Source organism: Streptomyces sp. NPDC052301 (assembly GCF_044593395.1).
GTDB lineage: Bacteria > Actinomycetota > Actinomycetes > Streptomycetales > Streptomycetaceae > Streptomyces.
This window is the reverse complement of record NZ_JBIUBE010000012.1, coordinates 56,654-113,597: the sequence shown is the minus strand read 5'-3', so window position 1 is coordinate 113,597 and position 56,944 is coordinate 56,654. Positions and strand designations below refer to the sequence as shown.

46 protein-coding genes and 1 pseudogene (1 of these 47 only partly in view) are annotated in these 56,944 nt (G+C 72.8%); 26 read left to right on the top strand and 21 right to left on the bottom strand.

The window, feature by feature from the left end; genetic code table 11:
* Positions 1–318 carry the 3' portion of an SRPBCC family protein gene (locus ACIHEJ_RS29600; protein WP_400140133.1) on the top strand. The gene continues 162 nt to the left of window position 1, outside the view, so 318 of the gene's 480 nt are visible here — the last part of the coding sequence; the start codon falls outside the window, past its left edge; the stop codon is at positions 316–318.
* 303 nt (positions 319–621) lie between these two features.
* Here ACIHEJ_RS29600 and ACIHEJ_RS29595 read toward each other — a convergent pair whose 3' ends face one another.
* Complete coding sequence (locus ACIHEJ_RS29595) at positions 622–1,230, bottom strand: MarR family transcriptional regulator (protein ID WP_400140131.1); 609 nt, start codon at positions 1,228–1,230, stop codon at positions 622–624.
* Positions 1,231–1,522: 292 nt separating this feature from the next.
* Here ACIHEJ_RS29595 and ACIHEJ_RS29590 point away from each other — a divergent pair, with 292 nt between their 5' ends.
* Genes ACIHEJ_RS29590 through ACIHEJ_RS29570 form a run of 5 tightly spaced genes read left to right on the top strand, consistent with a single transcriptional unit; the run spans position 1,523 to position 5,966 of the window.
* Positions 1,523–2,416 (top strand): STAS domain-containing protein, encoded by an 894-nt coding sequence (locus ACIHEJ_RS29590; protein ID WP_400140129.1) that lies wholly within the window; start codon positions 1,523–1,525, stop codon positions 2,414–2,416.
* An 8-nt stretch (positions 2,417–2,424) separates the two neighbouring features.
* Positions 2,425–2,793: an STAS domain-containing protein gene (locus ACIHEJ_RS29585; protein ID WP_400140264.1), complete on the top strand. Its 369-nt coding sequence runs from the start codon at positions 2,425–2,427 to the stop codon at positions 2,791–2,793.
* Complete coding sequence (locus ACIHEJ_RS29580) at positions 2,793–3,239, top strand: ATP-binding protein (RefSeq protein WP_400140263.1); 447 nt, start codon at positions 2,793–2,795, stop codon at positions 3,237–3,239. The genes ACIHEJ_RS29585 and ACIHEJ_RS29580 overlap by 1 nt, the downstream gene beginning before the upstream one ends.
* Positions 3,236–4,294 (top strand): SpoIIE family protein phosphatase, encoded by a 1,059-nt coding sequence (locus ACIHEJ_RS29575; RefSeq protein WP_400140262.1) that lies wholly within the window; start codon positions 3,236–3,238, stop codon positions 4,292–4,294. The genes ACIHEJ_RS29580 and ACIHEJ_RS29575 overlap by 4 nt, the downstream gene beginning before the upstream one ends.
* A complete protein-coding gene (locus ACIHEJ_RS29570) occupies positions 4,278–5,966 on the top strand; it encodes a PP2C family protein-serine/threonine phosphatase (protein WP_400140127.1) in 1,689 nt (562 codons plus the stop codon). Before ACIHEJ_RS29575 ends, ACIHEJ_RS29570 begins: the two co-directional genes overlap by 17 nt.
* A gap of 49 nt (positions 5,967–6,015) precedes the next feature.
* On the opposite strand, the gene ACIHEJ_RS29565 is transcribed toward ACIHEJ_RS29570, so the two are convergent.
* From ACIHEJ_RS29565 to ACIHEJ_RS29550, 4 genes are all read right to left on the bottom strand, one after another.
* A complete protein-coding gene (locus tag ACIHEJ_RS29565) occupies positions 6,016–6,258 on the bottom strand; it encodes a chaplin (RefSeq protein WP_400140125.1) in 243 nt (80 codons plus the stop codon).
* Between the two features lie 89 nt (positions 6,259–6,347).
* On the bottom strand, positions 6,348–8,627 hold the full coding sequence (locus tag ACIHEJ_RS29560) for a catalase (RefSeq protein ID WP_400140123.1): 2,280 nt from the start codon (positions 8,625–8,627) through the stop codon (positions 6,348–6,350).
* 523 nt (positions 8,628–9,150) lie between these two features.
* Positions 9,151–9,384: a hypothetical protein gene (locus tag ACIHEJ_RS29555; RefSeq protein ID WP_400140121.1), complete on the bottom strand. Its 234-nt coding sequence runs from the start codon at positions 9,382–9,384 to the stop codon at positions 9,151–9,153.
* 386 nt (positions 9,385–9,770) lie between these two features.
* Entirely contained in the window at positions 9,771–10,130 is a 360-nt protein-coding gene (locus tag ACIHEJ_RS29550) for an ANTAR domain-containing protein (RefSeq protein WP_400140119.1), read from the bottom strand.
* A 133-nt stretch (positions 10,131–10,263) separates the two neighbouring features.
* Here ACIHEJ_RS29550 and ACIHEJ_RS29545 point away from each other — a divergent pair, with 133 nt between their 5' ends.
* Positions 10,264–11,217, top strand: a complete 954-nt coding sequence (locus tag ACIHEJ_RS29545) for a helix-turn-helix domain-containing protein (protein ID WP_400140117.1) — start codon at positions 10,264–10,266, stop codon at positions 11,215–11,217.
* A gap of 62 nt (positions 11,218–11,279) precedes the next feature.
* Here ACIHEJ_RS29545 and ACIHEJ_RS29540 read toward each other — a convergent pair whose 3' ends face one another.
* The 4 genes from ACIHEJ_RS29540 to ACIHEJ_RS29525 all read right to left on the bottom strand — a co-directional run bounded on the left by ACIHEJ_RS29540 (position 11,280) and on the right by ACIHEJ_RS29525 (position 17,979).
* Complete coding sequence (locus ACIHEJ_RS29540; protein WP_400140115.1) at positions 11,280–13,820, bottom strand: discoidin domain-containing protein; 2,541 nt, start codon at positions 13,818–13,820, stop codon at positions 11,280–11,282.
* A gap of 145 nt (positions 13,821–13,965) precedes the next feature.
* A complete protein-coding gene (locus tag ACIHEJ_RS29535) occupies positions 13,966–14,784 on the bottom strand; it encodes an inositol monophosphatase family protein (protein WP_400140113.1) in 819 nt (272 codons plus the stop codon).
* 107 nt (positions 14,785–14,891) lie between these two features.
* A complete protein-coding gene (locus tag ACIHEJ_RS29530) occupies positions 14,892–16,682 on the bottom strand; it encodes an RICIN domain-containing protein (RefSeq protein WP_400140111.1) in 1,791 nt (596 codons plus the stop codon).
* A gap of 112 nt (positions 16,683–16,794) precedes the next feature.
* Entirely contained in the window at positions 16,795–17,979 is a 1,185-nt protein-coding gene (locus ACIHEJ_RS29525; RefSeq protein ID WP_400140109.1) for an FAD-dependent oxidoreductase, read from the bottom strand.
* A 250-nt stretch (positions 17,980–18,229) separates the two neighbouring features.
* Here ACIHEJ_RS29525 and ACIHEJ_RS29520 point away from each other — a divergent pair, with 250 nt between their 5' ends.
* From ACIHEJ_RS29520 to ACIHEJ_RS29490, 7 genes are all read left to right on the top strand, one after another.
* Complete coding sequence (locus ACIHEJ_RS29520) at positions 18,230–19,237, top strand: Ppx/GppA family phosphatase (protein ID WP_400140107.1); 1,008 nt, start codon at positions 18,230–18,232, stop codon at positions 19,235–19,237.
* A gap of 147 nt (positions 19,238–19,384) precedes the next feature.
* Positions 19,385–20,302 (top strand): ABC transporter substrate-binding protein, encoded by a 918-nt coding sequence (locus tag ACIHEJ_RS29515; protein ID WP_400140105.1) that lies wholly within the window; start codon positions 19,385–19,387, stop codon positions 20,300–20,302.
* Entirely contained in the window at positions 20,299–21,111 is an 813-nt protein-coding gene (locus ACIHEJ_RS29510) for an ABC transporter permease (RefSeq protein WP_400140103.1), read from the top strand. The genes ACIHEJ_RS29515 and ACIHEJ_RS29510 overlap by 4 nt, the downstream gene beginning before the upstream one ends.
* A gap of 401 nt (positions 21,112–21,512) precedes the next feature.
* Complete coding sequence (locus tag ACIHEJ_RS29505) at positions 21,513–22,283, top strand: ABC transporter permease (protein ID WP_400140101.1); 771 nt, start codon at positions 21,513–21,515, stop codon at positions 22,281–22,283.
* Positions 22,280–23,887: a benzoylformate decarboxylase gene (gene mdlC, locus ACIHEJ_RS29500; RefSeq protein ID WP_400140099.1), complete on the top strand. Its 1,608-nt coding sequence runs from the start codon at positions 22,280–22,282 to the stop codon at positions 23,885–23,887. The genes ACIHEJ_RS29505 and mdlC overlap by 4 nt, the downstream gene beginning before the upstream one ends.
* 3 nt (positions 23,888–23,890) lie before the next feature.
* Positions 23,891–24,643 (top strand): ABC transporter ATP-binding protein, encoded by a 753-nt coding sequence (locus ACIHEJ_RS29495; RefSeq protein ID WP_400140096.1) that lies wholly within the window; start codon positions 23,891–23,893, stop codon positions 24,641–24,643.
* Positions 24,644–25,008: 365 nt separating this feature from the next.
* Entirely contained in the window at positions 25,009–25,281 is a 273-nt protein-coding gene (locus ACIHEJ_RS29490; protein ID WP_400140094.1) for an acetyl-CoA synthetase, read from the top strand.
* A gap of 40 nt (positions 25,282–25,321) precedes the next feature.
* Here ACIHEJ_RS29490 and ACIHEJ_RS29485 read toward each other — a convergent pair whose 3' ends face one another.
* Positions 25,322–27,958, bottom strand: coding sequence for a glycosyl hydrolase (locus ACIHEJ_RS29485; RefSeq protein WP_400140092.1), 2,637 nt, complete (start codon positions 27,956–27,958; stop codon positions 25,322–25,324).
* A 359-nt stretch (positions 27,959–28,317) separates the two neighbouring features.
* Positions 28,318–29,442 carry a GNAT family N-acetyltransferase gene (locus tag ACIHEJ_RS29480; RefSeq protein ID WP_400140090.1) on the bottom strand — a complete coding sequence of 375 codons (1,125 nt, stop codon included), beginning with the start codon at positions 29,440–29,442 and terminating at the stop codon, positions 28,318–28,320.
* A 451-nt stretch (positions 29,443–29,893) separates the two neighbouring features.
* Here ACIHEJ_RS29480 and ACIHEJ_RS29475 point away from each other — a divergent pair, with 451 nt between their 5' ends.
* The 5 genes from ACIHEJ_RS29475 (at position 29,894) to ACIHEJ_RS29455 (ending at position 37,577) form a co-directional block, all read left to right on the top strand.
* On the top strand, positions 29,894–32,536 hold the full coding sequence (locus ACIHEJ_RS29475; RefSeq protein WP_400140089.1) for a TIM-barrel domain-containing protein: 2,643 nt from the start codon (positions 29,894–29,896) through the stop codon (positions 32,534–32,536).
* Between the two features lie 118 nt (positions 32,537–32,654).
* Positions 32,655–33,863, top strand: coding sequence for a chitinase (locus tag ACIHEJ_RS29470; protein ID WP_400140087.1), 1,209 nt, complete (start codon positions 32,655–32,657; stop codon positions 33,861–33,863).
* Positions 33,864–33,999: 136 nt separating this feature from the next.
* Entirely contained in the window at positions 34,000–34,776 is a 777-nt protein-coding gene (locus tag ACIHEJ_RS29465; protein WP_400140085.1) for a polysaccharide lyase family 7 protein, read from the top strand.
* Positions 34,777–34,870: 94 nt separating this feature from the next.
* Positions 34,871–35,323 carry a hypothetical protein gene (locus ACIHEJ_RS29460; protein WP_400140083.1) on the top strand — a complete coding sequence of 151 codons (453 nt, stop codon included), beginning with the start codon at positions 34,871–34,873 and terminating at the stop codon, positions 35,321–35,323.
* A 70-nt stretch (positions 35,324–35,393) separates the two neighbouring features.
* Positions 35,394–37,577 carry a hypothetical protein gene (locus ACIHEJ_RS29455; RefSeq protein ID WP_400140081.1) on the top strand — a complete coding sequence of 728 codons (2,184 nt, stop codon included), beginning with the start codon at positions 35,394–35,396 and terminating at the stop codon, positions 37,575–37,577.
* A 162-nt stretch (positions 37,578–37,739) separates the two neighbouring features.
* Here the strand turns inward: ACIHEJ_RS29455 and ACIHEJ_RS29450 are convergent, their stop codons facing one another.
* Both ACIHEJ_RS29450 and ACIHEJ_RS29445 read right to left on the bottom strand, forming a co-directional pair.
* Positions 37,740–41,114 carry a pyruvate carboxylase gene (locus ACIHEJ_RS29450; RefSeq protein WP_400140079.1) on the bottom strand — a complete coding sequence of 1,125 codons (3,375 nt, stop codon included), beginning with the start codon at positions 41,112–41,114 and terminating at the stop codon, positions 37,740–37,742.
* 348 nt (positions 41,115–41,462) lie between these two features.
* Positions 41,463–42,350, bottom strand: coding sequence for a hypothetical protein (locus ACIHEJ_RS29445; protein ID WP_400140077.1), 888 nt, complete (start codon positions 42,348–42,350; stop codon positions 41,463–41,465).
* A 532-nt stretch (positions 42,351–42,882) separates the two neighbouring features.
* On the opposite strand from ACIHEJ_RS29445, the gene ACIHEJ_RS29440 reads away from it, so the two are divergent.
* The 4 genes from ACIHEJ_RS29440 to ACIHEJ_RS29425 all read left to right on the top strand — a co-directional run bounded on the left by ACIHEJ_RS29440 (position 42,883) and on the right by ACIHEJ_RS29425 (position 47,939).
* Entirely contained in the window at positions 42,883–43,641 is a 759-nt protein-coding gene (locus ACIHEJ_RS29440; RefSeq protein WP_400140075.1) for a GntR family transcriptional regulator, read from the top strand.
* Positions 43,642–43,691: 50 nt separating this feature from the next.
* Positions 43,692–44,984, top strand: coding sequence for an MFS transporter (locus tag ACIHEJ_RS29435; protein ID WP_400140073.1), 1,293 nt, complete (start codon positions 43,692–43,694; stop codon positions 44,982–44,984).
* A gap of 176 nt (positions 44,985–45,160) precedes the next feature.
* Positions 45,161–46,150: an aldo/keto reductase gene (locus ACIHEJ_RS29430; protein ID WP_400140071.1), complete on the top strand. Its 990-nt coding sequence runs from the start codon at positions 45,161–45,163 to the stop codon at positions 46,148–46,150.
* A gap of 541 nt (positions 46,151–46,691) precedes the next feature.
* Positions 46,692–47,939 (top strand): MFS transporter, encoded by a 1,248-nt coding sequence (locus ACIHEJ_RS29425; protein ID WP_400140261.1) that lies wholly within the window; start codon positions 46,692–46,694, stop codon positions 47,937–47,939.
* Positions 47,940–48,077: 138 nt separating this feature from the next.
* Here ACIHEJ_RS29425 and ACIHEJ_RS29420 read toward each other — a convergent pair whose 3' ends face one another.
* The 4 genes and pseudogenes from ACIHEJ_RS29420 to ACIHEJ_RS29405 form a co-directional block, all read right to left on the bottom strand.
* A complete protein-coding gene (locus ACIHEJ_RS29420; RefSeq protein WP_400140069.1) occupies positions 48,078–48,809 on the bottom strand; it encodes a metallophosphoesterase in 732 nt (243 codons plus the stop codon).
* Entirely contained in the window at positions 48,806–49,081 is a 276-nt protein-coding gene (locus ACIHEJ_RS29415) for a BON domain-containing protein (RefSeq protein ID WP_400140067.1), read from the bottom strand. Before ACIHEJ_RS29415 ends, ACIHEJ_RS29420 begins: the two co-directional genes overlap by 4 nt.
* Positions 49,078–49,761 (bottom strand): hypothetical protein, encoded by a 684-nt coding sequence (locus tag ACIHEJ_RS29410; protein WP_400140065.1) that lies wholly within the window; start codon positions 49,759–49,761, stop codon positions 49,078–49,080. The genes ACIHEJ_RS29415 and ACIHEJ_RS29410 overlap by 4 nt, the downstream gene beginning before the upstream one ends.
* A 126-nt stretch (positions 49,762–49,887) precedes the next feature.
* A pseudogene (locus ACIHEJ_RS29405) lies at positions 49,888–50,028 on the bottom strand (hypothetical protein); the annotation flags it as partial.
* A gap of 75 nt (positions 50,029–50,103) precedes the next feature.
* Between ACIHEJ_RS29405 and ACIHEJ_RS29400 the strand changes: the two are divergent.
* Both ACIHEJ_RS29400 and ACIHEJ_RS29395 read left to right on the top strand, forming a co-directional pair.
* Complete coding sequence (locus ACIHEJ_RS29400) at positions 50,104–51,261, top strand: PP2C family protein-serine/threonine phosphatase (RefSeq protein ID WP_400140063.1); 1,158 nt, start codon at positions 50,104–50,106, stop codon at positions 51,259–51,261.
* A gap of 113 nt (positions 51,262–51,374) precedes the next feature.
* Positions 51,375–52,463: a glycerophosphodiester phosphodiesterase family protein gene (locus tag ACIHEJ_RS29395; protein WP_400140061.1), complete on the top strand. Its 1,089-nt coding sequence runs from the start codon at positions 51,375–51,377 to the stop codon at positions 52,461–52,463.
* Positions 52,464–52,523: 60 nt separating this feature from the next.
* Here the strand turns inward: ACIHEJ_RS29395 and ACIHEJ_RS29390 are convergent, their stop codons facing one another.
* The 4 genes from ACIHEJ_RS29390 to ACIHEJ_RS29375 form a co-directional block, all read right to left on the bottom strand.
* The gene (locus ACIHEJ_RS29390; protein WP_400140059.1) at positions 52,524–53,024 is read right to left on the bottom strand and encodes a hypothetical protein; all 501 of its coding nucleotides are present in this window, start codon (positions 53,022–53,024) and stop codon (positions 52,524–52,526) included.
* A 172-nt stretch (positions 53,025–53,196) separates the two neighbouring features.
* On the bottom strand, positions 53,197–53,661 hold the full coding sequence (locus tag ACIHEJ_RS29385; RefSeq protein ID WP_400140057.1) for an SRPBCC domain-containing protein: 465 nt from the start codon (positions 53,659–53,661) through the stop codon (positions 53,197–53,199).
* Between the two features lie 98 nt (positions 53,662–53,759).
* A complete protein-coding gene (locus ACIHEJ_RS29380; protein ID WP_400140055.1) occupies positions 53,760–54,575 on the bottom strand; it encodes an SAM-dependent methyltransferase in 816 nt (271 codons plus the stop codon).
* 67 nt (positions 54,576–54,642) lie between these two features.
* Positions 54,643–55,518 carry a helix-turn-helix domain-containing protein gene (locus tag ACIHEJ_RS29375; protein ID WP_400140053.1) on the bottom strand — a complete coding sequence of 292 codons (876 nt, stop codon included), beginning with the start codon at positions 55,516–55,518 and terminating at the stop codon, positions 54,643–54,645.
* A gap of 352 nt (positions 55,519–55,870) precedes the next feature.
* On the opposite strand from ACIHEJ_RS29375, the gene ACIHEJ_RS29370 reads away from it, so the two are divergent.
* Complete coding sequence (locus ACIHEJ_RS29370; protein WP_400140051.1) at positions 55,871–56,605, top strand: ATP-binding protein; 735 nt, start codon at positions 55,871–55,873, stop codon at positions 56,603–56,605.
* The last annotated feature ends 339 nt before the right edge of the window (positions 56,606–56,944 follow it).

Here is a 56,944-nt window from a genome sequence, read left to right as displayed (position 1 = left end):
CGGCGCGAGTTCGACGCGGCGATCACCGAGCAGCGGCCCGACGAGCGGGTCGCCTGGACCACGGTCGACGGTGCGGCACGCCAGGCGGGTGTGGTCACCTTCCACCGCATCGACGAGTCCACCACGAAGGTCATGCTCCAGCTCGACTTCGAGCCGGAGGGGGTGACCGAGACGGTCGGCGACAAGCTCGGCCTGGTCAAGCGGCGTGTCTCCGGTGATCTGCACCGGTTCAAGGAGTTCATCGAGGGACGCGGCGGCCAGGAGACGGGGGCGTGGCGCGGCGAGGTCGGCGGCCCGGGGGGCGGCAGCGCGTTCTGAGCGGTCGCACTCCCGGGTGATCTCGGCAACACCCGGGAGAGTCCGACGCGATCCGGGGTAGGCGGCCCACCGAAGACCGGCCCGGCGGCACAAGCCGCCGGGCCGACACCGCTCGACGCTACGAAGGAGCCGAGTCGACGTGCGCGGGACCAAGACCGGGGTGGGCCGGCCGGCGACGGCCGAGCCGTCCGACGCCCCTCCGCACCGCCGCCCCGGCGCGCACCGCCGGAACCGGGGTGCGCAAGCCACGGAGGCACCGCTCGACGTGCCTGGACTCCCGGAGCCTCCGGAGACGGAGGCACGTCACCGCGTGACCGAGCCCTGGGCGTCCAGGGGATCGGCGGCCCGCGGCAGCGTGTCCCAGTCCGGGCGCCGCCCCGAGCCACCGCCTCGCGCCTCATCGGCAGCAGGCTCCCGGCCGGGGACAGCCGCTTCTCCCACGGCCGTCGCGGCCTCCCGTGCCAGGATCGACGGGGCCGCCGCACGGAAGGCCTCCAGTCCCTCCCGCGGTGCCTCCCTCCTGGCCGGTGGCGTCGCGGCCAGGACGGGCCGTGTCTCCCGCTCCATGCGCGCCTGCAGTCGGACGCGGTGCGACCGGCCCCGGCCGCTGAGCCGCGGCCGCGCCTCGCGCCGGTCCGCGGAGCAGGGCTCGCGTTCCAGGGGGTCAGTGATCTGCCGCCGGTGGCACAGCCGGCTCCCGGGCTGGGGCGCGGTGCCGAGAGGACGGGCGAGCGCCCGCAGGTCGACGGCGTCGTGGTGGGCCAGGACGAGCGGGACCCGCACCTGTGCGGCGCAGGCCGGCCCGGTGGGGGCCCAAACCGGGAGCAGGTCCGGCAGGTCCGCGGCCGTGGCGGCCGTCCGGGCGGTCCGGTCGGACTCGCCGGGCGCTCCCCCGGTACGGAAGGCGGCCACGGTCCCCCTCCCACCGGGATCGGGATGACGTCCGCCGGTGTCCGGGCGGCCCTACACCGGAAGGGAAACGGCCGGTCCCCGGCCTGTGGCGAGCCCCGCCTGACGCCCGGTACGGCCCCTGGGCGGAGTTCCGGCCGCCCGTCGCAGGGAGACCGTTCGGCGCTCACCGGGGTCCACCGGCGGGCAGGATCAGGGTTTGGCCGGGCAGGAAGCCGAGGGCTACGGTTGTCGGACGGCAATGATCGGCTCGGCGCCGGCCCAGCGGCGGCACCTGGCTGTGTGAGAGGAGAGGATGAGAGTGCCGGAGCAGGATGCGGCCGAATCCGCGCCGCGGTTGGTCAGTTCGTTCCTGGAGCAGCGCCGCGAACAGGTCGCCCAGCGCTGGGCGGACGCCCCCTTGTTCCGCTCGGTCTTCACCGTCTCCCGCGACGAAGCGGTCGAGGCGTGCAAGGTCGTGCTGGACGCGCTGTCCGACGTGGCGGTGACGGGACGGCTGGAGGACGTCCGGGCGCCCGGCTTCACCGCGGTCCGGGACCAGCTGGGGCGCATGGCCCAGAACCGGGCCCGCGCCGGATCCACTCCGGCCCAGATCGCCGACGAGGTGGCCGGGCTGCGCGTCCCCGCGGTGGAGCTGCTGCGCGAGGAGTTCACCGACGCCACCACCGCTCAGGCCCAGGACAGTGTGCTGGCGCTGACCCTGCTGATGGGTACGTTGCGCCTGGTGATGATGGAGACGGCGCTGGACGCGAACGCGGAGCTGATCGAGCGGCAGCGGCAGCAGCTGCTCGAAGTGGCCACCCCCGTCATCAAGTTGTGGGAGGGCACGGTCGCCGTACCGCTGATCGGGACGCTGGACAGCGCGCGCAGTCAGGTCGTCATGGAGTCGCTGCTGGAGGCCATCGTCGACCAGCGGGCCCGGTACGCCATCCTGGACATCACCGGTGTGCCGACGGTCGACTCGCTCGTCGCCCAGCACCTGATGAAGACGGTGGCCGCCGCACGGCTGATGGGTGCCGAGTGCATCGTCTCCGGCATCCGCCCGGCCATCGCCCAGACGATCGTTCAGCTGGGCATCGACCTCGGCTCGGTGCTCACCCGTGCCTCGCTGGCCGACGCGCTGGCCTACGCGCTGAGCCGGCAGGGAATCGAGGTCAGCCGTGCGGACGCGGGTGCGAGCGCCCGGTGAACGAGCCCATGCCCGCGCCGCCGTCCCAGGTGCCGGTGCTCGCCCTGGGCGACGTGCTGCTCGTCTCGCTCCAGGGCGAGCTGCACGACGGCATCGCCGAGCAGCTCCAGCACGACATCAGCAGACGCGTCTCCACGGACCGGGTGTCCGGCGTGGTGATCGACATCTCCGGGGTGGACATAGTCGACTCGTTCCTCGGCCGGGTCCTCGCGGAGATCGCCTCCACGGCCCGGCTGCTGGCGGCCCGGACGGTCCTGGCCGGGATGCGGCCCGCGGTGGCGATCACCCTGGTCGAGCTGGGGCTCACCCTGCCCGGCCTGATCACCGCCCTCGACGTGGACCGGGCCATGGAACTGCTGTCCCAGAGGGGGACATGATGCAGGCGTCCGGCCAGGCGTTCGCGGCCGATCTGCCCATCGGCTCGGACGCGGATCTGGCCTGGGTCCGGCAGCAGGTACGGCAGTGCGCCGAGCAGCTCGGCTTCGGCCTGGTGCAGCAGACGAAACTGGTCACGGCGGCCAGCGAGCTGGCCCGCAACACCCTGGTGCACGGCGGCGGCGGGCGGGTGGAGATCGCCGCGCTGGACAACGGCCGCACCCGGGGCCTGTCCATGCGGTTCATCGACAGCGGCCCCGGCATCCGTGATCTGGAGCTGGCCATGACCGACGGCTACACCACCGGCGGCGGTCTCGGACTCGGGCTGAGCGGCGCGAAGCGGCTGGTGCACGAGTTCCGCGTCGACACGGAGCCCGGGCGGGGCACGACGGTCACGGCCGTCGCATGGGTGGCCCCGGTTCCCTCGGCGCGTCCGGGGGCCGGATGAGCCGGGTGTGGGAGGTCCCGGTGCACGACTCCACGCGGGTCCGGGACGCCCGGATGGCGGTCCGCGAGGCGTGCGCCCGCGCGGGCCTGGCCGCGCAGCGCACGGCGGTCGCGGAACTCGTCGCCACCGAGCTGGCCACCAATCTGCTCAAGCACGCGGGCGGGGGCCGCATGGTGGTGAACCTGGTCGTGCAGCCGTCCGGGGCGGGCGAGTCGGTGCAGGTCTTCTCGATCGACCACGGGCCGGGCATCGCCGATGTCACCGCGGCGCTCAGGGACGGCCACACCACCGCCGACGGTTCCCTCGGTGCGGGCCTGGGCAGCTGTCGGCGCAGCGCGAACGCCTTCCACCTGTACAGCGCGCCGGGGCGGGGGACGGTGGCGACGGCCCGGATCGACCCGGCGCCCGCCGGGCGCCGCGTCCCGGCGGCCCCGATGCCGGCGGGCGGGATCACCATGTCGCTGGCGGAGGCCGAGGAGTGCGGTGACGCCTGGGACTGGGTGCGCTCCGGCGGGCTGCTGACACTGCTGCTCGCCGACGGGCTCGGGCACGGTGCCAAGGCCGCGCACGCGTCGACCGCGGCGGTGGCGGAGCTGCGCCGCAGCGCGCACCTGCCGCCCGGGGACCTCCTGCGTCGGCTGCACACCGCGCTGCGGCCCACCAGGGGTGCCGCGGTCAGCGTGGCGCAGGTGGACACGGAGCGGGCGGAACTGAGCTTCGCCGGAGTCGGCAACGTCGGCGCCCGGCTGCGCGACGGGGACACCTGGACGTCACTCGTCACCCATCCGGGGATCGTCGGGGCGTACTTCCCTGCGCACATACCCGTGCGCCGGATGCCGTGGCGCCGGGACAGTCTGCTCGTCATGCACAGTGACGGCCTGCCCAGCCGCTGGGCACCGCCGGAGGATCCCCGGCTGCTCACCCACGACCCGGCGGTGGTGGCCGCGGCGATCCTGCGCGACGCGGGCAGCGCCGCCCGCCCCCTCCGCGACGACACCAGCGTGGCCGTACTGGCCCCCGACCGCCGGACCAGCACCCATGACAGCCACCTCTGACACCTGGACCCTCGCCTGTGCCGCCGACGCGGCCCGTGCCCGTGCCGTGCTGGCCCGGCTCACGGCGGACGCCGGGGTGCCCGCGCTCGACCGCGCCCGCTTCCTGTCCGCGCTCGGCGCCCGGCTGCGCCGCGGCCTGGACACAGGGCAGCTGGAACTGACGCTGACCGCCCGCACCGACGGCGGGCTCCACGTCCTGCTGCGCGGGCCGGAGCCCTGGCAGCACACGCTGCTCTGCCCCACCCCCGTGCCCACGCCCCTGCCCCGGCCCGGCGAGCCGGACGACGCCCGGCTCGCGGAGACCCTGCTGCGCGCGGACGAGGACACCGCCGCCGTGCTGAGCAGCCTGGACGAGACGGAGGAGCTGATCCGCTTCCACCGGGAGGAGCTGCACCAGACCAACCAGGGCGTACTGGCGCTGCACGCCGAGCTGGAGGCCGCCGCGCTGGCCCAGCGGGATCTCCTGGACGCCGAGCGGAACGCACGGGCGGAGGCGGAGAACGCCCGCCGGCTGCTGACGTTCCTGGCCAACGCGAGCGCCGCCCTCAACGCCTCCCTCGACCAGGACGACATCCTGCGCCGGCTGCCCGCGCTGCTGGTCCCGGAGTACGCCCGGCACCTCGACATCTGGCTCGTGCACGACGAGCGGACACCCCCGGGCGACCGGGCGGCGGCCGCGGTGACGGCGGCCCGCACCGGCCGCCCCCAGCACGCGGGCCCGCACCCCGGTGAACTCCCCGGCGTGGACGACCTGCCTGCCTCGGCGCTCTCCCCGGACCGGCCGTTGCTGTGCCTGCCGCTCGGCGCGCGCACGGTGCAGGGCGTGCTGACGCTGTCCGCGCCCGGCGACCGGTTCGACCCGGACACCACCGTGATGCTGCTGGAGCTGGCCCGGCGGGCGGGCATCGCGCTGGACAACGCCCGCCAGTACGAGCAGCACCAGCATGTCGCCGAGGAGCTGCAGCGCGCCCAGCTCACCGAACTGCCCGCCACTCCCGGCCTGGCACTGGCCGCGCGCTATCTGCCGGCCACGCACGGGATGAACATCGGCGGCGACTGGTACGACGCCTTCCCGCAGCCCGACGGAAGTGTGCTCGCGGTCATAGGGGACGTGACGGGACACGGGCTGCGCGCCGCGGTCATCATGGGCCAGTTGCGCACCGCCCTGCGGGCCTACGCCGTGGAGGGCAACGGTCCGGCCCGGATCCTCACCCTGCTCCACCGGATGCTGCGCCACCAGCAGCCGGAGCTGTACGCGACCTGCGCGATCGCCCGCTTCACGCCCGGGGACCCGGAGGTGGTCTGGGCGGCGGCCGGGCATCCGCCGGCCCTCGCGCGCGGTCCCGAGAGCGAGGTGCGGGTGCTGGACGCCAAGCCGGGGATCATGCTGGGGGTCCCGGTGCCCTACGAGTACGAGGAGCACACCGTCGCGCTGCCGGTGGGCTCGACGCTGGCCCTGTACACGGACGGCCTGGTGGAGCGGCGCTCCGCCGGGATCGACGCGGGCATCGACCGGCTCGCCCAGGCGATGGGGGCGCTCGGCGCGCCGGACCTGGAGGACCTGGACACGGCGGCCGACTCGCTGCTGAAGCCGATGCTGCACGACTCCGAACACGACGACGACATCTGCCTGTTGCTGTGCCGTACGACGAACCGCGCGACGACGTCCTGAACAGCCGTGCGCCGACGCCCTGGGAGGGACCGGCGCACGAGCCGGGGTGTCAGTAGTTGGCGCAGCTGCTGGCGCCCGCCGGGTTCAGCAGCCCGATCAGGTCGATGGTGTCACCGCACAGGTTGACGGGGACGAGGATCGGGACCTGGATGACATTGCCGGAGATGACACCCGGGCTGTTGTTGGCGGTACCGGTCGTCGGGTCCGGGTCGGCCGCGAACGCGGACGCCGAGCCTCCCATGGCAAGAACACCTGCGAGAACGGCCGTGGTGGCGAAGCTGCGAAGACGCATGATGTGCCTCACTGGTTGACGAAAGGACTCCACCATCACAACCTCGCCCCGCACCGTCCGCCTCCGGGGGTACGCCGATCGAGGATCCGTCAGGCGCCCGCCGGGAAACGTTCCCAGACCCGGTGCGCGCCCAGCAGCCGGGTGAGCTCCTGCAGCACCGTCGTGGCGCCGTCGCCGGCGATCACCCCGGGTGCGTCCAGCGGGATACCGGCCGCCTCCAGCGCGGTCTCCCCGCCCTTGGCGGCACCGATGGCCTTGCCGTGCCGGTACGCCTCCGCCAGCAGCAGCCCCACCCGGGGGTCGGGGGTGTTCTGCTGGGCGGTGGGCAGGCCGGCCTTGGCGTCCCGGGCACCGTAGGCGTCGGCGCCGACGCCGGGGACACCCGCCACCAGCACCGCGTCGAACTCCACGGACCGCGCGGTCGCATAGGTGCGCTGCACGGTCAGCGCGTCGTCGCCGGAACCGAGGGTGCCGCCGGTGGGGGCCACGACGAGCGGGACCATGCCTGCGTCCAGCACCTCCTGGCGTACGGCCCGGACGCCGTCCAGGTCGCCGTCGGGGCCGGTGACGACGCCGATGATCCGGCCGTCGCCGGGCCAGGTGTGCCCGACCTGCGAGAGGGCGGGGCTGGGGTCGACGTCGGCCAGCGGCACGGTGGGCTCCGGGGCGGGCAGGCCGAGGCCCGCGGCGACCGCCGTGCAGAGCTCCAGGTCGATGTTGGCGAGGACCTGCAACGCCCTCTCCCGGATGGCCTGTTCGTAGCACTTGCCGAGCTCGAAGGTGTACGCGCCGATGATGTGTTCGCGCTCCACCGGGCTCATGCTGAGCCAGAACCGGCGCGGCTGGCTGAAGTGGTCGTCGAAGGACGCCGGCGCCTTACGGACCTTCGTCCCCTCCGGCACCCGCAGGGGCACCTCGACGAACGCGCCCGCGTCGGCACCGGCCGTGAACGGGCAGCCGCCGTCGAGGGAGTTGGGGCGGTAGGGGGCCACTCCCCGGTGCACGGCCGTCTGGTGCATGCCGTCGCGCAGCATGTCGTTGACGGGGGCCTGGGGCCGGTTGACGGGCAGCTGCGCGAAGTTCGGGCCGCCCAGACGGGTGATCTGGGTGTCCAGATAGGAGAACAGGCGCCCGGCGAGCAGCGGGTCGTCGGTGACGTCGATGCCGGGGACGAGGTGGCCGACGTGGAAGGCGACCTGCTCCACCTCGGCGAAGAAGTTCGACGGGTTGCCGTTGAGGGTGAGCAGCCCGATCGGCTGCACGGGGGCGAGTTCCTCGGGGACGATGTTCGTCGGATCCAGCAGGTCGATGCCCTCGAAGGTCTGGTCGGGGGTGTCGGGGAAGGTCTGGATGCCGAACTCCCACTCGGGGTAGGCGCCCGCCTCGATGGCGTCGTAGAGGTCCCGGCGGTGGAAGTCCGGGTCGACGCCGTTGATGATCTGCGCCTCCTCCCACACCAGGGAGTGCACGCCGAGCTTGGGCTTCCAGTGGAACTTCACCAGCGTCGTCTCGCCTGCCGCGTTGACCAGACGGAAGGTGTGGACGCCGAAGCCCTCCATCGTGCGGAACGACCGCGGGATGCCCCGGTCGGACATGTTCCACAGGGTGTGGTGGGTGGCCTCGGTGTGCAGGGTGACGAAGTCCCAGAAGGTGTCGTGCGCGCTCTGGGCCTGCGGGATCTCCCGGTCGGGGTGCGGCTTGCCGGCGTGGATGACGTCCGGGAACTTGATCGCGTCCTGGATGAAGAACACCGGGATGTTGTTGCCGACCAGGTCGAAGACGCCCTCGCTGGTGTAGAACTTCGTCGCGAAGCCACGGGTGTCGCGGACCGTGTCGGAGGAGCCGCGGGAGCCCAGGACGGTGGAGAAGCGGACGAACACCGGTGTCTCGACGTCCTCGGCCAGGAAGGCCGCCTTGGTGACGTTGGCCGCCGTGCCGTAGCTGCGGAAGATTCCGTGCGCGCCGGCGCCGCGGGCGTGCACCACGCGCTCGGGGATGCGCTCGTGATCGAAGTGCATCACCTTCTCCCGCAGGTGGTGGTCCTGCAGGAGCACCGGGCCGCGAGGGCCCGCCTTGAGCGAGTGGTCCGTGTCGTACAGCCGCGCGCCCTGGGCGGTGGTCAGATAGCTGCCGCTCTGCGCCATCCGCGCGTGCTCGGCACCGGTCGGCTGCCCGGTCGGCGAGACGGTGTCGGGAGCGCTCTGGTCGGCCTTGGGGGGAAGCGGCTCATGGGGCTCGGTCGGCTCGGCGACCGACGGCGACTTCGGTCCGGGCTTGCCGGGGATGCCTTCCTCGGGGCCCGTGCTCTCACCCTGCAGGGCGCCCGCCACCTTGTCCGCCGCTCGCTTCAGAGGGTTGCTCTCGCTCATCGGTAACCATTCCTTCGCAGGTCTCGGGGGCGGGCCCGATCCGTGCGAGGGGAACGTCCGACGCGCGGTGGCCACGCCCGGGCATGCAGCCGACAACACGAACAAAACAGTTGAAACAGGTCGACGCGGCCCTCGTACCGAGGTCCCCGGGCCGGGGCGTCCGAAACCGGCGATCGCAGGCGATTTCCGGTCGGGGTGAAGTCGGGCCGTCTCTCATCGAGTTGCCGGGGCGGCAGGCCCGCCGGACGCGCTGGTCCGGACCCGGAGACCGTCGGGCAGGGCCAAGAGCCCCCTGCCGAGGGTGGGTTCGTCAGACAGGGCCGGCTTCTTGACCCGGGCAGGCAAGCCCCCGGCCGCCCGCATGTGTCACCTTAGGCGCTGCCCCCGGCCCGCGCAGTTCGGCAGTCCCTCACGGGCGACCCGTCACCCGCAGGGTCTCCGACGACGGGTCCGCCGCCTCCGGGATCAGGAAGCCGTGGGCCACGCCGCTGCGCGGATGGTCCAGGACCTCCTCGGTGATCACCTAGCCGGGCGCGACGCCGGGCACGCCGGGCGGGCAGGGGCTGACCGTCTCGGCCGCGACGCGTCCCACGGCCCGTTCCGCGGACCCCTGTTCGGCGGGGCCGAGGAAGGCGTAGCGGGGCAGGACGGCCGGGACGGCCTGTTCGAGTTCCGGCGCGCCGGGCTCGGGCAGCCGGAGCGCGGGCTGCGGTGCGGGGGAATCGGCGCGGTCCACGAGGGTGCGTACGGACTCCATGAGCAGCTTCGCGGTCCCGTCGTCGTCCGAGTGGGTGATCTCCCGCCCATCACCCGCACCCCCGGCAGCTCCCGCAGCAGCGCCCGGATGCGTTCCGCGTGGTGCAGGACGGTGTCGCCGGTGTCCAGGAGCCCGTGTCCCCGTTGCACCATCTGCCGCCGCCGGCCGTCCAGGGTCGCGTACACCAGGCCGGCCGGGGCGGAAGGGGAGGTGCGCGCCCCACGCCTCGTCCACGATGACCGGCAGGTCCGTGCCGATGGACGCGCGAGCGTGCGCTACGAGCGGGGGAGGCGCCGGCCCGCACGGCCGTGGACGTGCTGGGGGACGCGGCGCTGCGGGCGCGGGAGGGCCTGCGCCGCGTCGGGGGCTGACGGCGGTACGACGGCTCAGACCGCCTGACCGCACGGTACCTCGGCCTCGGCCTCCTGGACGACGGCATCGGCATCGGCGGCTCTGCTCCGTGCGTGCGCCATGGCGGCGGGCAGGGCTTCCCGGATCACCTCGGGCAGCTGCCGGGAGGCCGGCCATTGCACCAGGCAGCGCGCCACCTCCCGGAGCTTGGTGTTGGTGTGCTGCGACACGTGCTTCAGGACGTCCCAGCCCTGTTCGGGGCGCAGCCCGCCGACGGTGATGAGGACGCCGATGGCCTGGTCGACCAGGGCGTGCGAGGTCAGCGCCCGGCGGAGCTGGGCGACTTCCTCCTGCAGCGCCTGAACCTGGTCCGCCTGCTGGTCACTTCCGATCATGTCACTCACCCTCCGCATCTGCGGGTGCCAGGGACAGCCGCGAGGCGAACGACCTCGCGAGCCGCAGTACAGAAAACGAAAAGCCGCTGGTCAGCGGAGGCATATCGGTCGGCTTCCGGGGCACGTGCGGGGAATGGACAGGCTCACTTTCGACAGCCGCGACCTGGAGGCGACCGAGGAGTTCCTCAGCCACGCGTACGCCAGCATGCACATCGGCAGCAGCACCCCCGCGTCGAGCCGGGCCCGGATCGAGCGCAGCGCCATCTCCTCCTTGAGCGTCGACGAACTCGCCCTGGACTTCGAGATGAGCTACTCGGTGACACCGCTGGGCCGGATCTGTCTGTGCGTCGTCCACGAGGGCACCGTGCGGGACCACCGCTTCCAGGGCGTCGAGGACACCTTCGGCCCGGGTGACGTGGTCCTGTTCGCGCCGCCGGACCTGCCGTACACGGGACGGATCTGCAACTCCCGCTACAACATCACCATGCTGGAACCGGCGCTGCTCGCCCAGGTGGCCGGAGGCCCGGACGACACGCGGCCGGTACGGCTGACCGGCCACCGGCCGCGCTCGGCGGCGACGGCCCGCCACCTGCGCCACACCATCGTCCATCTGCGTGATCATGTGCTGTCCGACGCCGAGATCGCGGACCAGCCGCTGATCGCCGCCACGGCCGCGCAGCAGCTGGCCGCGAGCGTCCTCGCGGCGTTCCCCAGCACGGCGCAGACCGAGCCGACGGCGGCCGACCGCAACGACGCGCACCCCGAGACGCTGCGCCGCGCGCTCGCCTACATCGACGACCACGCCGACCAGCCCGTCATGATCGCCGACATCGCCGCGGCGGCTCGTGTGACGGTACGGGCCCTGCAGTACGCCTTCCGCCGGCACCTGGACACGACCCCGCTCGCCCATCTGCGCCGGGTGCGCCTCGCACACGCCCATCAGGACCTGGTGGCCACCGATCCCGGCGACGGGGGCACGGTCACCGCGATCGCCGCCCGCTGGGGCTTCCACCACCCGGGCCGATTCTCCGCCCTCTACCGGGACTGCTACCGCCGGGCGCCGCACGAGACCCTGAACGGCGGCTGAGGACGGGTGCGCCCCGGGACCGGAGAGGTGACTCGGCCCGGGGCGCGGGGCCCGGCTGCGGGTCACGGAAAGGCCGTCACCTTGGACGGGACGGTGCTGGTGCCCGAGGTGGGTACGCCGGTGCTGTTGACGACGTGGGCGTACTGGCCGTTGCCGCCGAGGGAGATCACGAGCAGGTCGTGCATCGTGATGCCGGGGGCCGTGGGCACCTGGAAGCCGTGCGCCTGGACGATCGACGGATCGGCCGTGTAGTTGCAGTAGCTGCCCAGGCCCCACGCCTCGTGGGTGGTGACGGAGTCGGCGACCTTGTAGGCCGCGTAGCCGACGACGCCGTCGTGGGTGACGGCGGCGGCGTTCGGGGCGTCGTACGCCTTCTCGTTCTGGAAGAAGACCGTCCGGCCGCGCTCGCCGTTCCAGTAGACGTCGTACTTGTTGAAGTGCTCGACGAACAGGCCGGTGGCGAGCACGTCGTCACCGTTGACCCGGAGGCCGTAGTCGGCGCGGTTGGTGTCCCAGCCGACGCCGCTGCCGTGGTCGGCACGCCAGATCCAGGTGTGGTCGATGATCACGTCGTCGCTGTCGACCACGACCGAGTTGGTGGCGAGGCCGGGTCCGGCGCCGCCGATGCGGACGAAGACGTCCTGCATGGTGGTCGGGTCGGCGGAGTGGTCGGCGCCGGACCCGGGGTCGCCGATCCGCAGCAGGGTGTCGGATTCGACCGGGCCCGCGTCGATGAGGAACCCGGCGAGCTTCACGCCGTCGACGTCGGCGACGTGCATCGCGTCGACGCCGTTGTCCGGGACGAGGGTGGCGAGGCCGAGACCGAGGACCACGGTGTCCGCGCGGGTGACGTCGATCGTCCGGTCGAGGTGGTAGATGCCCGGGGTGAAGAGGAGGTTGAGGCCCTGGGCGAGGGCCTGGTCGATGGTGGCGGCCGTGGCACCGGGCTTGACGACGTAGAACTGGTCGAGCGGGAGCGAGGTGCCCGCGTTCGCCGGCCAGGAGACGCCCCGTGCGTTGGTGCGTACGGCCGGCACGAACACCTTGTAGGCGGAGCCGTCCAGGTAGAGGAACGGCTTCTCCCGCGAGACGGGTGTGGTGTCCAGCGTGGTGTACGGGCCGCTGTCGAAGTCGGTCGCCGGGGCGCCCTGCACGCCGGAGAACGTCATGTTCCAGACGCCGTTCGTCCAGCCGCCGACCGAGCTGTCCCGGGTGTACCACTGCTGCTGGGAGTACGGGCCCACCGTGCCGTCGATCTTGGAGTCGGCGATGTAGCCGCCGGAGGCCCAGCCGTAGCCGTTCGGGGCGAGGTTGAGGCCGCCCTGGACGTGGATGCGGCGGAAGGGCGCGGCCTGGGCGACGGCCCAGCGGTCGGTGCCGTTCGACGGCTTGACGGCGAGGTTCTCCGCCGAACGCCAGAAGTTCTGCGTGGCGTTGCCGTTGAACCAGCCCGCGTCGACCGTGACGTCCCCGTTGATCCGGGTGTCGTCGGGGTTGAGCCCGAGCCCGGAGACGGAGGTGTAGAAGCCGATCTGGGCGTTGATGCCGTTGTAGGTGCCGGGCTTGAGCAGGAACTGGTAGCGGCCGGTGCCGAACTGGCTGGACTCCTGCTGCTCGAAGACGTCGTCGAACTTCTGCTGGAGGTTCGGGGTGGAGGGGTCGACGACGATGACGTTCGGGCCGAGGTCGCCGCCGCCCTGGACCGGCGGGGCGCCGGTGGAACCGGTGTGCACGGCGGCCTCCCACAGGGAGTAGCCGTAGCCGGTGCCGCGTGCGGTGCCGTGGATCCGGACGTACCGGCCGGAGCCGCTGACGTCGTACGAGGCCGTGCCCCCGGTCGCGCCGGTGACGCTCTTGAGGGTGCTCCAGTTCCGTCCGTCGGTGGAGGCCTGGATCTGGAAGTCCTTGCCGTAGGCGGTCTCCCAGGTCAGGTCGACCTTGCACAGGTCCTGGACCGAGCCGAGGTCGACCTGGACCCACTGGGGGTCGGCGGCCTGGCTGGACCAGCGGGTCGCGGTGTCGCCGTCGAAGGCGGCGGAGGCGGGGGTGCCGGCGTTCTCGGTGGAGGAGGCGGTGGCGGGCCGGCCCTGGGCGGCGTCGGCGGTGCCGCAGTCGGGCTGGGCGGTGCCGGCGGTGCCGAACACCTGGAACTCGTAGAGGGAGTAGCCCCAGGGGGTGGCGCGGTGCACGCCGAGCATCCGGACGTAGCGGCCCCGTCCGGAGACGTCGAGGGTGTCGGTGCCTCCGTCCCCGCCGGTGACGGACTTCAGGTCGGTCCAGGTGGTCCCGTCCTTCGACGTCTGGACCTTGTAGTCCTTGCCGTAGGCGGTCTCCCAGTTCAGGACGACCCGGGTGACGGAGGCGGTGGCCCCGAGGTCCACCTGGAGCCACTGGTCGTCGGTGGCGGCCGAGGACCAGCGGGTCCCGGTGTCCCCGTCGACGGCGTAGCCGGCGGTGGTGCCGTAGTTCTCCTCGGAGGACGCGGTGGCCGTCCTCCCCTGGGACAGGGGGGTTTCGGCCGCGGCGGCCCGGGCGGGTGTGAGGGGCAGGGCGATCAACGCTGCCATGGCGGTCAGCGCGACACCCACGGATCTCGGTCTCATGCGGCGGCTCCCGTTGGCTGTGGAATCGGGTCAGGGACCAAGTCGCTCGTCCCACGACTTAGTTCATGCTTTGATTTAAGTGGTGAGTCATCAAGCCCACAAGCCTTCGGAAGCCGAATCCTTCAGCGCGCGTACGGGTGGCGTGTCAACTTGCGCAGCCCGTCTGGTGCTTCACCATGGCGAGGAGGGCCGCATGCGTCTGCGGGTCAGCCGCCGCGATCAGCCCGCCAGGTCCGGTGTGCACGGGTCCGCCGTCCAGACCGGTCACCGTGCAGCCCGCCGCGCGGCACAGGGCGATCCCCGCCGCGAAGTGCACGCTGTCGCGAAGGTGCCCGTCGGTGACGTAGGCGGCCCGGCGCCCGGCCGCGACCCAGGCGACGGCGAGAGTGCTGGAGATCACCCGGGGCCGGAACCGCTCGGCGAAGCGGGGGTCGGCCAGCAGGCGGACCGCCCGGAACCGGGGGGCGCCCGGGAACGGCGGGTCGAGGTTGACGTCCACCAGCGTGGAGGCGGCCGTGGGTGTCAGCGGCTCGTCGGCGCCGTCCCGCCCGCGGACCCGGGCCCGCTCGCCGTCGGTCCAGAACACCTCGCCGCTGAACGGGTCGGCCGTCGCGGCGGCGGTGACCTCGCCGCCCGCCCGCAGGGCGACGTTCACGCCGACGAGCATGGATCCCACGGCGTAGTTGAGGGTGCCGCACAGCGGATCGACCAGCCAGCGGCGGTGGGCGCCTTCGGCACCGCTGCTCCCGCCCTCCTCACCCGTCACGGCGTCGTCGGGGCGGGCCGCGCGCAGCACGTCCATGATGGCCTGCTCGGCGGCGAGGTCCGCGGCGGTCGCGAAGTCTCCCGCGGACTTCTCGTAGCGCGCGAGCCGCCCGCCGTACAGGTCATGGACCACGGCCGCGCCCGCCTGGGCGGCCGTCCGGGCGAGGTGGGCGTCGGAGTCTTCGTTGATGATCGACATGGGCGCAGGATAGATCGAACTCGTCCGTGGATCGGGGGGGTTCGGGCACGCAGGCCCCGGGCCCGGGCGGGCGGAGGTGCCGCTCGCCCGGGCCCGGGAGCGGCCGGCTACGGCCCGGCCGGTGTGAAGGACAGGGTCTGTTCCGCCGCGGTGCGCCCGCCGCCGACGGAACTGCGGCCGGTGTCCGTCCAGGTGCGCACCGGGGTGGTCTCGGCGAGCCGGCCGGTGGTTGCGGAGAGGCCGAGGACGAGGCCGCTGTAGCGGTTGACCAGGCGGTAGGTGCCGTCACCGGCCGCGCTCGGGATCACGAACCACTGCTGTCCCACGGTCGGCCCGCCGGCGCGTGCGTCGGTGACGGTGGGCCGGGCACCCCAGGAGCGCCCGGAGTTGCCGGTCGCGCTCACGCCGAGCAGGCCGCCGCCGGCGGCGTTGGTGAGGGTGAAGGCGCCGTCACCGGTCGGGGTGAAGATCCAGGCGTCGCGGCCGGAGCCGGTGGGCCTGGCCACCGAGGTGGTGGCGGAACCGCCGGCCTGGGCGAGGATGCGGCCCCCGCCGGCGATGCGGTAGCGGCGGCCGGTGTCCATGGGCGGGGCCGCGGGCTTCCCGGTGTCGACGGTGATGTCGACGTACTCGCCGGAGGCGTCGTGCGAGCAGCCGAAGGCGCAGTACGAGCGGAAGGACTTGCCGACGATCGCGGAGCCGGTGCGGTTGGCGCGGTCCAGGAACCAGCGGTACCAGGAGGCGTTGGTGTAGTCGCCGGTGTCACCGACGAGGTGCCACTTCTGGGTCGTCAGGTCGTCGGTGGCGTAGAGGTACTGCGGGGAGTTCCCGCTCTGGTCGACGGCCTGCGGTGTGCCGATGTACAGGCCGAGGTAGGCGTCGTAGGTGATGTTCATGACGAACAGCGGCGAGGTCGGGGGCATGGTGCCGGCCGCGATCTGCTGGGCGGAGGTGCCGGTGTAGGCCGGGTCGTACTCGGCGGAGGCGGGGGTGTAGCCGGTCGGGTGGCTGGAGTCCACGGGGACGATGTCGCTCTCCCTGCCGCCGGTGCCTGGCTCGGACCAGGCGCCGTCGTACCACTTCTGCCAGGAGCCGGGGGCCATCTTGGCGGAGATCGGGGCGCGGGCCACGTGCTCGTAGAAGGCCTTCCAGCCGCCCTTCTTGTCGATGATCCGGGACCCGTAATAGACGTAGAAGTAGCCCGAGGCGGGGTCGACGAAGAGACGCTGGTCGCCGTCGCCGTAGGAGTACGTCTCGTGGGGGAAGGCGGTCGTGTCGCCGCGTCTGGTGCTGTACGGCGAGGTGATCACATGGTCCTCGACGGTCCAGGTGCGGCCACGGTCGGTGGAGACGGCGTAGTCGATGGCGTCGTAGTGCAGTCCGTCGCCGAAGGGCTGCGGGGTGAACTCGTTGTGCACGAGCCCGTACCAGTCACCGGTGTCCGGATCGACCCACACTCCGCTCAGGTCGCAGTAGTTCTTCTGGGCGTAGCCCGAGCCGCTCGGTGGGTACGTCGCCTCCCGGCCGGTGGGGCTGTTGTTGCACCGCCAGGTGGTGTCGTCGTTGCGGTCGGCGGAGTTGGCCGGGTCGACCGCCTTGCTGAGGGCGGTGTCGAAGCCGGCGGTGTCGAAGTCCTTGCCGGTGTAGAAGTCCCAGGTGCGCGGGTCCTCGGCACCGTAGAGCGCGGCGGACTGCTGGTAGTGGAAGGTGCCGTCGCGGTCGAGGTAGGGGGTGGCGGGGGTGTCCGTGGGGTGGGTGAACGGCACCGGGGTCCCTACGGTCACGCTGTAGGTGGCGTCGGCGGGTGTCGCGGCCGGGGCCGGGGACACGGTGCCGGCGCCCAGGACCAGGGCGGCGGCCGCGGCCACGGCGCCTCCTGCTCTGTTCAAGAGTCGCACGGGTGCTCCTTGTTGCCGATGGGCCGGTTGCACGGAACGATCCGGCTCCGGCGGCCGGCCCGGCAATGGACTCCAGTGCTCCGCCTCTTGCACTTTCGCGTGTGCGCGCCGGTCAGCCGTCCCCGGCCGGGGCCGCGGGCAGCGGCTCGTCCCAGGCGAGTTGGCGGACCAGCTCGTCCGGCGCCACGGGAGGGGCCATGGCGGCCGCGGGACGGGCGGGGGTGCGCGAGCCTCGGGAGATGCCGCCGCTGACGACGATGTTGTGCTCGGCCCGGGGCCGGCGGTGCCGCTCGTAGGCGGCGAACGCGCTGTGCCGGTCGGGCAGGTCGCGCAGCGCCTTGGCGAGGACGACGGCGTCCTCCAGCGCCATCGAGGCCCCCTGGCCGGTCGCGGGGGAGGCCGCGTGGGCCGCGTCGCCGATGAGCAGGATGCGTCCCGTGTGCCAGACCGTGCCGAGCGGCAGTTCGGTGGCGTCGGTGACCATGATCGCGTCGCCGGTGGCCTCGACGAGACCGGCGGCGGGCGTGTGGTCCGGGCGCAGCAGCGGCAGGAGTTGCTCGCGCCAGGAGCCGGACGGCCGGCCGACGGGCGTGCCGGCGGGCAGCGGCTCCCCGCCGACCCGGGCGAACCAGTACGACTCCCCCGCCGGTGACACGGCGTACCCGAAGGCGGCGCCGCTGCCCCGGACCATCGTGATGACGCCGGTGCCCTCGGTGGTCGGTGCGGTGCCGGTGTAGCCGTAGAACACCCGCTGACCCGCGTAGACGGGCTGCACCGAGGGGGCGATCAGCCGGCGCACGGTGGAGTTCAGCCCGTCGGCGCCGACGAGCAGGTCACCCGTGGCGGTGGTGCCGTCGAGGAAGCGGGCGGTGACGCCGTCCGGGCCGTCCGTCACGGACTCCAGCCGGGCGCCGTGGCACAGCCGGATGCCGCGTCGGGCGGCCTCGTCCCGCAGGGCCGCGTTCAGTTCGCCGCGGCGCAGGCAGCGGTAGCGCAGGGCGGGGTCGGCGGCCTCGCCGAGGGGTGCGTTCGTCAGTTCCGTGCCCGCACCGTCGAGCAGGCGCAGCGAAGTCAGCGGAAAACCGACGGCCGTGACGGCGTCCGTGGCGTCGAGCTGGGCCAGGGCGCGCATGCCGTTGCTCGCCAGGGTGAGGAACGCGCCGATGTCCTCGGCCGCGTCGGGACGGGCCTCGTACACGGCGACGTCGCATCCCGCCTTGTGCAGCCCGAGCGCGGCCGCGGTCCCCGCGATACCGCCGCCGATCACCACTACCCTCGCCGTGTCCGTCCGTCTCACGTACCGCTCCTCGCGCCGTCGGTGGTCCGCGGACATCCAAGGGCAGGCGGGGGCCCGATGGGGAGCGGGGGGCCGAGTTCCGGACAACGCCGGTGCGGTCGGGCGGCCCGGAGCAGACACCGCCGGCCTCTGCGCGTCCCGCTCCTGGCGTGCCTCGGGCTGCCGCGCGAGCGCCCCCCGACCGGCGCACTGTGCACAGGAACGCTTCCGCACGAAGGGTTTTCGCCGGTGGAGTGGGTACTTACCGGCCATGCGGGTGAGCGTGGTGGATGCGGGATCGAACACGGTCCGATTGGTGATCGCGGATGTGGAGGGCGGTGTTCCGCTGCCGGTCCACACCGTCAAGTGGAAGCTCCGCCTGTCCGAACACGTGGGGCCGGACGGCACCATCGCCGACGAGGCGGTGGAGCGGCTGGTCAAGGCGGTCGCCGCGGCGGGGGCCACGGCGCTCAGGTGGCACGCGGCGGGCCCGCTGGCCTTCGCGACCGCGGTGGTGCGCAGCGCCCCGAACCGGCAGGAGGTGCTGCGGCGGGTGGCGTCGGGCACCGGCATCCGCATGTGCACGCTGCCCGGTGAGACCGAGGCCGAGCTGACCTTCCTTGCGGCCCGCCGCTGGCTGGGCTGGAGCGCGGGACCCCTCGCGCTGCTCGACATCGGCGGCGGCTCGCTGGAGGTGGCCTTCGGCCGGGGCCGGCTGCCCGACTTCGCCGCCTCCCTGCCGCTCGGCGCCAACCGGCTGACCCAGGAACACCTGGGCGTCCAGGACCCGCCGGGACCGGACGAGCTGAAGGCGCTGCGCCGCCGGATCAGACACGAACTGCGGGACGTGGCCGCGCGGATCCGCTGGGAGGGGCCACGCACTGCCGCCGTCAGCTCCCGGACGTTCCAGCAGCTGGCCCGGCTGTGCGGGGCCACGCCCGGGCGGTACGGGCCGTTCGCGCCACGGGAGATGGACCGCCGGGACCTGCGCAAGGCGGCCCGCGCCCTCGCCGCCCTGCCCGCCGCAGAGCGCTCCCAGCTGCCCGGCATCTCCGCGCCGCGCGCCGCCCAGAGCCTGGCCGGGGCCGTCGTCGGGCACACCGCGCTGAAACTCATGGGACTGCGCCGGGCGGTGGTCTGCCCGTGGGCGATCCGCGAGGGAGTCCTGCTCCGCTACGTGGAGGACGGCGCCGACTGGTGGACGGACACCGCCGGGACTTCCGACGGCGCCGCACCGCCTCCCGCGACGCCCCTGCGGATAGCGAGCTCGACCGCGTGAACATCCGTGCCCGGAAAGGTGGTTCGAGTTTCTCCGAAGACCGCGGAAACCCGTCCCCGCATGTAGCGATCATGACAACAGCGGGGTAGTCATGCCGGTATGCCATTACGTCGATCACGATCGGGAACGAAACGCCTCGCCGCCCTCGTGGCCGCGGCGGCACTGCTCCTCGCCGGCTGCGACAGCTCCGGTGCGCCGTCCCACGACGGGCGGCAGCAGCTGACCGTGGCCGCGCTGCCGCTCACCGACTCGGCCGCCCTCTATCTCGCCCGGGACCGGGGCCTGTTCGCCAAGGAGGGCCTGGAGGTGCGCATCCGGCCGGTGCAGCAGAGCATCCAGGCACTGCCCGCACTGCTCAAGGGCCAGGTCGACGTGATCGCGAGCGCGAACTACGTCACCTACTTGCAGGCGTACGAGAAAGGCACTCTGGACCTCCGCGTCCTCGCCGAGGGCGTCCGGATCGCCCCGCACATGATGGACGTCCTCGTGTCCGAGGACTCGGCGCTCAAGTCCCCCGCCGACCTCGCGGGCAAGAAGGTCGCCGTCGCCGTCCTCAACAACATCCAGTCCCTCACCCTGAACGCGATCCTCGACGCCGAAGGCGCCGGCCGGCCGGTGTACCGGCAGATCCTCTTCCCGCAGATGGGCCCGGCCCTGGACAAGGGCCAGGTGGACGCCGTCCACGCGGTCGAGCCCTTCGACACCGCGATCCAGGGCGCGTCGGGCGCGCGGGTGCTGCTGGACGGCGCCTCGGGACCGGCGCGGGGCCTGCCGGCCAGCGGGTACGTCACGACGGGAGACTTCGTGGCGAAGCACCCCAAGGCCGCCGCGGGTTTCCGGCGGGCGATCGAGGCCGCGTCGAGGATCGCCGCGCGGGATCCGGGAGCCGTACGAGCGGAGCTGCCGAAGTACACCAAGGTGACCGCCGAGCAGGCCAGGTCGCTCCATCTGCCCGCGTATCCGGCGACCGCCGACGCGGCTCAGCTGCGCAGGCTGGTCCGGCTGATGCGTGAGCAGGGCCTGCTGAAGAAGAACGTGGATCCGGCGCCGCTGCTGGTGACATGAGCCGGCGTCAGGAGTTCCTGCTCGGCCTGCTCGGCGCCGGGCTGGCCTTCGGTGTCTGCGAGGCGGTCTCCCGGGCCGGGATCGTGCGGCGCGACTATCTGCCGCCCGCCTCCGAAGTACTCGGCCGTGCCCTGCAGTTGGCGGCCGACCCGGCTTTCCTGGAGGGGGTCGGCGTGACGCTGCGGGCGTGGGCGCTGGGCCTCGGGCTCGCCTGCGCGATCGCCGTGCCGCTGGGGCTGCTGCTCGGTGCGGTGCCGATCGCCGAGGCCGCCGTGCGCGCGATCGTGGAGTTCCTGCGGCCCCTGCCGTCCGTCGCGCTGATCCCGCTGGTGTCGCTGCTGCTCGGCTCGGGTACCGAGACCGAGGTGACACTGATCGCGTACGCCTCGCTGTGGCCGGTGCTGTACAACACCGTCCACGGCCTCGGCGAGACCGATCCCCTGGCCAAGGAGACCCTGCGCGCCTTCGGCTTCGGCCGGCTCGCGGTGCTGCTGCGGGTGGAGCTGCCGGGCACCGCTCCGTTCATCGCCGCCGGAGTGCGGATCTCCGCCGCGGTCGCCCTGATCCTGGCCGTGGCGACGGAACTCCTCTCCGGCTTCGGCGACGGCCTCGGCATCTTCATCGCCCAGGCGGAGACGGCCACCGACGGCACACGGGACGTGCTGGCCGGGGTGGTGTGGGCGGGCGCGCTGGGGCTGGTGATCAACAGCGTCCTGGTCGGCGCGGAGCGGCGGTTGTTCGCCTGGGCCCACGAACCCCGGGACGGGGGCGGCCCGGCGGGCCGGACCCGGCAGGTGAGCCGCGCATGACCGCGACCCCGGACGACCACGCCCTCCCCCAGGACGCCCCCGCGCCCCGCCCCGACCGGAGCCGGCCCGCCGCATCCCGGCCCGGCCCCGACGACACCACCTCGTCCCACGCCGCCCCTGGCCGCGCCGTGGGACCACCCGGCACCTGGGGTGCCCCGGCCCCAGCCCGCCCTGAACCACGCGACACGGCCGCACCCCGGGCCGCCCCACGACAACCGGCCCCACCCGAACCCGACTTCCCTGACAGGGACACACCCCGGTCCGCCCCGCACGAACCGGCCACACCCGAGCCGAGCCCCACTGGTACGGCCACACCCCGGCCCCGCCGCCGTCTCCGCCGTCCCGGCGTCGCCCCCGGTGCCGGTCCGCGCGGTGGCGGTGGGCGTCCCGCGCGCGGTGCCGTGCCCTTTCTGCTGCGCTGGTCGGTTCTTCTGTCCGCCCTCGTCTGCTGGGAGTTCGCCGCCCGGGCGCAGGGCAGCGTGTACTTCCCGCCGCCCCTGCGCATCGTCCGGCACGCCCGTGCTCTGTGGTTCTCGGGGCCGGCCGGGCATCTGTTCCTCACCCCTGCCGCCGTCGACACGGTCCTGCCCAGCCTGGGCCGGACGGCGGCCGGGTTCCTGCTCGCCTCCGTCACCGGGATCGCCCTCGGGCTCGCGGTGGGCCGCTCGCGGCGCGCGTACGCCCTGTGCAACCCGGTGCTGCAGTTCGCGCGGGCCGTTCCGCCGCCCGCGCTGGTGCCGGTGTTCGTCGTCGTCCTCGACTTCGGTACGCCCATGCAGGTGGCGTCGATCGCGTTCAGTGCCGTGTGGCCGGTGCTGGTCAACTCGGCGGAGGGCGCCCGCGCCACCGACCCGCTGCGCCTGGAGGTGGCCGCCGTGCTGCGGCTGACCCGGGCCGAGCGGCTGCGGTTCCTGGTGCTGCCGTCGGCCCTGCCCCGGATCTTCGCCGGGCTCCGGCTGAGCCTGTCGCTGTGCCTGATCCTGATGGTGTTCTCGGAGCTGCTGCCGGGGAGCGACAACGGCATCGGCTTCACCCTCACGGACGCCCAGACACGCTCCGACCTGCTCACCGTGTGGGCCGCGCTGCTGCTGCTCGGCGCGCTCGGGCATCTCTTCAACGCCGGTCTGCTGGCGGTCGAGAAACGGCTCGTCGGCCCAGGGAGGACAGCATGACGACGACCACGGTGCGCGGCGCGGTCGTACGGTTCCTGCGGGACACCGGCATGACCACGGTCTTCGGCAATCCGGGCTCCACCGAACTGCGGATGTTCCGTGACTGGCCGGACGACTTCCGCTACGTACTGGGCCTGCAGGAGTCCGTCGCCGTCGGCATGGCGGCCGGACACGCGCTCGGCACCCGGCGCGCCGCCTTCGTCAGCCTGCACTCCGCCGGCGGGGTGGGGCATGCGCTCGGTGCCGTGTTCAACGCGTTCCGCGACCGGGTGCCGTTGCTGATCGTGGCCGGCCAGCAGACGCGCTCCCTGCTCCAGTTGCGGCCCTTCCTCGGCGCCGACGAACCGGCAACCTTCCCCCGCCCGTACGTGAAGTCGGCCCGCCAGCCGGAACGGGCGGAGGATGTGCCGGCGGTGCTCGCGGAGGCGTACCGGACCGCGATGACGCATCCCCGGGGTCCCGTGTTCGTGTCCGTGCCCGAGGACGACTGGGACCGGCCCGCCGCACCCGTCGCACCCCGCACGATGCACTCGGGGTTCACCGCCTGCCCGGAGGCGCTCGCCGCGCTCGCCGCCCGGCTGGACGCCTGTGCCCGCCCGGCGCTGGTGGTCGGGCCCGGCGTGGACGACGAGGGCGCGCTGGAGGAGGTCCGGGCACTGGCCGAGCGGATCCGGGCCGGGGTGTGGATCAGCCCGCTGTCCGGCCGTTCCGGGTTCCCGGAGTCGCATCCGCTGTTCCAGGGGTTCCTGCCGCCGGTCGCCGGACAGCTGGCCGCGCGGCTGGCGCCGTACGACGTGGTCGTGGCCCTCGGCACGCCCGTGTTCACCTATCACGTGCCCGACGACGGCCCGCCGGTGGCGCCGGGCACCGAGCTGTTCCACCTGGACTGCGACCCTGGCCAGGCCGCCTGGCTGCCCGTCGGCACCAGCATCGTCACCACCCTGCGGCCCGCCCTGGCCCGGCTCACCGGGCTGCTGAAGGAACCGGACCGCGACCCGCCGCCGCCCCGCCCCGCACCCGCGGCCGCCCCGGAGACCGGGGACCTCACCCCGGAGCTGTTCTTCGACCGGCTGCGCGACCGGCTGCCGCGCGACCGGGTCCTCGTGGAGGAGGCCCCGAGCCACCGGGACGCGCTGCACGCGCGCGTGCCGGTCGACCGGGACGGCGGCTTCCTCACCACCGGCAGCGGGGCGCTCGGCTGGGGCCTGCCGCTCGCGGTCGGCCGGGCGCTCGCCGACGGGCGCCGGGTGGCCTGCGTGGTCGGCGACGGCTCGGCGCTCTACTCGGTGCAGGCCCTGTGGAGCGCGGCCCGGTACGCGGCACCGGTCACCTACGTGCTGCTGGACAACGGCGGGTACGGGGCCGTGCGTGCGCTGGGCCGCCGGATCGGCATCGCGCCGGTCCCCGGCACGGACATCACCGGTGTCGACTTCGCGGCCCTCGCGGAGTCCTTCGGGTGCCCGGCGGCCCGCGCCGAACACCCCGGGCAGCTGCCCGCGGCCCTGGAGCACGCGCTGGGCCTGGACGACGACGCGGGTCCCTTCCTGCTGCAGCTGCGGGTCACCGGCAGTGCCGGCACGCTGTACGAGCCCTGGGCGGGGTGAGGGATGCTGCGCCTCGACGCCGTGAGCCGGCACTTCGGCGACCGTCACGTGCTGGACCGCGTCAGCCTCACCGTGCCCGACGGACAGCTGCTGTGCGTCGTCGGGCCGTCCGGCTGCGGCAAGTCCACGCTGCTGCGCACCATCGCCGGGCTGCTGCCCGCGCAGGAGGGCACGGTCACGGTCGACGGAACGCCGGTGACCGGGGTGCCCGAGCGGCTCGCGGTCGTGTTCCAGGAGTACGGCCGCTCGCTGCTGCCCTGGCTGACCGTCCGCGACAACGTGGCCCTGCCGTTGCGCCGCCGGGGCCTCGCCCGGGCCGCCCGCCGCGCCGACGCCGAGGCCATCCTGGAGCGCGTCGGCCTGCACGGGGTCGCCCGGCGTCATCCCCGGGAGCTGTCCGGCGGCATGCAGCAACGGGTGGCCATCGCCCGGGCGTTGGTGTGCCGGCCTGCCCTGCTGCTCATGGACGAGCCGTTCGGCTCGCTGGACGCCCGTACCCGTGAGGATCTGGAGGATCTGCTCCTGGAGGTCCACCGCGGCGACGGCACGACCATCGTCCTCGTCACCCACGACATCGACGAGAGCGTGTACGTCGGGGACCGTGTCGTCGTCCTCTCCTCCTCCGGCCCCGGCTCCCGGATCGTCCATGACCTGCCGGTCGGCCTGCCCGCGGAGCGCGATCAGATCACCACGCGCGGCCTGCCGGACTTCGTGGCGCTGCGCACGGAGGTCGGGCGGGCGGTACGCGGCGGCTGAGGCATCCTGGGAGGCGTACCGGCGGACCGGGAGGTGCCGGGATCCGTGCAGTAGGCCAGGAGGTGGCGGGGATGCGGTGGTGGGCCGGTGGGTGCGCGGTCGCCGCGGTCGTCGTGGCGGCGGGGTGCGGGGCGTCGGCGGGCGGACACGGACCGGGTGCGGAGCCGTCCGGCAGTCGTGCACCGAGGCCGTCGTCGTCCGGTCGTACCCCCGCGTCCCCCCGCCCTTCGTCGCTGCCCGCCTCCCCCGCCTCCCCGCGCCCTTCCGCGCCGTCCGCCTCCCCCGGCGGTGCGGCCCCGCGCTGTGCCGCCGGGCGGGCCGACGTCGTCTTCTCCCCCGGTGGCCCCGTCCGGCGGCGGCTGTGTGTGCGTCCGGGCACCACGGTCACGCTCCTGCTGCACCCACGCCTGGACGACAAGCGCTGGGCCGGACTGCTGAGTTCGGCCCCCGCACTCGTCGTACCGTCCGGCCCGCGCGTGGACGCCGACGGCACCGCGCACGCCGTGCTGCGCTGCGCGGGCACCCGGGGCGGTGCCGCCGAGGTCACCGTCACGGCCCGGGCACCGGATGTCGCGGGGGCCGCGCGCACCGCCTTCACGCTGGACCTGAGGGTGGTGCCGTACACGCGGGAGGGGTGACCCCGGGAGCCGGGAGTCACCCCTCCTGTGCGACGGACGGTCAGCGCAGTGAGCGCACCCTGACGGTGGCGATGCCCCGGCCGTGCGTGGCGGCGTACAGCGTGCCGCCGTCGGGGCTCGTCTTCAGCTGGAGGACGGCGACGGCCGGCAGTCTGCCGACGCGCTCCCAGGTGGTGCGGCCCGGCGCGCGGTAGACCACGCCGAGGTCGGTGGCGACGGCGAGGCCGCCGCCCGCGGTCACCAGCGCGGAGTTGGTGGGCACGTCGGGCAGGTCGGCCGAGATGTCCTTCCAGGTGGTGCCGCCGTCGGTGGACTCGAAGACGTGGCCGACGCCGGCGCCGGGGCCCTCGGTCCAGTGCCGCGAGAAGCCGTTGACGGCGAGGAAGACGTGGTCGGCGTTCTTCGGGTCGACGGCGAAGCCGCTGAGGTAGCGGTTGGGCACGGTGCCGTCCACGGGCAGGCTGATGTCGTGCCAGCCGGTGCCGTCGGTGTTGCCGACGGCGATACCGCGGGCGAAGCCCTGGTTGTTGCAGGGGCCGCACCAGGCGGCGTAGACCTTGCCGCCGGACGCGGCGACGGCGGTCGCGGTGCGGCCGGCGCCCAGGTCGTGGACGTTCGTCCACTCCTTTCCGCTGCGGATGGCGTAGCCGTGGGTCTGGACCCAGATGTGGCGGCCGCCGGCCACCCAGGTGTTGCCGTCCTTCATGTCGGCCGCGAGCGGGGCGATGAAGCGGGCCTCGCTGGTGGCGTTGTCGGGCGGGGCGACGGAGTAGGAGGTGGCCTTGCTGGGGTCGGTGACCCAGCTGCCGTCGTTCACGGCGCAGTTCTGGGTGACCTGGACGGCGAGGTAGACGTACTCCTGGGCGATGTTGCAGCCGTTGGCGGGGTCGGTGAGGGTGTCGCCGCCGTCACCGCCGAAGTTGGAGCCCATCACCTTGTCGTCGCTGCGCAGGACGGACTGCCCGTTGTCCTGCAGCCCGCCGGTGACGGCCACGCCGCCGTGGTCGGGGTCCTTGCCGATGCCGACGGAGTAGTACTGCAGGGTGTCGATGGTGCCGTCGTTCAGTGACGTCCAGTCGGTGGCGTGGCCGGAGGCGTCCTGGGAGCCGTCGACCGGGCGCTTGTAGATGCCGCCGTCGTTGCCGACGTAGACGAAGCTCCTGCCGTGGGAGCGGCCGATCGCGACGCCGTGCTGGTCGGAGTGGGTGGTGGGGTTGCAGTCACCGGTCTGCTCGGAGGGATCGATGCTCCAGCAGGAGAAGCCGAAGTTCCAGTACGGGCCGACGGTGGACCAGGTACCGCCGCCGTCCTTGGTCTCGTAGACCTCCTCCAGGCCCGCGTACACGTGCTGCGCGTCGGCCGGGTCGACGGCGAGGAACTGGTTGTACCAGGCCTGCACGCCGGGCATGTAACCGGGCGAGGTCAGCGCCGAGTTGTCGGCGGCCAGGCCCTTGTAGTCGGCGATCTTCGTCCAGGGGCCGGTCGGCGAGCCGGACCTGGAGACGTAGATGCCCTCCAGGCCGCTGTCCGGGTTGGTGTTGAGCTGCTCCGGGGACTGGTCGATGGCGTAGTAGCGGGAGCCGTCGGCGGAGCGGGCGAAGGTGACGTTGCCTACGTCGTCCGGGTCGGCCGGGAGGTCACCGAGGCCGCCGCTGATCCGGGTCCAGGTGCCGCGCACCTTGGTGTAGAAGCCGTTGTAGTCGTCGCCGCTGCGCCAGCCGACGGCCAGGACCACCTTGGACGGGTCCTCGGGGTCGATGGCGATGTCGTTGGCGATGTTCTTGTACGGGGCGTCCGGGTCGTCCGCCTGCGAACCGCCCGGCAGGAAGTCCGGGTTGGGCGCGAACTCCAGCTTCCAGGGACCGCTGAGCCTCTTCGTGGAGTGGCTCCACACGCCCTCGCTGGTGGCCGCCCACACCTTGCCGCCGCCGAAGCGCAGTTCGTGGACGGTGGTGCTCTGCAGTTCGTCGCCGCCGACCCGGGCCCGCGTGGAGAAGGTGCCGTGGTGCGGGTGGGTGAGGACGTAGACGCCGCTGCCGAGGTAGGCGTCGGCGTTGGTGGTGGCCTCGCCGGTGCCCAGCCACAGCCGGCCGCCGCCGTCGAGGGCGAGGGCACCGGTGGACTGGGCGGGCAGCCGGTCGCTGATGGGCTGCCAGTGGCCGCCGCCGGTGCGCGAGCGCCAGACGCCGCCGCCGGCGCTGCCCGCGTAGACATAGCCGTGGTCGTCGGCGGCGATCGCCGCCATGCGTCCGGTGACGTTCCCGCTGCCGCCGCTGGAGTTGGAGTCGATGTCGCGGTAGCGCGGGTCGTCGGAGTCGTACGGCAGGTCGGTGACGGTGCGCCAGCTGCCGCCCGTGCTCTTGAGATGGTTGAGACCGCGCCAGGCGGCGCCGTAGGCGCCCGGGGCGACGACACCGGGTGAGGTGCGGGCCTCGGCGTACTGGTCCGCGCCCTCGGCTATCTCGTCCGCCTCGTTGCCGTCGTCGTCCGCCGACAGGTGCGGCGCCATCGCGCCCACCGACTGCTCGCGCTCCGCGGCGAGTTGGCCGAGGGCGCGGGTGCCGAAGGGGCTCGCTCCACGGCCGGACGCTGCGGCCGGGGGCAGGGCGACGAGCGCGGCGGACGCGGTGAGCGCACAGACGGCGAACCACCGTCTTCTGCGGGTTGGGGCTGACACAGGACCTCCCGGAACGGGGCATCGACACTGCCGACGCAGGAGACCCGATCACGCGGACGTGCGAACGTCCGCCACTTGGCCAACTTTTGACGAGAACCTGCCAGCAATCGCCGTCCCGGCGGGCTGATCCACGGGCGCCGTGCCCGCCTCCGACGGCGCGGGCTTCCTGCCCGAGGCGGCCCGGCCGTACCTCGGGCTGCCGCCGCTCAGCCCACGGCGGTGACGGCACCGGCGTCCGCGTCCCGGTGTTCGCCACCGCCGGTGCGGGCCGCTTCACCATCCGTCCGCAAGTCGCCGGGGCGCTCAGCCGCCGGAGGAGCGCACCCTGCTGCTCCCGGTGCCGATCGCCCCGGCCCTGCTCATCCTGATCGAGGGCGGTGCGTGCGGACCGCGGGGGCAGCGGCCCCGCCCTGGGTGCGCAGCCGGCCCGCCGTCCTCAGCAGGCGGTCGGCGGGTTCGCGCAGCCGGGGATGGGCCAGGACGGTGTTCCGCAGTCCGCGCACCGGCCTGCGCCACAGCCGTTGCGCCGCGGCCACGGGGTGCGGCCGGGCGGCGAAGCCCTCGCCGACCCGCAGTTCACGTGTCTTGAGCCAGTCCTTGTACTCCTTGTCGCCGCGCCCCAGGTCGACCAGGGTCACCCCGTGCCGGGCGGCGGCCTCGGCGGTCCTCAGGTGCATCATCAGCCCGGGCGAGTAGTAGTGCAGGTCCGGGTCGTACGCGGTGAACCACGCCGCCAGCACGGTGCTGGAACGGGGTCCGAAGTGGGCGGCGACCGGCCGGTTTCCGGCGTAGAGCACCGACAGCACGCCGGTGAAATGCTCCTCGCGGACATGGAAGAGGTGGTCGACGAGGTCCACGATCCAGGGCCGCGAGAACCGGTCCATCCGCCCCGTCCTGCGGTACTGGGCGGACTTCCACTCCATGAGCGTGTGCAGGACCCGCGGGTCCCGCTCGTCGAACTCGAACCGTACCTCGCCCATGTCCCGTCCGAGCCGGCGCTCCTTCTTCAGCGTCGTCTTGGCCAGCCCCGGGTAGGCGCCGCGCAGCCACTCGGCGTAACCGCCGTCGCCGGGCTTCACGTCGATCACCGGAGAGGCGAAGGTGCCGGTGACGTGCGGGGCGAACGGTCGCTGCTCCTGCACGAGATGGTCGAACTCGAAGATGCTGAGCCCGCAGGCGCGCAGCAGCTCCCCGGTGTCCCAGGTGACGCCGGGCCGGTGCACGAGGGCCTGGCAGTCGGACAGGCCGAGTCCGATGGCCCGGCCGGTGCCGAGGGGTCCGCGCTCGTACGGGAAGAACCCGACCGCCTCGCCGCCCTCCCGCAGGACCGCGACGCGCGCCCCGCGCCGGTGACGGCCGACCCCTGTCGTGAACTCCGGTGCCAGGAAAGGATTCGCGTACTCGGGTGACTCGTCCATCGCCCGGTGCCAGGCGCCGCGCAGTTCGGCGGTCAGGTCACCGGGTCTGTGGATGGTGATCTCCACCTCAGCTCGACCGCCCTTCGGCCGCCTCCGCCAGGGGTCTGGCGGTTGCGGCACAGGCCGGTGAGGCGTGTGGATCATGGCTGATGGATCGCATGGGCGACCGCTCCCCCCACGACGCGCCGGGCGCGTCCTGCCATTTCGTTCCGTTGTCTGCGGTTCCCCGCCGTGCGCCACTGCCCAAACGTCGCGAAACAGCACGCACACCGTCAAGGGTGCCTCAGGCGACGGATGATCCGCCATGGGTCTGCGGACATCGGTGATGAGTCAGGACGGATGACGAGATTCTCCCGCTCCCAGCCCTCTCGCCTCTATTGACATGAACCTGCACCACCCCCGAGGCTGCGTGCGTGAAGTTGCTCGATCGGCGCTCATTTCGAGCGCTTCCGAGCACATCCAGCACAAGCCGTAGCAACAGTCAGTCCGCAATGGTGTGATGGGAGCTGTTTTGGCCGTGCGAAGACTCCGACACCGTGTGCCCTGGCCGGCCTGGGTCCCGCTGGGGCTGGTGACCGTCCTGGCCGGGACCGCGCTCGCCGCCCCGGCGCCCGCCCGGGCCGCCGCCGCGGCGACCGGCGCCGTCCTCGACTCCGCGCACAGCAGCGTGAGTTGGCAGAGCCCGGTCTACGCCAAGGGCACCGGCGGCGGCACCGAGAGCTGCCCCGCCGCCGACGCCGATCCCGACGACAAGGTCTGCGACCGCTTCGACCTGACCGTCTCGGTGCCCGACGGCTACTGGAACGACAGCCCCGAGGGCGGCGTCCCGCTGTCGGTCAAGTGGGAGAAGCCCTCCGACGACTTCGACCTCTACGTGTACGACGACCACGGCCGGCAGGTGGCGTCCAGCGCCGGCACCGCCGACCCCGAGGCCACGGTGATCCCCCGGGCGTCGGGGACGTACCACGTGGTGGTCGTGCCCTACGACGTGCACGACAACTCCTTCACGGGCACCGCGTACCTGCCCGCGACGACCGACGCCGGTGATCTCACGTCCTTCTCCGGCGGCGACGGCAGCTACACCGTACGGGCGGGCGGGCTCACGGCCCGGGCCGACTTCCTGACCGGCGGGCGGCTCCGGCTCCAGGCCGACCCGTCGGGCTCGCTGAGCGACCCGGCCGGCACCGCGATCGTGCGCGAGCAGCCCGCCCTGCAGCGGCACACCTCGACCTTCGACGCGGGCGACTACTACGGCGTCCGCTCGCCGGAGGCCGTGCTGCGCGTCTACAAGCAGCCGTTGCGGTTCGGGCTGTACAGACCCGACAACCGCACCCGGATCTGGCAGGAGGACAAGCCGCTGCGCTGGTCGACCGGCGGGATGCGGCAGAGCCTGACGCGGGGCGCCGACGAGCAGTTCTTCGGCGGCGGCGAGCAGAACGGCAGTTTCTCGCACCGCGGACGGACCATGTACGTGTCCAACAGCTTCGACTGGGACGAGGGCGGCTACAACAACTCCCAGCCGTTCTACCTCTCCAGCGCGGGCTACGGCGTCTTCCGCAACACCTTCGCGCCGGGCGTCTACTCCTTCGGCTCGCCGGTCACCACGGGTCAGCAGGAACGGCGCCTGGACGCCTACTACTTCCTCGGCGACGCCAAGCAGGTCATCGGCGCGTACACGGCGTTGGTCGGCAAGCCGTTCATGCCTCCGGTGTACGGACTCGAACCCGGCGACTCCGACTGCTACCTGCACAACGCCAACCGGGGCGAGCGGCACACCCTGGACGCGCTGAAGGTCGCCGACGGCTACACCGAGCACCAGATGCCCCTCGGCTGGATGCTGGTCAACGACGGTTACGGCTGCGGGTACGAGAACCTGGAGCAGACGGCGAAGGGCCTGCAGGACCACCACGCCCAGCTCGGCCTGTGGACCCAGGACGGCATCGACAAGCTCGCCGACCAGGTCAAGGCCGGCCAGCGGGTGGCCAAGCTGGACGTGGCCTGGGTCGGCAACGGCTACAAGTTCGCGCTGGACGCCTGCGACGCGGCGAAGAAGGGGATCGAGGACAACAGCGACGCCCGGGGCTTCGTGTGGCTCCCGGTGTCCTGGGCCGGCGCCCAGCGGTGCGGGGTGCTCTGGAGCGGCGACCAGAAACTGTCCTGGGACTACATCCGCTGGCAGATCCCGACCTACGCCGGAGCGACCATGTCCGGCATCGCCTACAACACCGGTGACGTGGGCAGCATCTACCGCCACGACGCGAAGATGTACGCCCGCGACCTGCAGTGGAAGGCGTTCCTGCCGGCCATCATGACCATGGACGGCTGGGCGACCGACCTCACCACCAAGAAGCCCGCCGACCAGCAGCCCTGGCTGGACGGTGAGCCGTACACCTCGGTCAACCGCAGGTACCTGCAGCTCAAGGAGCGGCTGCTGCCGTACATGTACACCCTCTCCGCCGAGGCGGCGAAGACGGGGGTGGGCGCGGTGCGTCCGCTGTGGCTGGAGTACCCGAAGGACCCGGGCGCCCTGACCGACGAGGCGAAGTACGAGTTCCTGTCCGGCCCCGACTTCCTCGTCGCGCCGGTCTACCAGGACTCCGACACCCGCGACGGCATCCATCTGCCGAAGGGCACCTGGACCGACTACTGGACCGGGCGCACCTACCAGGGGCCGACCACGGTCAACGGCTACCACGCCCCGCTCGACACGCTCCCGCTGTTCGTGCGCGAGGGCGCGATCGTCCCCATGTGGCCGAAGGGCACGACCAGTTGGCAGACCCGCGACCGGCACGAGCTGGACTGGGACCTGTACCCGGCCGCGCACGGCACGAGCCACTACACGCTGTACGAGGACGACGGTGTGACCCGCGACTTCGCCCGGGGCTCCGCCGCGACCCAGCGGGTGTCGCTGCACGCGGACGGCAGGGTAACCACCGTGTCCGTCGGCGCGAGCCGGGGCGACTACACGGGCAAGGTGGACGCGCGGACGTACCGGTTCACCGTGCACGGCACCGGCGCACCCGTACGGGTGCTGCTGAACGGGCGTCAGCTCCCGGACTCCGCCTGGTCGTACGACTCCGGCACGCACACCACCACCGTCAGCACGCCGAGCCTGCCGCTCGATCGGGGCTTCGGTCTACGACTGGTCGAGGGAGGGTAAAGGAAGCGTATGGTCTAGTCCAAAGAGTGAGTTGGTCTAGTCCAACTCATTGACGTGACCCCAACGCCTCCCAGAGCCTGGGGCGACTCCCCACCCCACCCCCTCTGGGAGGCACGCAATGAGACCCCTTCGGGCCTGTCTGGGCGCGGCGGCGGCCGTCACGCTGACCGCCGCCGGCACGACCGCGTTCGTCGCGGGCAGCGCCTCGGGCGCGGCCACCGCGCTCGACAACCGCTGGTACGCCGCAGCCCCCTATCTGATGCCGCTGGACAACGACCCGCCGGACCCGGCCGCCATCATGGACGCGACCGGCCTGAAGGCCTTCCAGCTGGCTTTCGTCCTGGCCCCGAACGGCGGCGGCTGCACGCCCACCTGGGGCGGCACGGCCCCCGTCTCCTCGGACACGGCCGTGCAGTCGGCGATCGACACCATCCGGAGCAAGGGCGGCGACGTCTCCGTCTCCATCGGCGGCTACGGCGGCACCAAGCTCGGCCAGGTCTGCTCCGACGCCGCCTCCACGGCGGCCGCCTACCAGCAGGTCATCACCAAGTACGGGCTGCACGCCATCGACTTCGACCTGGAGGAGCCGGAGTACGAGAACACCGCGGCCATCAGGAACGAGATCGGCGCGGCCAAGATCCTCCAGCAGAACAACCCGGGGCTGTACGTCTCCGTGACGACCGCCGGCACCGCGGACGGCACCGGCTGGTTCGGCAAGCAGATGCTGCTGGAGGCCAAGTCGCAGGGGTTCACCCCGAACAACTTCTCCATCATGCCGTTCGACGGCGGCTTCAACGGGGCGGCGAGCCAGACCGGCGCGCTGACCAACTTCAACTCGATCCTGCAGTCGACCTTCGGCTGGGACCAGGCGACCGCCTACGCCCACGAGGGCTTCTCCGGCATGAACGGCCGCAGCGACACGGGTGAGTACTTCACACAGGCCGACTTCCAGACGGTGCTGGACTACGCCACCGGTCACCACATGGACCGGTTCACGTTCTGGTCCCTGAACCGCGACCGGCAGTGCAGCCCGCCCGACAACGGCGGCCGCACCTCCGGCACCTGCTCGAGCGTCACCCAGAACCCGTGGGACTTCGCCAAGTACTCCGTGAAGTTCGCGGGCGTCACCCCGCCCACCACCCCGCCCACCCCCACGCCGACGCCCACCCCCACCTCCTGCAAGACGGCGTGGAGTTCGTCGGCGGTGTACACGGCCGGGAACGAGGTCTCCTACGCCAAGCACAACTGGAAGGCCAAGTGGTGGACCCAGAACGAGGTGCCCGGCGCCTCGGAGTGGGGTCCGTGGCAGGACGAGGGCGCCTGCTGAACCTCTTGACGTGTCTGGTTCAGACCTCTAGCTTCTCGGGCACCGGCGACCAAGGATGCGTTCAGTGTTCACCATGCTGAACGCATCCCGGTCGAACGTCCGGTTCGGACGTCCGGTCCGACGAAGGGACCCCCACATGCCCCGACCCCGGCTCCTCGCGGCGACCACCACCGCGGGACTCGCCCTCGCCCTCGGCGTCCTCGGCACCGGCAGTGCGGGTGCCGCCGGCCCCCATGTCGCACCCGGCGGCAACTTCGACCTCTCGGTGTGGCAACTCCAGGAGCCCGTCGGCTCCCCCGGCAAGCCCACCACCGTCCCGTCGTCCCGGCTGCAGGGCGCGAACGGCTACCAGGACGCGTACTTCTACACCGACACCCGCGACGGGGCGATGACGTTCTGGGCGCCCGAGGAGGGCGTGACCACCCCGAACTCCCACTACGCCCGCTCGGAACTGCGCGAGATGAACCGCGACGGGAGCGCCGCCGACTGGTCGCTGTCCGGCTCGCACCGGATGAGCGCGACCCTGCGTGTGGTCTCCGTGACGAAGAACGTCTGCGTGGGACAGATCCACCTCGGCTCCGGCGGCTCCTCCACCAAGCCGCTGCTGGAGCTGTATTACCACGCGAACGGCGACATCGTCCTCGGCACCGAGGACTCGCCGTCCGGCGGACAGACCCCGCACGCCGTGGGCCACGTGCCGATCGGCAGGACCTGGAGCTACACCATCGCCGTCGCGGGCGGCGACACCATCGACCTGACCGTCAACGGCACCACCACCCACTACGGCATCCCGTCGTCGTTCCAGCGGTACAAGCAGTACTTCAAGGCCGGCTCCTACAACCAGTCCTCCTCGGACAGCACCACCCAGGGCGCCCGCGTCGCGTTCTACGGGCTGACCGTCACGCACGGGTGACACACGACGGCGCGACCTGCGCAATTGGTGCATTCGGGCGTACCGCCGTAGCGTTCGATGTGCGGTCCGACACAGCACGACGGCAGGAGCGGCCATGCGCGGATCTTTGACGGGAACGGCGATCACCCTGGCGGCGGGCGCCTTGCTCACGGCCGGTATGACCACGGCGTCGGCCGGCCCGGCGGCCACGGCCCCGAAGGCCGCACCCTCGCGGCCCGTGCTGGTCGACTGCCGGTGGCAGCGCGACATCCGCCCGGCCGACTTCATCCTCGCCTGCGGCGACGGCAACAGCCTGCTGTCCGGACTCCACTGGAAGCAGTGGGGTTCGCAGGCGGCGACAGCGGTGGGCGTGAACTGGGTCAACGACTGCAAGCCCTACTGTGCCGCCGGCACCTTCCGCCGCTACCCGGTGATCGTGCACCTGGACCTGCCGCAGACCTGGACGAAGGATCCGGCGGTGCAGCACTTCACCCGGATGAGTCTGACCTACACCGCCGCCCGGCCGGAGGGCTTCAACACGGTCATGACCTACCCGCTCTGGGACTGACGGCCACGCCGGGCCGGGGGCCCGGCAAATTGCGGTGCACGGGTTCGCGCAGCTCTGCGATCATGCCGCAATGCGCGACACCCTCGAACGTCTGGTCGTACGGCACACCCGCCGCATCCCCGCCCCCGCCGAACCCCTCGGACCCGCCGGCCGGGGCGAGGCGGCGGCCCGGCAGTTCGACACCGCGCTGATGTCGGTGGGCTTCAAGCTCTCCGCCACCGCCCTCGCGCACCTGTCGTCGCTGTCCGAGGGCGCGGTCGTCGACACCGCCGTCCGCACCCTGGCGACCGTCCGTGAGCTCGTCGGCGACCACGTCGAGCACAACGTCTACTTCGTCGACTTCCCGGCGAACGTCCCCGACACCCCCGCCTTCTGGGCGCGCTGCGTCGAGGAGGCGCTCGCCGACCCCGCCGTCCGCCCGGGCACGCTCAAGCAGCTGGTCGGCGGCGTGGTGGACCTGCTGACCCTGCCGTCGTACGGCCGCTACCGGCACACCTACGCCGAGATGCTCGCCCGGCACGGGGAGCTGATCCCGGCGGCGGGCGACCGCGTGACGGTACTGGACCTCGGCGGACCGCTGGACGACGAGGTCACCGCGCTGTACCTGGCTCTGGCGGGGAGCAGCACCCCGCTGGGCGAGGAGGGGCTGCGGGACCTGGAGGTGCTCGCCGGAAGGTGCGCGGCCGGGCCGCAGCCGGAGGCGATCCCCGTGCGGGAGAACCGGGCCGTGGTCAACCGGGCCCGGCTGAGCGCGGGCGCCGATCTGCTGCTGGACACCGTCACCGACGTGCTCCGCCTGGCCTGCGCGCTGTCCGGCGGCGACGTGACTCTTCAGGAGCCCACGCGGTTCCGGGCGCTGTCGCGGCCGGTGCGCCGCGCACTGCTCGCGGGACTGGACGCCGTCGTGGCCGCCGCCCCGGCCAGGCTGGCGGACGTCTCCGCACACCGCGAGGCGTACAAGCGGCTCGGGGAGCGGCTGCACCCGCACGAGCACCCGCGGTGGCCGCACGCCGCCGAGGTCTTCGCCGTCGCCCGCGGCGAGCGGACGGCGCGCACCCTCGACGGCCGGGTCGAGGTCCTGCTGGCCGCCGGGGACGTCACCGGTGCCGTACGACTGCTGCGGTCCGCGCCGGGCAAGCTGTTCCGCGCCCTGGACCGGCTGCTGCGCGCAGCCCCCACCCAGGAGGAGCGGGACGCGGTCGTCGCCGCCGCCGAGGAGGTCGCCGGGGCGGTGTCCGGGCGTGTGGTGCTGTCGGTGCGCGAGCATCTGCACCACCGTGCCGGGGCGCCCGGTGCGCGGCGGGTCTTCGTGGGCCGTCGGGGCCGCACCTGGGTCACCGACGACACCCGCCCGCCCCTGCCGCCGGCGGAACGCGAACGGCTGACGGCCGCCCTGGACGAGGAGATCGGCCGCCGGCTCCCGGCCGTGGAGCGGCTGCTGGTCGACCCGGACGTGCTCGACGTGGCGCTGCCGCTCAGCGGCAAGGCGACCGCGTCCGGCCTCGGCGTGCTGCCGCGCGGCTCCCTCTCCCCCGTCGACGGCGAGCGCCTGCGCTTCTTCGTGTACTGGAAGCAGGCCGGCCGCCGCACCGACTTCGACCTGTCGGCGCTGCTGCTCGACGCCGGCTACGACACGGTGAGCCAGCTGTCCTGGACGGCCCTGTCCGACGTCGAGGGCGAGCACTCCGGCGACATCACCGAGGCACCCGAGGGCGCCTCGGAATTCATCGACCTGCGTCTGGGCGCCGTGCGCGGCACCTTCGTCGTCCCGCAGGTCAACATCTACGCCGGAGAGGGCTTCGAGGAGGTGGAGGAGTCCTTCTTCGGGTTCATGCTGCGCGAGTCCGAGCAGGCCGGCCGCCCCTTCGAGCCGCGCACGGTGCGGATGAAGTCGGAGCTGCGCGGGCCCGGCCGGGTGGCGCTGCCGCTGGCGTTCGTGCGGGACGCCGACGGCCGGTGGCGGGCGAAGTGGCTGCACCTGTACCTCCGCGGCACGCCGTCGGGCAACCGGGTCGAGGGCAATCAGGCGTCGGTGGCGACGCTGCTGCGGGGCATCGTCGAGCGGGAGTACCTCACGGTCGGCTACCTCGCCGGGCTGCTGGCCGCGCGGGGCACGGCCGTGCGCGAGTGGGACGGCACCGGGGCGGTCCCGGACGGCCCGGTCACCTACATCGGCCTGGAGCGGCCGGAGGGGCTGCACCCGGACTCCCGGATCGTCACCCCGGAAAATCTGCGCGACCTGATCCCGCAGTGACTGCTAACGTGAGCGACGGCGAGGCCATGAAGGGGCTTCCTTCTCCCTCTCTTGTAACGAGATTCGACGCCAGTCCCTTCGCTCTCCTCGCCCTCGACGTCGGCCCCGTGACACCTTCCGGTGTCACGGGGCCGTGTCGTCGGTGCTGATCGGTTCGCCTGCTCAGCCGATCTCGACCAGCAGGTCGCCGCCCTCCACCTGCTGGATCCGGTTGATGGCGAGGCGCGAGACGCGGCCCCCCTTCGGCGCGGTGATCGTGGCCTCCATCTTCATCGCCTCGATGGTGGCGATCGTGGCGCCGGCCGCCACCTCGTCACCCTCGGTGACCACGAGGGTGACCACACCGGCGAACGGCGCCGCCACGTGGCCGGGGTTGGCGCGGTCGGCCTTCTCCGTCACCGGCACGTCCGAGGCCGCGGCACGGTCGCGGACCTGGATCGGGCGCAGCTGACCGTTGAGCGAGGACATCACGGTGCGCATGCCGCGCTCGTCGGCCTCGCCGACCGCCTGCAGCTCGATCAGCAGCCGGACCCCGCGGTCCAGGTCGACGGCGTACTCCTTGCCCGGGCGCAGGCCGTAGAAGAACGCCTTGCTGTCCAGCACGCTGGTGTCACCGAAGGCCTGGCGGTGCGCGTCGAACTCGCGGGTCGGGCCGGGGAACAGCAGCCGGTTCAGGGTGGCCCTGCGCTCCTTGGCCAGCCCCTCGCGGTCCTCCGCGGACAGCTCGGGTTCGGGCTTGGGCTCGCCGCGGCCCTGGAGGGCCTTGGTGCGGAACGGCTCGGGCCAGCCGCCGGGCGGGGTGCCGAGCTCGCCGCGCAGGAAGCCGATCACCGAGTCGGGGATGTCGAACTTGTCGGGGGTCGCCTCGAAGGCGTCCGGGGAGACCCCGGCGCCGACCAGGTGCAGGGCGAGGTCGCCGACCACCTTGGAGGACGGCGTGACCTTGACCAGGCGGCCGAGGATGCGGTCGGCGGCGGCGTACATCGCCTCGATGTCCTCGAAGCGGTCGCCGAGGCCGAGGGCGACGGCCTGCGTGCGCAGGTTGGACAGCTGGCCGCCGGGGATCTCGTGGTGGTAGACCCGGCCGGTCGGGGAGGCCAGGCCCGCCTCGAACGGGGCGTAGATCTTCCGGACGCCCTCCCAGTACGGCTCCAGGTCGCCGACGGCCTGCAGGTCGAGGCCGGTGGGGCGCTCGGAGTGGTCGGTGGCGGCGACCAGCGCCGACAGCGACGGCTGCGAGGTCGTACCGGCCATGGAGGCCACCGCGCCGTCCACGGCGTCGGCTCCCGCCTGGATCGCGGCCAGGTAGGTGGCCAGCTGACCGCCCGCCGTGTCGTGCGTGTGCAGGTGCACGGGCAGGTCGAACTCGCGGCGCAGGGCCGAGACCAGCTTGGCGGCGGCCGGGGCGCGCAGCAGGCCGGCCATGTCCTTGATCGCGAGGACGTGGGCGCCGGCGTCGACGATCTGCTCGGCGAGGCGCAGGTAGTAGTCGAGGGTGTAGAGCCGCTCGGCGGGGTCGTTCAGGTCGGCGGTGTAGCAGAGGGCGACCTCCGCGATCGCCGTGCCGGTCTCGCGTACTGCGTCGATGGCGGGGCGCATCTGGCCGACGTCGTTGAGGGCGTCGAAGATGCGGAAGATGTCGATGCCGGTGGCGGCGGCCTCCTCCACGAAGGCGTCGGTCACCTCGGTCGGGTAGGGGGTGTAGCCGACGGTGTTGCGGCCGCGCAGCAGCATCTGCAGACAGATGTTGGGCACGGCCTCGCGCAGGGCGGCCAGCCGCTCCCAGGGGTCCTCGGCGAGGAACCGCAGCGCCACGTCGTAGGTGGCGCCGCCCCAGCACTCCAGGGACAGCAGCTCCGGCAGGGTGCGGGCGACGACCGGGGCGACGGCGAGCAGGTCCTTCGTGCGCACCCGGGTGGCGAGCAGGGACTGGTGGGCGTCGCGGAAGGTGGTGTCGGTGACGCCGATGGTCGGCGACTCGCGCAGGTGCCGGGCGAAGCCCTCGGGGCCGAGGTCGACCAGCCGCTGACGGGAACCGGCGGGCGGCTCGCCGGCCGGCGGCGACGGCAGTTTGGTGACGGGGTCGAACAGGTCGGGGCGTTCGCCGTGCGGCTTGTTGACCGTCACGTCGGCGAGGAAGGTCAGCAGCTTGGTGCCGCGGTCGGCGGAGTGACGGGCGGTCAGCAGGTGCGGGCGCTGCTCGATGAAGGAGGTGGTGACCCGGCCCGCCTGGAAGTCGGGGTCGTCCAGGACGGCCTGGAGGAACGGGATGTTGGTGGCCACACCGCGGATGCGGAACTCGGCCACGGCACGCCGGGCCCGGCCGACGGCCGCCTTGAAGTCCCGGCCCCGGCAGGTCAGTTTGACCAGCATCGAGTCGAAGTGCGCGCTGATCTCGGTACCGGCGTGGGTGGTGCCGCCGTCCAGCCGGATGCCGGAGCCGCCCGGCGAGCGGTAGGCGCTGATCCGGCCGGTGTCCGGGCGGAAGCCGTTGGCCGGGTCCTCGGTGGTGATACGGCACTGCAGGGCGGCACCGCGCAGGGTGATCGTGTCCTGGGCGAGGCCGAGGTCGGCGAGGGTCTCGCCGGAGGCGATCCTGAGCTGGGCCTGGACCAGGTCGACGTCGGTGACCTCCTCGGTCACGGTGTGCTCGACCTGGATGCGCGGGTTCATCTCGATGAAGACGTGGTTGCCGTCGGGGTCGAGCAGGAACTCGACGGTGCCCGCGTTGCGGTAGCCGATCTCACGGGCGAAGCGCACGGCGTCGTCGCAGATCCGCGCGCGCACCTCGGGGTCGAGGTTGGGCGCGGGGGCCAGTTCGATGACCTTCTGGTGACGGCGCTGGAGCGAACAGTCGCGCTCGTAGAGGTGGATGACGTTGCCCTCGCCGTCGGCGAGGATCTGCACCTCGATGTGGCGCGGGTCGACGACGGCCTTCTCCAGGAAGACGGTCGGGTCACCGAACGCGGCGTCGGCCTCGCGGGACGCGGCCTCGATGGACTCGCGCAGCTGGCCGGGATCCTCCACGCGGCGCATGCCGCGCCCGCCGCCGCCGGCGACCGCCTTGACGAAGACGGGGAAGCCGATCTCCTCGGCGGCGCGGACCAGTTCGTCCACGTCGGTGGAGGGCTGGGAGGAGCCGAGCACGGGCACGCCGGCCGCGCGGGCGGCGGCGACCGCGCGGGCCTTGTTGCCGGTCAGCTCCAGGGTGGCCGTGCTCGGCCCGACGAAGGTGATGCCCGCCTCCTCGCAGGCGCGGGCCAGTTCCGGGTTCTCGGACAGGAAGCCGTAACCCGGGTAGACGGCGTCGGCGCCGGCCCGGCGGGCGGCGGCCACGATCTCCTCGACGGAGAGGTAGGCCCGCACCGGGTGCCCCGGCTCCCCGATCTCGTACGCCTCGTCGGCCTTGAGCCGGTGCAGCGAATTGCGGTCCTCGTGCGGGAACACGGCGACGGTGCGCGCGCCGAGTTCGTAGCCCGCCCGGAACGCGCGGATCGCGATCTCTCCTCGGTTGGCGACCAGCACCTTGCGGAACATCCTGGATTCCCTTCAGCTGCCTGCCGGCGTCGAACACCATGGTGTCAGCCACGCCCCTGCCGTACCTCGCGGCAACCATAGGGGGTGCCCGAACGTGTCGACGTGCGAAAACCATCACATCGCCGGGGTGGGCCGCGCCACAGGCGCGCGGGACGCCGCCGAGGGCACACCGGTCCCTTCCGGGCGAGGACCTCTTCGCCGCCGGCCCCGCCGTGCGAAACGCCGGGGGCGCCATGGATCTGACGAAGGTGAACGTCATCGGCGGGCGGTACGGCATGCGGTACACCGAGGGCACGATGACTCTCGACTGAAAGAGTCACGCCGGCCGGTCCCGCGGCGGACGACCGCCTAGCGGTCCAGGGTCGTCATCGCAGCGCTCTCGGGGCGCTCGACGGTCGCGGGAGCGAGACCCGTCCCCGTGTGCACGGCCTCGGGGCGCGCGGTCCCGAGGTGCACGGACGCGGGGAGCGGCGGCGGCCCGGCGGGGGCGAGGCCGATGACCCGGGCGGGCAGCAGGGACCGTACGACGGCCCGCACCCGCTCCCGGCGGCCGTGCAGCAGACCGAGGACGATCGCCGTGCCCACCGCGATCAGGTGCTCGCGGCCGGCCAGGTTGGGGACGGCGATCGACTCCCACACCATCGAACCGCCCGTCAGGGTGAACACCGCCGGCGCGCGCTCGATCACCGCGAGATAGGTGAACAGCCCGACGACGGCCGCGGACGGTCCCGTGTCGAGCAGCCGGCCACACCCGGGCGGCAGCCCGAACCCCCACCAGCCCGGGCCCAGCGCGATCATCACGCGGGCGAGGAGGGTGCCGGCCAGGGTGGTGGCGTAGGCGATCGCGAGGGTCCGGGCACGGCCCAGGACGAGTTCGGCCCAGGCGAAGGCGAGGAACAACTGGGTGATGCCCCCCCACACCGGCAGGTCGAGCGCCGGGACGTACAGCGACACCGGGGTGCGCAGCAGGGAGAGCCACAGCGGCTGGTCGGCCTTGACCCCGCCGAGCGCGCGTACCCACACCGCGCCGAGCGGGTGCTGGGCGATGTCGTGGAAGAAGACGACAGCGAAGGCGGCGACGAAGGACAGCAGCAGCCCGGACAGCCCGCGCCGGGCGAGGCACCGCACCGGGTGGACGACGATGGCGTACCACTCGCCGCGCAGCGTCCGCCCGGTGAACCGGGCCAGGCGAGCGAGCAGCGGGCGGAGCTCCTCGATACGCCCTTCAACGGTCATGAGGCACGGCAGCCCGTCGCCTTCGGCTCCCCCGTCATCTCCATCGCCCCCGTCGTCCCCTTCGCCCCGCTCGCGGCGGTCCGGCCGCGCGAGGGCGTTTTTCCGTTGTGGGCCTTCCGTGACGATGAGGCCCGGTCGGTGACAGTTCAGCGAGCCCGGAGGCGGGCGTCAAGATCCGCCACGGATGCGCCGGCCTGTGGGAAGACCCACAGGGCCACGACCCCCGGAACACGGGCCCGGCAGGCAACCTCCGCGCCCTCGGATCCGTCTTCCCAAGCCGGTGGTCACCCAGAACGACCTGTTCGAGCTGCCGGTAGCGCTGAACCCGTAGAGCCGGGCCGGAGCGCGCATCGAAAGCGACGGGGTGGGCGGGCAGTTGCCCGGCGAGCCGTGAGACCGTCCGCCCCGTCCGACAGGAACGTGAACGCCGAGAGTATTTCTGCTCCAGCAGCTTTCACCCGGTCCAGTAGCTTGCCAACGCCCCCTTGAGAAGGACCGGCTGCCGCAGAGCGAAACAACCGGAGGAACACCCATGGCCCGAGAGGCGCCGTACCTCGCCGTCGCCGACGTGCTGCGCGCACGGATCCTCTCGGGAGAGTGGGAGATCGGTGCGCGTCTGCCGTCCCGGGCGCGGCTCGCCGAGGAGTACGGGGTCGGGCGCAACGTCGTGCAGCGGGCCATGGACCGTCTGATCAGCGACGGTCTCGTCGACGGACGGGCCGGCTCGGGTACCTACGTCCGCACTCCGCGCGAGCGCCTGCGGCTGGTCCGCTCACGGCACCGCGACCGCACGTACGGCCCCTCCCCCTGCTCCGGGACGAGGGAGCGGGGCAGGGCCGACGCCTGGGACGCCCACAGCCGGGTACGCGTCCCCGCCCCCGAGGCGATCGCCGAGCGGCTCGGGATCAGCCCCGGAGACCTCTGCGTCACCACGCACTACGAGTTCCTCGCCGAAGGGCAGCCCGTTCAGCTCTCCGAATCCTGGGAGCCCATGGCCCTCACCGAGGGCACGCCGGTCATGCTGCCCGAGAAGGGCCCGCTGGCGGGCAAGGGGGTGGTCGAGCGCATGCGCTCCATCGGCGTGGTCGTCTCGACCGTGGTCGAGGTGCCGCGCCCGGCTCGTGCCACGCAGGCACAGGCCAACCTGCTGGGGATCAGCGTCGGGGACCTCGTGCTGCAGATCGAGCGGACCATCCACGACACCGACGGGCGTCCGGTGGAAACCGCCGACATGGTCGTTCCGGACGTGCGTCGGGAAGTGGTCTACGAGTTCGGAGTCGACCGTCCGTAGTCGTCGGAACGAGCGCAGCCGCTCTTCACCGCCGAAAGCAGGAGACACGCATGCCAAGAACTTCCCGGCTCGGACTCCTCGGAGACCGGGACTTCGGGCGATTGTTCGCTGCCACCGCGTTCGGTCAACTCGGCGACCGGATCCTCTTCCTGGCGTTGCCTCTGGTCGCCGTCGCGGCGTTGCACGCCGACGAGTTCCAGGTCGGATTGCTGGCCGCCATGACGACGGCAGGCTCACTCCTGGTCGGACTGCCGGCGGGCGCCTGGGTGGACCGCACGCGGAAGCTACGGGTGATGATCAGCACCGATCTCGTTCGCGCCCTGGTCCTCCTGACGGTGCCGGTCGCGTCGTGGGCCGGCCTGCTCACCCTCTGGTGGCTCTGCGCGGTCGCCCTGGTTCATGGGGTGCTGACCGTCTTCTTCGATGTCGCGTACGTCAGCTGCCTCCCCCACCTGGTGGGCCGCGGACGTCTCGTGGAAGGGAACTCGAAGCTCTCGGCGATTCGCTCGGTGACCAGTATCGGCGGGCCGGCGGTGGCGGGGCCGCTGGTCGGCCTGGTCGGGGCCCCCGCGACGCTCCTGGTGAGTGCGGCCGGGATGGCCGTGTCGGGGCTGCTCGCCTGCACGATCCACGGACGTGAACCGAAGCCGGAGCCGAGTGGGCGTCCACACCTGGTGCGCGAGATCAAGGAGGGACTGAGGTTCGTCCTCGAACGTCCCGCGCTGCGCGCCGTCCTGCTGGGGGATGCGATGTTCAACCTCTTCCTGGTCATGTACCAGACCATGTTGCTGGTCTTCCTGGAGCGGGAGGCAGGTCTCCGGCCTTTCGGTATCGGACTGGTTCTGTCGGGAATGGGGTGCGGCGCCCTGCTCGGCGCACTGCTGGCGACGAGGATCTCGCAGCGGGTCGGGCACGGTCCGGTCATCTGGCTCGCGACACTGCTCACCTGCCCGTCGACCGTCCTCATGCCGTTGGCACGACCGGGGTGGAGCGTGTACGTGGCCGCGCTCGGACTTGCGGCTCTTTCCCTGGGCGGGGTCGTGCGCGTGGTGGCTCAGTCGAGCTTGCAGCAGGCCCTGACACCGGACCGGCTTCTGGGCCGGACGAGCGCGACCGCTCGCTTCGTGTCCTGGGCCGGCATTCCTGTCGGCGGGCTTCTGGGCGGCGCCTCCGGCTCCGTGTTCGGAGCGGCGGGCACCTTGTGGATCGGTGCGGCCGGTATGACGCTGAGCTTCCTCCCCGCCGTCCTGTCGCCGCTCCGCACGATGCGCGCCCTGCCCGCGCACCGAGCCGGTGGTCACGCGGAGCGACCTGTGCGAGCCGCCGGTACGGCCGGACCGTAGGCCCGGTCGGAGCGTGCCTTGACTTCGAGCGCGCTCCAGCTCGTAGCGTCGCGGACGTACGGCGCACCGGGCCTCCCGCCACGGGATGCCGGGGGCCGCCATCCGTCGCTAGATGGAGGGGAAGGCCCCCTCGGGCCGTACGGAACGACGATCGAGTCTGCGGGAAAGGACCCCTCATGCAGAAGCGCAGTCTGCGGGATCTCCAGGTGTCGGCCATCGGCCTCGGATGCATGGGCATGTCCGCCTTCTACGGCTCCGCCGACCAGGACGAGGGCATCGCGACCATCCGGCGCGCTCTGGAGCTCGGTGTCACCTTCCTGGACACCGCGCAGGTGTACGGCCCGCTCACCAACGAGTCGCTGGTCGGCGAGGCGATACGGGGACACCGCGACGAGTATGTGATCGCGACGAAGTTCAACTACCGGATGGACGACGCCGTTCCCGGCGACATGAGCACGGTCGGCCGGCAGGACGGTTCGGCCGCGCACGTGCGCAGCTCCGTCCACGGCTCGCTCGAGCGGCTCGGCACCGACCACATCGACCTGTACTACCAGCACCGGGTCGACCCGGACGTGCCCATCGAGGAGACGGTCGGCGCGCTGGGCGAGCTGGTCGCCGAGGGCAAGGTGCGGCACATCGGGCTGAGCGAGGCGAGCGCGGAGACCATCCGGCGGGCGCACGCCGTGCACCCGGTGACCGCCGTACAGAGCGAGTACTCGCTGTGGACGCGGGACGTCGAGGCCGAGGTGCTGCCCGCCTGCCGGGAGCTGGGCATCGGCTTCGTGCCGTACTCCCCTCTCGGGCGTGGTTTCCTCGCCGGCCGCTTCACCTCGCCGGACGAGCTGGACGAGAACGACTTCCGGCGCAGCAATCCGCGGTTCACCGACGCCAACCTGGAGGCGAATCTGCGGCTGGCGGCCAAGGTGAAGGAGATCGCCGCCGAGAAGGATGTGACCCCGGCCCAGCTGGCGATCGCCTGGGTGCTGGCCCAGGGCGAGGACCTGGTGCCGATCCCGGGCACCAAGCGGCGCAGCTACCTGGAGCAGAACGCCGGCGCGGTCGGCATCGAGCTGACCGAGGAGGATCTGGCCCGCATCGACGCGGAGCTGCCTTCGGTGGCGGGCGAGCGGTACGACGAGGCGGGGATGCGGGCCGTCGATCGCTAGGGCCCTGTCGGGGCCCGGCTGTGCGGCGGCGTGCACAGGCGACCGTCAGGACAGCCGCAGCGGCTCCCCCAGGACCAGGGGGGTGTAGCAGACGTGGAAGGAGGCGGCTTCCCGGCCGCCCACCTCGCTGGGGAAGTTCGTGGTGACGCAGGACACGCCTGCTTCTCCGTGGCCGTTGTGGCTGCCGCTCTCCGCGCAGCCGGTGGCGCCGCGGGGCGAACGGCTCGGTACGCAGGGGACTTCGGGACCTGTGAGGAAGCACACTCAGCGGCCAACGCACGCGCGCGACAGGTGACTTGGAGAGGGTGCGACCCCGGCGGCACAGACCGGGGCGGCGACTCGCCCGTCCCGTCTGCCACCCTGGTCGGAGCCCAGACCAGGCGGCCCGGCCGTGCAGCGCAGCCGGACCGACGGGATCCGCCGGTCTCTCCCGAGCCCCCTGGTGTACCCCGCCTTGTCCTCTGCTTCTTCCCTGCCCACGTCCGCGCCCACCACCGCCCCCGCCTCGCGTTCGCCGTGGCGGTCCCTGCGCCACCGCGGTATGCGCTGGTGGTCGGCCGCGAACTTCGTCTCCAATGCCGGCACCTGGATGCAGCTCACGGTGCAGAACCTGCTCGTGCTGCAGATCACGGGTTCGGCGGCGGCAACCGGCCTGTCGATGTCCGTGCAGGCGGCGCCCGCGCTGTTCGTGAGCCTGCTGGGCGGCGCCGCCGTGGACCGCTGGCCCCGGAAGCTGACGGTCGCGGTGAGCCAGGCGCTGCTCGGCGCGGTCGCCTTCACCACGGCCCTGCTGGTGGCGCTGGACCGCATCGACATGACGGCCCTGCTGGTGCTGGCCGCCGTGACCGGCGTCATCGCCACCGTCGACGGGCCGGCGTGCGCACTGCTCGGCAACGATCTCGTGCCCGTGGCGGACGTGCCGTCCGCGATCGGCGTGGGCGCGCTGGTGCACAGCGCCGGGCGGCTGGCCGGCACCGCTCTCGCCGGCGTGGCCGTCGGCTTCCTCGGCACCGCCTCCGCGTACGCCGCCAACGGCCTGTCGTTCCTGTTCGTGGCGTCGGTCGTGCCGTTCCTGCGGCCGGTCCACGGGGCCGCCGAGCAGCCGGCGGCGCCCGAGCCGGCCGCCCCCGCGCGCACGGAGATGACCGTGCGGGAGGGGCTGCGCTTCTTCGTCCGCCGCCCCCGTCTGGTGGCGCTCGCGGGCATCACCGGCATCAGCTCCGTCTTCGGCCGCAACTACGGCCTCACCCTCGCCGTCCTCGTCACCGGACCGCTCGCGGGCGGCGCCGGGGCGTTCGGCACGGTCTCCACCGTCCTCGCCGTCGGCGGCATCCTGGGCGCGGTCCTCGGGGCCCGGCTGCGCAAGCCGTCCGTGCGGACCGTGGGGCTGCTCGCGGCGGGCGGTGCGCTGCTCCAGGTCGTGGCGGGGCTGTCCCCGTCGCTCGCGGTGCTGCTGGTGCTGGTGCTGCCGATGGCCGTGGTGGAGTCCGTCTCCGACACCGCCGGTACGGCCGTGCTGCAGACCGACCCGCCCGCGCACCTGCGGGGCAGGGTGCTCGGGGTGTGGAGCAGCGTCGGCACGGTGTGGAGCCTCGGCGGGCCGCCGCTGCTGGGCCTGCTCATGCAGTGGGCGGGGGCGCGCGGTGCCCTGGTCGCCGGTGGTCTGCTGATCGCCGGGTCGATCGGCGCGGGCCTTCTGGTGCGCCGGCGCGGGGTGCCGGTGCGGCTGTCCGTGACCCCGAAGGACGGCGACCTCACCGGCCGAGAGGCCCTGGGCACGGCGGCCTGAGGGGCCTGGACGTCCGGTCCACGGCAGGGCGCCGGACGCCCCGGGAGAGGTCCCCGCTCGTCCGCGGCCGGACCACGGGCGGCCCGGCGGCCCGGGCGGACGGAACGCCGGCCCGCCCGACGGCCCCCGAGCCGAGGGCTACGGCGCGTGGTCCGGCAGGTTGTACACGTGGAACGCCTGGCCGATGACCGGCTGGGCGACGTTGCGGACGCGTACGCCTCCGCTGGTCATGCCGTGCTCGGTGCCCGCGTGGGCGTGGCCGTGCACGGCGAGGTCGGCGCCGCCGGTGTCGATCGCCTCCGCGAGCAGGTAGCTGCCCAGGAACGGGTAGATCTCCGGCGGCTCCCCGGCCAGCGTGTCCGGCACCGGTGAGAAGTGGGTCAGCGCGATCCGCACGTCGCAGTTCCACTCGTCCAGTTCCTTCAGCGCGCCGTACAGACCGTCGGCGCACCGGCGGGTGTAGCGGACGAACTCCTTCATCAGCGGTTCGCCGAACTCCCCGGCACAGCGTCCGACGAAGCCTCCGCCGAACCCCTTGGTCCCGGCCACGCCGATGGTGGCGCCGTCCGAGGTGACGACGGCGGCCTGTCCCTCGAGGACGTGCGCGCCCGCGTCCCGGAGGATCGCGGTGACCTCCTCGGGCCGCTCGTCGTGATGGTCATGGTTGCCCAGGACGGCGACGACCGGGACGCCGAGGTCCTTGATCTCCCGGGCGACGACGGTGGCCTCCTCCGGTGTGCCGTGCCGGGTGAGGTCGCCGGCGAGCAGCAGGACGTCGGCGCACTCGGGCAGCGTCTCGAAGGAGGGGCGCAGCGTGCCCTGGCTCTCGGGGCCCATGTGGATGTCCCCCACGGCCGCGACGCGGATCATGTCAGGTCCTCCCCGCGGTCGGGCGAGGAGGTTCCGGCGATCATCAGGTCGCAGTGGACCGGGTGCCCGGACAGGTCCTCGCGGGCCAGGTGCAGAATCTCGTCCCGGCACTGCGCGGACGGCACCGTGCCGGTGAGCAGGACGGAGTCGCCGCGCAGCTCCAGCCGTACGCCGAGTTCCCCGAGGGGGCCGGCGGCCAGCCGGTCGGCCAGGTGGGCGACGCGGTAGTCCAGGTTCTCCGTCGCGGGCGGCGGCGGGCTTGCGTCGGTCATGACTGCCCTTCCTGGGGGTCGATCACGTTGAGCCGTTCGAGGAGGAAGAGGAAGGCGGCCGGCATGGGCTGATCGCCGCAGCAGGCCCGCACCTCGTCCCAGTCGACCTTCTCCCGGACCGCGCGGGCCACCGGGAGGACCGAGCCGAAGTCGCAGTAGTGCTCCGAGAAGGCGCTGAGCAGGCTGCGGATCAGGTCGGTCGGGGCGAGCACGGGCATGAGCACCGAGTCGACCGGCAGCACGTGGGCCCGGTCGAGCAGGTCCTTGCCGACCTGCTCGTGCGCGAGCGCGAAGATGATGTCGACGTTCTGCCCGTGGCAGGTGGTCTTCAGCAACCAGTCCTCCGGCGGGGTCCGTACGGGCAGACCGGCCTCCGTCAGCGTGGCGGCCACCGCGTCGGCGTCGTCGGGCAGGACGCAGAAGTCGGCGTCGTGCTGCAGGTAGCGGCTGCCGCCGTGGGCGTAGACGGCCACGCTTCCGGCGAGCGCGAACTGGTGGCCGGCGCGTTTGAGGAGCGCGCCGACCTGTTTGGCCGCCTCCAGGATCGCCTGGCTGCGGTCGTGCGGCAGATCCGGCTCCGGTACGGGCGCGTCCGGGCGACCCCGTCCTTCCGTGGCGAGGCGGAGCTCGGTGACGTCGGGTCGCCGGGCGGGCGCGGTGTCCTCCCCTTTGTGCGTCATGACCTCTCCATTCGCGGCACCAGGCACCCCGGACGACCGGAGCGGCCCCGGGGGAGGTACGGGTACCCGGCGCGCCCGCACCGACACGACGCGCCGCCCGGCGGACGGGCTCGCGGCGGTGGGGCCTCAGTCCTCCACGACCAGCGCCGGGGTGCCCGCGGTGAGGGTCTGCCCGTGGAAGAACGCGGGGCTGCGGCGCCGCATCAGCAGCATGGTCAGCACGCCGACGAGCAGCAGTCCGACCCCGATGACGAAGACGGAGCCCACGGACGACCGGCAAAGCCATACTCTTTCTTCCGGTGTGACGTGCGTCGCGCCCGGCCCGGGAGCACGCTGGTAGGCATGAGTCCCCTGCTCAGGGTCACGGGCGCACGGCAGCCCTGGCAGTCGGCGCACGCACTGCTGCTGCTCCCGATCATGCTCATCGTGGTGATCACGGTGGTGGACATGCAGGCGCCGTACAACGTCCACCTCGGCCCTGCCCTGGTGATCGCGCCCGCGCTCACGCCGTCCTTCGCCGGGCCCCGGACCACGGCCTTCGTCGGGGCCCTCGCCATCGCCGCGCAGATCCTCATCGGCGTCACGCACGGCGGTCTGGGCACCCTGAACCACATCGTGCAGATCATCACCCTCACGGTGCTGTCGGTTCTCGTCGTCCTCTACAGCGCGCTGCGCGAGCGCCGGCAGGCACAGCTGGCCCAGGTCCGCTCGGTCGCCGAGGCCGCCCAGCACGTGCTGATGTGGCCGCTGCCCGAACACATCGGACCGCTGCGCATCGCCTCGCTGTACCTGGCCGCCGAGGACGAGGCGCAGATCGGCGGCGACCTGTACGCGGCGACCCGGTACGAGAGCGGCGTCCGCGTGCTCATCGGCGACGTGCGCGGCAAGGGCCTGTCCGCCATCGGGGAGGCGGCCCTGCTGCTCGGGGGCTTCCGGGAGAGCGCGCACCGGCACATCCCGCTGCCGGAGCTGGCCGTCACGCTGGAGCAGAGCGTCACGCGGTACTCGGCCGAGCTGGATCCGCCGGAGGAGGCGGGCGAGCGGTTCGCCACGGCCCTGCTGATGGAGATCCCGGACCGCGAGTCGGTGACCCGGATGACCAGTTGCGGGCATCCGCCACCGCTGCTGCTCAGCCCCGGCCACGCCGTGTCGGTCCCGAGCCTGCATCCGTCACCGCCGCTGGGGGTGCACGCGGACTCCGAGCACACGCTGGACGTCGTCTCCTTCGAGCCCGGCGACACACTGCTGCTGTACACCGACGGCGTGGTGGAGGCCCGGGACGCCCGCGGCCGGTTCTATCCGCTCGCCGAGCGGGTGGCACGCTGGACCGACGAGAGCCCCGAGGCGCTGATGCACCATGTGCGGCGCGATCTGCTCGCCCATGTCGGCGGCCGGCTCGACGACGACGCCGCGTTGATCGCGGTGCACCGCACGGCCGCCGACCGCCACCGTCACCACCACGGCCGTGACGCCCTGCGGCAGGGATCCGGCCGGCACTGACCCCGCGCCCGACCCGAGTTCAACTCCCCTTGCGCCTGCGTTCAGCCCGGCGGGTGGCCGACCCGACGGGACCGTTGCGAGAATCTGCGCGGCCCCGACAGGGAGGTTCCCCAATGCCCTTGCGATCCTTACGACACCTGCTCGCCGGCCTGGCCCTGGTGCCGGCGCTCGCGTTCCCGGCCGCGGCACAGGCGGCCCCCGGCGGCCCGCCCGGCACGGCGCAGCACCACCGGGCCCGGTTCGATCTCCAGGCGCACCGCGGCGGTCTCGGCATGACCACCGAGGAGTCGTTGCAGGGCTTCGGCAAGGCCATGCGGCTCGGGGTGTCCACACTGGAGCTGGACACCCAGATCACCAAGGACCTGAAGGTCGTCGTCAACCACGACCGGCAGATCAGCGGCGTCAAGTGCCGGGACACCGGACCGGTCACCCCGGGCGACCCGATGTACCCCTACGTCGGCAAGTACATCAAGGATCTGACGCTGACTCAGATCAGGACGCTGGACTGCGGGTACCGGCAACTGCCCGGCTTCCCCGATCAGGAGGTCGTCGAGGGCTTCCGGATGGTGCAGCTGAAGGACGTCCTGAACCTGGTCGAGAGGTACCACGCCTGGGGTCTGAAGCTGAACGTCGAGACCAAGGTCGAGGCGGCCTCGCCCGAACAGACCGCGCCCCGCGAGGTGTTCGTGCGCCGGGTGTACGAGGAGATCCACCGCTCCGGGATCGAACGGCAGGTCACCGTCGAGTCCTTCGACTGGGGCGCGCTGAAGGTGATGCACCGCCTGGCGCCCACGTGGCCGCTGGTGGCGCTGACGAACTACGACTTCCTGGAGGTCGGCCGTCCCGGCGCGTCCCCGTGGCTGGGCGGGATCGACGCGGACGACTACGGCGGGGACTTCGTCAGGGCCGCCGCGACCCTGCCCGGCGTCACGACCCTCTCCCCCAACTACGGCTTCCCGCAGACCGGCAAGGTCGGCGACCCCGGCTTCCGCTTCTACTCCGACGCGGCGATGGTCGCCGAGGCGCACGCGCGCGGGCTGAAGGTGGTGCCGTGGACCTGTGACGACCCGGCGACCGTGGACGCGCTCATGGACCTCGGTGTCGACGGCATCATCACGGACTACCCCGATCACGTCCGGCAGCTCATGGCCGACCGGGGGATGCCGCTGCCCCGTCCGTACCTCCCGCGCGGCCGGGGCTGAACCGGCGCGGTGGACGTGCGGCCCCGCCCCGAGTGGGGCGCGGCGGGGCCGCGCGTCCCGTCAGCGCACCGGCTTGAGGTCGGTGATCTTCCGGGTCTTCAGGTCGGACTGGACGTCGATCCGGCTGACCTCGGGGTGCTTGCCGTCGCTCCAGGTGAGGGTGACCCTGCTGGTGGCGTGGCCCGCGCCGGAACCGGTGTAGGCCACGCTCCACTTCACCGGCACGTTCTGCGCGAAGAGGATGCCGTCGGCGTGCTCCTTCTTCTCGAAGGCGGCGACCTTCTTCTGGGTCGCGGCGGAGAGGTAGAAGGCACGGAGCGCCTTGGCGGCGTCGCCCGCGGACCGGTCGTCGGTGGCCCAGACGGCGTCGATGTAGGCGCCGTAGAAGTCGGCCACGTGCTGGGTGACGTTGCGCGGGTCGCCCTGGGCGCCGGAAACGGCGGCGGCGCGCGGGGTGTGACTCGCGGCGGTGCCGGCGAGGGCGGGCGTCACGGCGGCCAGGGTGAGGCCGCCGGTGAGGGCCAGTGCGGTGATCAGGGTCTTGCGGCTGCGGACGGACATAATTCTGATTCCCCCGGATTCTTCGCGACCGGGTTCATCCCGGCCTTCGACGGACCTTAAGACCGCATTTCCGCGAAGGCGGTTCCGCTTCCCGCCGGTGAATTCGCCGCACGCGGCAACTCCGGAACGGTTGCGTCGCATTCAGGACCCACAGCGCATTCATCCGGCCAATTCACCGGTTCTGTTTCTCCACCAGAAGGGCGAGGTGGTCGAGGGCCGTGCGGGTGCCGCGCTCGTTGTCCTCGCGGGGGACGGTGTCGGGGACGCCCTCGTGCAGGATCTCCACCTCCGTGCCGCCGTCGGCCGCCGTCAGCGTCGTCGTCATGGTCATGGGGGCGCGCAGGGTGTCGTCGTCGCTCTCGAACGCGAGCACCTCGACCACCAGGGCGTCGGGCACGAGCCGGGCGAAGTGGCCGTGGTAGGTGTCCGTGCGGCCGCCGGACTTGCCGCTGCGGGAGGGGTCGTCGTAGGTGAGGGAGATCCGGAAGGCGCCGCCCGGCCGGGCCTCGAAGGTGTGGACGTGCGCGGTCATCCCGTCGGGGACCCGCCAGGCCGCGACCGCCTCCGGATCGGTCAGGGCCCGGTAGACGGCGGCCGGGGGCGCCTGGACCCGGCGGGTGACTCGGGTGGCGTACATGGGCTCACGCTAGCGGCCCGGGTCCCGGCCCGTCCGGTCGTGCGACAGGAACACGCCGGGGCCCGGCGGACGGGCCGGACCCCGGCCTCCGGAGGCGGTCAGGGCTTGCGGGCGACCGCGCCGTACATCGCGATGTCCTCGTCGCGGATGCCCTGCTCGCCGGTGCCGTCGGGGTGCCACTTGTGCACCTGGACGATGCCCGGATCGACCACCTGCAGGCCCTCGAAGAACTCGTGGGCCTCGTCCAGGGTGCGCAGCCGCATAGGCATGTCGCGGGCCGCGTACTCGCGTGCGACGCGGCCCACCTCCTCGGGTGCGAACTCGGCGGTGCCGATGGACATGGCCAGGTGGCTGCCCGAGGGCAGCGGCTCCAGCAGCCGGCGTACGACACCGACCGCGTCGTCCTCGTCGAGCATGAACTGGACGATGGCGATCACCGTGAGCGCGACCGGTCGCTCCAGATCCAGCGTCTCGCGCAGCTCGGGGGCGTTCAGAATGGCCGCCGGGTCGCGGAAGTCGGCCTCGATGTAGGAGGTGCGGCCCTCGGGCGCGCTGGCGAGCAGGCCCTGCGAGAGGGTGAGCACGATCGGGTCGTTGTCGACGTACACCACCCGGGATTCGGGGGCCACGGCCTGGGCGATCTCGTGCAGGTTGGGCGAGGTCGGGATGCCGGTGCCGATGTCCAGGAACTGGCGCATGCCCGCCTCCTCGGCGAGCCAGCGCACGGCACGGTTCATCCAGTCGCGGTTGGCGCGCATGTGGACCGGGAGCGCGGGCCACTCCCGGGACATGGCGTCGCCCGCCTCCTTGTCGGCGGGGTAGTAGTCCTTGCCGCCGAGTATGTAGTCGTAGATGCGGGCGGAGTGGGCGTTCTCGGTGTCGATCCGGTCGGCCGGCCATCCGTTGTCGGGCAACGCCGTGTCTCCCCTTCGGGTCGAATGCGGTCGGGGCTCGGCGCGAGCGGGGCGCGACGGGTGCACCTCACAGCTCCTTGCGGATCGCGCCGAGCAGGGTCTCGGTCTTCCGGGCGGGCGCGGCCTGTGCGCCCAGCCGGTCCAGGGCTTCGCGGTACACCACGACGTCGTCGCCCTTGTCCAGGTACACGGCGCCGACCAGACCGCTGAGGTACACGATGTCAGGCAGTTCGGGGGCGCGGAACCGGAAGAGGTGGAACGCTCCCGCCCGCATCGCCGGGTGCGGGCCGTTGGCGTACGGCATGATCTGCACGGTGACGTGGGGCAGCCGGTTGAGTTCCACGAGGCGGTCGATCTGCGCGCGCATCACCTCGGGACCGCCGACCGGCCGGCGCAGCACGGTCTCGTCCATCATCACCCACAGCCGCGGCGGCCCTTCCCGGGCCAGCAGTTCCTGCCGTCGTAGGCGCAGGGCGACCCGGCGTTCGGTGGCGTCGGCGGAGGCATGGGGATCGATCGCGTCCAGCAGGGCGCGCGCGTAGTCCTCGGTCTGCAGCAGGCCGTGCACGAACTGGTTCTCGTACGCGCGGATCTGCGACGCGGCCTGTTCCAGGCTGAGGTAGGCGGCGAACCAGTCGGGCATCACATCGCGGTAGGGGTGCCACCAGCCGCGTTTGTTGGCCTCGCGCACCGACTGCACGAAGGCGTCGATCTCCTCCTGATCGGTGACGCCGTAGACCTGGAGCAGTTTCTCGGCGTCCGCGAGCCGCAGCCGGGCCACCTTGGCGGCCTCCATGCGGCGGATCGTGGAGTGGCTGACCCCGATGGCCGCGCCCGCCTCGGCGTAGCTCAGACCGGCCCGGGTGCGCAGCTCCTCCAGTTGCCGGCCGAGGATCATGCGCAGGACGGAGGGGGCGCCGCCCCAGTCGGTCTCCGCGGTCACGTCCCACCCCCCTCACCAGGTCCCGGGGACACCGTCGCACAGGTTCGCCTCGCCCGGCCCATTCGATCACGTTCCGGCGGAAGCCGCTGCATGTGGCCACTTGCAAATTTCAACTTGCTGGTTGCGAGTGGTTGTTGGCAGGTGCCACAGTGGACCCACTGCTCCGGCCGACCCAAGGAGCAGGCGGCACGGCCGGGTTGGGGAGATCGGGCCGCACCAGGGCCTCCGGGGAGGCGGCGTGTCGTCTGCTGCGCGAGCGGCCGGCCGACCCGACGGCGACACCCCCCACCCGACGCCGGACGAAAGGCGCACGGCGATGGCTCCGCCCTCCCTCCCCCGACCGCTCCCCCGCATGCCCGAGGACCGGAGACCGGATCACGCGCCGCTGGAACACGGCGCGGTGCGCCGGCCCGCGGTGCCGCGCCCGCACCGGGTCCCTGACGAGGGCGAGCCCTCCCGCAGGGCCGCACAGAACACCACGTCCGCACGCCCGGCCGCGGACGGCGGGCGCGGTACCGCCACGGCCCCGGCCGGCGCGGACCGTCCGCACCCCGTCCCGCACCCCGCGCCCGGCGCCGTCCCGGACGCCGTGGACGGGGCCGGCGCCTTCCCACCACCCGGAGGCGAGCGTCCCGGCCGGCTCCCCGGCACCGACGGCCCCGGCCGGCTCGCCCCCGGGGCGCCGCTCCCCGGCTCCGCCGCCGCCTTCGACCTGCCGGCCGCACCGGCGGCCGTGGGCACGGCCCGCCGGATCGTGGCCGACCTGCTCACCGCCTGGGGCGTGCCGGAGGACCCCCGGGACGATGCGGTCCTGGTCGCCTCCGAGCTGGTCACGAACGCACTCGTGCACACGGCCGGTGAGCGGATCGTGTGCCGGCTGCACGACGTGGCGGACCGCATACGGATCGAGGTCGAGGACCAGGACGGGGGGCGCGGGCTCCCGGCCGTCCGCCGCCCCGGGCCCGAGGACCCGCACGGGCGCGGACTGTTCCTGGTCGACGCGCTGAGCCTCGACTGGGGCGTGGCACCCGTGCCGGGCCGCCCCGCCCATGTCGTCCGGGCGGAACTGCCCTCCGGCCGCTCCTGACCGGTCGCCCCCACCGCCCCCCACCCCGGACCGTCCCCCACTCGTCCGAAGGATCCCCATGCACTCCAGCCTTCCCACGCACGGCACCGCCCCGACGCCCGCCCCGGCCGCCGACCCGTCCTGGACCCGCACCCGTCCCAAGCCGGGGCCGCAGGAACAGGCCGGCTGACACGCTGTCACCACAAGCCGCCGTCCCGCCCCGCCCCGCCCCGATCCGTGCCGGCCCGGTAAGCCGGTACGACAACCGGCTCCGCTCCCCGGTAGATTCACCGCCGGTGCGGGGCGTCCGCATCCGTCGGCGGCAGGTCGCCCGTCCCGTACGGGCTCCGGTTCCGCCAC

Excerpts from the sequence above, each read along its gene's own strand:
- ACIHEJ_RS29385 (WP_400140057.1), bottom strand. The coding sequence starts at position 53,661 with ATGTACGCCACCCGAGTCACCCGCCGGGTCCAGGCGCCCCCGGCCGCC.
- ACIHEJ_RS29560 (WP_400140123.1), bottom strand. The coding sequence starts at position 8,627 with ATGAGCGAGAGCAACCCTCTGAAGCGAGCGGCGGACAAGGTGGCGGGC.
- ACIHEJ_RS29445 (WP_400140077.1), bottom strand. The coding sequence starts at position 42,350 with ATGACCGTTGAAGGGCGTATCGAGGAGCTCCGCCCGCTGCTCGCTCGC.
- ACIHEJ_RS29435 (WP_400140073.1), top strand. The coding sequence starts at position 43,692 with ATGCCAAGAACTTCCCGGCTCGGACTCCTCGGAGACCGGGACTTCGGG.
- ACIHEJ_RS29520 (WP_400140107.1), top strand. The coding sequence starts at position 18,230 with ATGCGGGTGAGCGTGGTGGATGCGGGATCGAACACGGTCCGATTGGTG.
- ACIHEJ_RS29495 (WP_400140096.1), top strand. The coding sequence starts at position 23,891 with ATGCTGCGCCTCGACGCCGTGAGCCGGCACTTCGGCGACCGTCACGTG.
- ACIHEJ_RS29455 (WP_400140081.1), top strand. The coding sequence starts at position 35,394 with ATGCGCGACACCCTCGAACGTCTGGTCGTACGGCACACCCGCCGCATC.
- ACIHEJ_RS29460 (WP_400140083.1), top strand. The coding sequence starts at position 34,871 with ATGCGCGGATCTTTGACGGGAACGGCGATCACCCTGGCGGCGGGCGCC.
- ACIHEJ_RS29390 (WP_400140059.1), bottom strand. The coding sequence starts at position 53,024 with ATGTCCGTCCGCAGCCGCAAGACCCTGATCACCGCACTGGCCCTCACC.
- ACIHEJ_RS29590 (WP_400140129.1), top strand. The coding sequence starts at position 1,523 with ATGAGAGTGCCGGAGCAGGATGCGGCCGAATCCGCGCCGCGGTTGGTC.
- ACIHEJ_RS29440 (WP_400140075.1), top strand. The coding sequence starts at position 42,883 with ATGGCCCGAGAGGCGCCGTACCTCGCCGTCGCCGACGTGCTGCGCGCA.
- ACIHEJ_RS29430 (WP_400140071.1), top strand. The coding sequence starts at position 45,161 with ATGCAGAAGCGCAGTCTGCGGGATCTCCAGGTGTCGGCCATCGGCCTC.
- ACIHEJ_RS29510 (WP_400140103.1), top strand. The coding sequence starts at position 20,299 with ATGAGCCGGCGTCAGGAGTTCCTGCTCGGCCTGCTCGGCGCCGGGCTG.
- ACIHEJ_RS29410 (WP_400140065.1), bottom strand. The coding sequence starts at position 49,761 with ATGACGCACAAAGGGGAGGACACCGCGCCCGCCCGGCGACCCGACGTC.
- ACIHEJ_RS29585 (WP_400140264.1), top strand. The coding sequence starts at position 2,425 with ATGCCCGCGCCGCCGTCCCAGGTGCCGGTGCTCGCCCTGGGCGACGTG.
- ACIHEJ_RS29415 (WP_400140067.1), bottom strand. The coding sequence starts at position 49,081 with ATGACCGACGCAAGCCCGCCGCCGCCCGCGACGGAGAACCTGGACTAC.
- ACIHEJ_RS29540 (WP_400140115.1), bottom strand. The coding sequence starts at position 13,820 with ATGAGACCGAGATCCGTGGGTGTCGCGCTGACCGCCATGGCAGCGTTG.
- ACIHEJ_RS29555 (WP_400140121.1), bottom strand. The coding sequence starts at position 9,384 with ATGGAGTCCGTACGCACCCTCGTGGACCGCGCCGATTCCCCCGCACCG.
- mdlC (WP_400140099.1), top strand. The coding sequence starts at position 22,280 with ATGACGACGACCACGGTGCGCGGCGCGGTCGTACGGTTCCTGCGGGAC.
- ACIHEJ_RS29450 (WP_400140079.1), bottom strand. The coding sequence starts at position 41,114 with ATGTTCCGCAAGGTGCTGGTCGCCAACCGAGGAGAGATCGCGATCCGC.
- ACIHEJ_RS29370 (WP_400140051.1), top strand. The coding sequence starts at position 55,871 with ATGCCCGAGGACCGGAGACCGGATCACGCGCCGCTGGAACACGGCGCG.
- ACIHEJ_RS29465 (WP_400140085.1), top strand. The coding sequence starts at position 34,000 with ATGCCCCGACCCCGGCTCCTCGCGGCGACCACCACCGCGGGACTCGCC.
- ACIHEJ_RS29550 (WP_400140119.1), bottom strand. The coding sequence starts at position 10,130 with ATGATCGGAAGTGACCAGCAGGCGGACCAGGTTCAGGCGCTGCAGGAG.
- ACIHEJ_RS29470 (WP_400140087.1), top strand. The coding sequence starts at position 32,655 with ATGAGACCCCTTCGGGCCTGTCTGGGCGCGGCGGCGGCCGTCACGCTG.
- ACIHEJ_RS29535 (WP_400140113.1), bottom strand. The coding sequence starts at position 14,784 with ATGTCGATCATCAACGAAGACTCCGACGCCCACCTCGCCCGGACGGCC.
- ACIHEJ_RS29575 (WP_400140262.1), top strand. The coding sequence starts at position 3,236 with ATGAGCCGGGTGTGGGAGGTCCCGGTGCACGACTCCACGCGGGTCCGG.
- ACIHEJ_RS29395 (WP_400140061.1), top strand. The coding sequence starts at position 51,375 with ATGCCCTTGCGATCCTTACGACACCTGCTCGCCGGCCTGGCCCTGGTG.
- ACIHEJ_RS29565 (WP_400140125.1), bottom strand. The coding sequence starts at position 6,258 with ATGCGTCTTCGCAGCTTCGCCACCACGGCCGTTCTCGCAGGTGTTCTT.
- ACIHEJ_RS29400 (WP_400140063.1), top strand. The coding sequence starts at position 50,104 with ATGAGTCCCCTGCTCAGGGTCACGGGCGCACGGCAGCCCTGGCAGTCG.
- ACIHEJ_RS29545 (WP_400140117.1), top strand. The coding sequence starts at position 10,264 with ATGGACAGGCTCACTTTCGACAGCCGCGACCTGGAGGCGACCGAGGAG.
- ACIHEJ_RS29570 (WP_400140127.1), top strand. The coding sequence starts at position 4,278 with ATGACAGCCACCTCTGACACCTGGACCCTCGCCTGTGCCGCCGACGCG.
- ACIHEJ_RS29425 (WP_400140261.1), top strand. The coding sequence starts at position 46,692 with ATGCGCTGGTGGTCGGCCGCGAACTTCGTCTCCAATGCCGGCACCTGG.
- ACIHEJ_RS29580 (WP_400140263.1), top strand. The coding sequence starts at position 2,793 with ATGCAGGCGTCCGGCCAGGCGTTCGCGGCCGATCTGCCCATCGGCTCG.
- ACIHEJ_RS29420 (WP_400140069.1), bottom strand. The coding sequence starts at position 48,809 with ATGATCCGCGTCGCGGCCGTGGGGGACATCCACATGGGCCCCGAGAGC.